Here is a 57,671-nt window from a genome sequence, read left to right on the forward strand (position 1 = left end):
TTTAGGGAATTCTGACGCGAATTTTTTCTCTACTTCCGCATCACGTGGACGATAATAGTTTTCTGCCGCGATGGTCTGGCCTTCCGGTGAATACAGGTATTTCAGGTAAGCATCCGCCACGGTGCGTGTATCACGCTTATCTACCACTTTATCCACCACAGAAACCGTTGGCTCAGCCAGAATTGACTCGCTTGGTGTCACAATTTCAAACTTGTCTTTACCCACTTCTTTGGTGGCCAGCAGGGCTTCGTTTTCCCACGCAATCAGCACATCGCCGATACCACGCTCAACGAAGGTGTTAGTCGCGCCACGCGCACCGGAATCCAGCACTTCGACGTTTTTGTATAACGCTTTCACAAAGTCCTGCGCTTTGGCTTTGTCATTATTGTTGTGATGCAGTGCGTAACCCCAAGCAGCCAGATAGTTCCAGCGCGCGCCGCCTGATGTTTTAGGGTTCGGCGTAATCACGGATACCCCAGGTTTGATCAAATCATTCCAGTCATGAATTTGTTTCGGGTTGCCTTTACGTACCAGGAACACGATGGTCGAGGTGTATGGCGCAGAGTTGTCCGGCAGACGGGTGATCCAGTTTTTATCGATACGGCCACGTTCTGCAATAGCATCTACGTCATAAGCCAGCGCCAGCGTCACCACGTCGGCTTCAATACCATTGATAACAGACGTTGCCTGCTTGCCTGAACCGCCGTGCGACTGACGTACAGTCACAGTATCGCCGGTTTTGCCTTGCCAGTATTTGCTGAAGGCTTTGTTGTATTGTTCATAGAATTCGCGGGTTGGATCGTACGACACGTTCAGAATCTGAATGTCTTTGGCAATCGCCCCTGTTGCTACCAGCAGTAATGCCAGGCCTGCACCCCATTTACGCATCGCACTCTCTCCCGAAGATAGTTTCTATGGATTTCATTTGTTTGATCTGATGAAGAGAGCGTGCCAGAGAAAAAGAAAACGAATAAAGAATAAAAGGTTTTCTACTATTACTTTATGGAATAACCAAAAAAAAGACTAAAAAAAACCTCCGGTTAAGGAGGCTCTTTGACTCGGGCAATTTGCTGTTTTAGAACAGTTTTTTAGCAGTATTGTACCAGTCTTCTTTAAATTTGCTTTTCTTGTTCTCTGGCGCGATACACACGGAGATTAATTCATGCACCATTTTTTCGTTTTCAACACCGACGCAGAAACCGCCCTGAGAATAATCACGACCTTCCTCAAGGAGCAGGTCGACCGCATAAGCACCCATGCGGGAAGCTAAGATACGGTCGTAAGCGACTGGCGCCCCGCCACGCTGGATGTGACCCAATACGGTACCACGGGTTTCACGACAGGTTTCTTTCTCGATGTATTTAGCCAACTCATCAATATCATCTAACTTTTCAGTGATGGCGACGATAGCGTGCTTTTTACCTTTCGCGATACCGGCTTTGATTTCAGCAACCAGATCATCACGTTTAAATTCGACTTCAGGGATAGCGATAAATTCGCAACCACCGGCGATGGCAGCAGCCAGAGTCAGGTCACCGCAATAACGGCCCATGACTTCAACGATAGAGATGCGCTGGTGTGATGAAGAAGTGTCACGCAGACGGTCAATGGCTTCAACCACGGTGCCCAGTGCAGTGAAGAAACCGATGGTGTAGTCGGTACCGGCCACGTCGTTATCAATAGTGCCCGGCAGGCCGATACAGCGAATGCCGCCTTCTTTGGTCAGCAGGTCCGCGCCGGCGTAGGAGCCGTCACCACCAATCACCACCAGACCATCAATGCCGCGATCTTTCATATTCTGCAAAGCAATTTTACGCATGCCCGGATCGCGGAATTCAGGGAAACGTGCTGAACCCAGGAAAGTACCGCCGCGGTTGATCATGTCTGACACGCTGTAGCGGTCCAGTTTTCTCATGCGGTTTTCATACATGCCGAGGTAGCCATCTTCGATACCGTAAACTTCCAAATCTGCTGATAAAGCCGCACGCACAACGCCACGGATCGCAGCATTCATGCCTGGGGCATCGCCACCGCTTGTCAGTACACCAATTTTTTTGATCATGACTACCTCTGAACTTGTAGATGCAATTTCTTAAGAATCTTGAGCCTGCCTGTTGGGCGGAATTACTTGTGCTGCCAAAGGGCTTATTAGCGTTTGAGCCTATAGTATAACAAAACAGCGGAGCTGAATTGATTCAAGTCAGCAAGAACACGCATACAACGCTCTGTACTTCGCAATTTACTGATTCATACGGCTTTTACAAGATATTTCCGGTTAGTTACCGGCAGATTTCTATCTTGTTAATTGCCTGTTTTATGAAAGTTGGCAAATCGAGGGCAAAAAAAACCCCACCTTTCGGCGGGGGAAGACAGGGATGGTGTCTATGGCAAGGAAAAACAGGGATCTTACTCGGTCTTGCTGGTACTACTCGTCTTCTGGGCAGAAGGGGTTTGTAAGCCAGATAACTGCTGTTGCATCTGTTCAATGCGCTGCTCGTGTTTCTGGTTCAGTACGTTCTTTTGCTCAGGCGTCAGCAGATTAAACATCTGGTTGCGGATGCGGGCCATTTCGACCTGGCGATCCACCTGTTCCTGAGCCATTAATTCGGCTTGTGCACGCACAGCTTTCTGGTCAAATTTTTCAGCAGTAACCAGTCGGTGCATCGTTTCTAACTGTTCTACATTTATATCAGGCAAATCTTTTCGCGCCTGATGCATAAGGTCACGCATTTGCTGACGTTGTTGCTCCGTCAGATTTACACCATCAAACATGGTGTTGCGTTCCTGAGGCTTATCCAACATCGTGCTATTATGTTCTGCTGGCATCGCCGACATCGGTTTTGCACCCTCTGCTAAAGCGACACCTGAACTCAGTGTCAGTAGCGTGGCCAAACCTAGTGAAGCTGCCTTAAACATCACACACTCCTAAAAGTCTTTATCGCTCATCGCGAATCATTGAAAAGCAGTCTAAACCTGCTGCTGCAAACAAGCGTCAGTGCTTGTAAAAGTACGTAAAGTCATGGAATAGCGGCAATTGATGACGTATTTTGCGTCTAGAGGTAAATACAATGAATAAAATTTTGTTAGTTGATGATGACCGTGAACTGACTTCACTTTTGAAAGAATTGCTCGAAATGGAAGGCTTTAATGTTGTGGTTGCTTACGACGGTGAGCAGGCATTAGAGAAAGTTGATAACACTATCGATCTGCTGTTGCTTGACGTCATGATGCCGAAGAAAAACGGCATTGAAACCCTTAAAGAATTACGCCAGCGTCATCAGACGCCAGTGATTATGTTAACCGCGCGCGGCAGTGAGCTGGACCGCGTATTGGGGCTGGAACTTGGCGCCGATGATTACCTGCCAAAGCCGTTTAATGACCGTGAACTGGTCGCACGAATTCGTGCAATGCTGCGCCGTTCCAACTGGAGCGAACAACAGCAGACCACTGAAAATAATGGTTCCCCAACGCTGGAAGTCGACGGTTTGCAGCTGAACCCGGGGCGTCAGGAAGCCAGCTTTGACGGTGAAGCGCTGGATTTAACCGGTACTGAGTTTACCCTGTTGTATTTACTGGCAAAACATCTCGGCCAGGTTGTTTCCCGTGAACATCTGAGTCAGGAAGTACTGGGGAAACGTCTGACACCGTTTGACCGCGCCATTGATATGCATATTTCGAATTTACGCCGTAAATTGCCCGATCGTCAGGACGGACATCCGTGGTTTAAAACCCTTCGCGGACGCGGTTATCTGATGGTTTCTGCTTCATGATAAACAGCCTTACGGCACGTATTTTTGCCATTTTCTGGTTCACATTAGCACTGGTGCTAATGTTGGTATTGATGGTGCCGAAACTCGATTCACGCCAGATAACGCCGTTGCTCGATAATGAACAACGGCAAGGCCTGATGATTGAACAACACGTCGAAGCTGAGCTGGTGAACGATCCGGCAAATGATTTGATGTGGTGGCGCAGGCTGTTCCGCGCGATCGACAAATGGGCGCCGCCGGGCCAGCGCTTGCTACTGGTCACCAGCGAAGGCCGGGTGATTGGCGCGCAACGCAATGAAATGCAAATTGTGCGTAACTTTATCGGGCAGTCTGATAATTCAGACCGTCCGAAAAAGAAAAAATATGGCCGCGTTGAAATGGTTGGCCCGTTCTCGGTGCGTGACGGCGAAGATAACTATCAGCTCTATCTGATGCGTCCGGCCAGCAGCTCCCAGTCCGACTTCATTAACCTGATGTTTGACCGACCGTTGTTGCTGCTGATTGTCACGATGCTGATCAGCGCCCCGCTGCTGCTCTGGCTGGCGTGGAGCCTGGCGAAACCGGCGCGTAAGTTAAAAAATGCGGCGGACGACGTGGCCAGGGGAAACCTCAAACAGCATCCGGAGCTTGAAGCCGGACCGCAGGAATTTCTCGCCACAGGTGCCAGCTTCAATCAGATGGTGAGCGCTCTCGAACGCATGGTGACTGCACAGCAAAGGCTGATTTCGGACATCTCGCATGAGCTGCGCACGCCACTGACGCGCCTGCAACTGGCAACTGCGCTGATGCGTCGTCGTCACGGTGAAGGCAAAGAGCTGCAACGTATCGAAAACGAAGCGCAACGTCTTGATAGCATGATCAATGACTTACTGGTGTTATCACGCAGTCAGCATAAGAATGAGTTGTCGCGGGAAACACTGAAGGCCAATGAGTTATGGGCCGGTGTTATTGACGACGCGCAGTTTGAAGCCGAGCAAATGGGCAAAACGCTGGAAGTGACCTCACCTCCGGGTCCGTGGAAACTCATCGGTAATGCCGCCGCGCTCGACAGTGCGCTGGAGAACATCGTGCGTAACGCCCTGCGTTATTCGCATCACCACATTGCACTGAACTTCGCTCACGACAGCGACGGGATCACCATCACCGTGGACGACGACGGTCCTGGCGTCAGTGAAACCGATCGCGAACAGATTTTCCGCCCGTTCTATCGCACCGATGAAGCACGCGATCGTGAATCTGGCGGTACCGGCCTTGGGCTGGCTATCGTCGATACGGCGGTTCAGCAGCATCGCGGTAAGGTCAGAGCCGAAGATAGCCCGCTGGGCGGCCTCAGGCTGATTATCTGGCTGCCACTGCACCAGCGTTAAGTTTCTGCTATTCTGCGTCCCTCTATCAGGGGGACGCATGCTTAACATCGTTTTATTTGAACCAGAAATCCCGCCAAATACCGGCAACATCATCCGCCTGTGTGCCAACACCGGATGTCAGCTTCACCTTATCGAACCTTTAGGTTTCGGCTGGGACGATAAACGCCTGCGCCGCGCCGGGCTGGATTACCACGAATTCGCCAGCATCAAACATCATGCGAATTATGACGCCTTTCTCACCAGCGAAAATCCGCAGCGCCTGTTCGCGCTAACCACCAAAGGTACACCTGCGCACAGCGCGGTGAGCTATCAGGACAATGATTTTCTGGTGTTTGGTCCCGAGACGCGCGGTCTTCCGGCATACATCTTAGATAATCTGCCTGCCAGTCATAAAATCCGTATTCCGATGCTCGCGGAAAGTCGCAGCATGAATCTGTCGAATGCCGTGTCTGTGGTGGTGTATGAAGCGTGGCGCCAGCTGGGATATCCGGGGGCGTTGCTGAAGGAATGAATCTGAAGGGGATAAAATAAAACGATGGCATGCACAGGCATGCCATTTTTGTGTCAGATACCGTCGCCGAATTCAAAACCCTGCACGATACCGTTGAAGTGTTGATCCATATCCATCGAAGGACGCTCGCTCTCCGGTCTGCCGACAATACGCGCGGGCACACCTGCAGCCGTGGTATGGGCGGGCACTGACTGCAAGACCACAGACCCTGCTCCAATCTTAGCCCCCACGCCAACCTCAATATTCCCGAGAATCTTCGCGCCCGCACCAATCATGACACCTTCACGAATTTTCGGATGTCGGTCACCACATGTTTTACCGGTACCACCGAGCGTAACGGATTGCAGAATAGAGACGTCGTTTTCCACTACAGCCGTTTCGCCGATAACAATACCTGTGGCGTGGTCGAGCATAATGCCGCAACCAATACGCGCCGCAGGGTGGATATCCACGCCGAAGGAAACGGAAATCTGATTCTGGAAATAAATCGCCAGCGCTTTGCGGTCCTGCTTCCACAGCCAGTTGCCAATGCGATACGCCTGTAGCGCATGGAATCCTTTCAGATAAAGCAGCGGCGTGGAGTATTTATCGACGGCAGCATCGCGCTGATGCACCGCCAGAATATCGCGCGCGGCGGAGAGGATCATTTGTTCGTCGTTGCGATAGGCTTCTTCGACGACTTCACGGATCGCCATCGCAGGCATGATCGGGTTGCCCAGTTTGTTGGCCAGAATATAGCTCAACGCACTGCCCAGCGTTTCATGCTTAAGCAACGTCGCGTGGAAGAAGCTCGCCAGCATAGGTTCACACTCAGCCAGTGCTCGCGCCTCTGATTTAATGTTATTCCAGACCAGTTCTAATTCTTCTAACGACATCACTGTTCCTTACGACTTTGCAGGTTCGGATAATAAAAAGCCGCCCTGTGGGGATCTCCGACAAGGTGGCTATGCTACTTATCGCCGGTCAGTGGCTGTGTTTTTCGTCCTTGCTCGCACGGGCAAGTAAATTCGTGGCGGCTTCACGGGCATCTTTACCGCAGTATAGGACCTGGTAAATCTGTTCCGTAATAGGCATTTCAACGTTATGACGCTGCGCCAGTACCCGTACTTCTTTGGTGTTGCGATAGCCTTCAACAACCTGACCGATGGTGTTCTGCGCGGTCTGAACATCCATCCCCTGCCCCAGCATAATACCGAAGCGGCGGTTACGTGACTGGTTGTCTGTGCAGGTTAACACCAAATCACCCAGACCTGCCATGCCCATAAAGGTGGCAGGATCGGCACCCAGCGCGGTGCCGAGGCGGCTCATTTCTGCCAGACCACGGGTGATCAATGCCGTTCTGGCATTTGCACCAAAACCAATGCCGTCAGACATACCGGCACCGATGGCAATCACGTTTTTAATCGCACCGCCCAGCTGCACGCCGATGAAATCGGGGTTGCTGTAAACGCGGAAGCTTTTGCCACAGTGCAGCAGTTGCTGTAAATCGTCAGCAAAACTGGCATCCGTGGCCGCCAGAGAAATCGCCGTCGGCATTCCCGCCGCCAGCTCTTTGGCAAACGTCGGGCCAGAAACCACGGCTAACGGGATCGTATCGCCGAGTTCTTCACGCGCGACATCCTGCAACAGACGTCCGGTTTCTGCTTCCAGACCTTTGGTCGCCCATACCACACGCGCATCAGCACGCAGATGGGGTTTCAACTGACGCAACACGTCACCAAACACATGGCTCGGCACGACAACCAGCACATTGCGGCTGGCCGCTAACGCGACGGACAGGTCAGTTTCGAGCAACAGATTGTCGGGGAATGGCACATCAGGAAGGAATTCCTGATTACAACGGGCGCGTTGCAAGGCGTTGATGTGGTCGGGATTGTGTCCCCACAGCACAACGGGATGGCCATTTCTGGCAAGGGTAATTGCTAAAGCGGTGCCGTACGAGCCGGCACCGATTACAGTCATTGACGCATTGACGGTTTTCATCAGGCATCCTGATGTGGTTCAGCACCTTCGGTTTCAGCTTGCTGTTGCAGATAGTTCATGAACAGCGCGTCGAAGTTGACAGGTGCCAGATTCAGTTGCGGGAAGGTACCGCGGGAAACCAGGCTGGTGATGCACTCACGGGCATACGGGAACAGAATGTTCGGGCAGTATGCACCCAGGCAATGCGCCATCTGGTTGCCATCAATACCGGAGATGCTGAAGATACCACCTTGCTGAACTTCGCACAGGAACGCAGTTTCGTCGCCCAGTGAAGACGTTACCGTTACACGCAATACGACTTCGTACACGCCTTCAGCCAGCTGGCTGGATGCGGTATCAAGATCCAGTTTCACTTCTGGCTGCCATTCTTTCTGGAAAACCTGAGGTGCGTTTGGCGCTTCAAAAGAGATGTCTTTGGTGTAAATACGCTGGATCTCGAAAGACATCTCGGTGTTATTTTGTTCTGACATGTGAGTAGTACCCTTGAGTTAAAAGTCCTTTAAACACTTAATGAAAATACGCAGCCGCCCCGATTACCCCAGTAACGGGTCGAGACCACCGCGTGCATCAAGTGCATGTAAATCATCGCAACCGCCAACGTGCTGTCCATCGATAAAAATCTGAGGAACGGTTGAGCGACCGCTACGGGCGATCATCTTTTCACGTTTATCCGCATCGCCATCAATCGCGATTTCATCGAATGTAGCGCCTTTGCTGTTAAGCAGGGCTTTCGCACGATGGCAATAAGGACAGGTTGCCTTGGTGTAGATTTCAATTTTAGCCATGGGTTCCACCTCTAAGTCGTAGATTTTAATGCCGTTGCGATTGGGCTGAGATCTTATTTACCGCGCGCCAATGGCAGATTTTCACTGCTCCAGCCGCTGATGCCTTCTTTCAACGTGAAAACACGTTCAAAACCGGCTGCGATCAGGCCTTCTGCCGCTGTACGGGAAGTCTGGCCTGTTGCACATACCACAATAACCGGCTGCGCTTTATGTTTTGTCAGCTCACCCAGATTATTGCTTTTGATGTCTGTGGTCAGCACATTCAGGGACGTGGCGATGTGGCCTTTGCGGAACTCTTCACGCGTACGCACATCGACAACGACGGCATCTTCTTTGTTGATCAGGCGGGTTGCTTCACCACGGGTGATCTCTTTTACTTTAGAAAAACGTGTTTTAAAGGTGGTCACAATTACTGCAATCAGTAACGCAACCCACGCCAGGCTGAGAACCGGATGCGCACTGATGAATGGCATAATATCTTGCATGGGGTGTAGCAACTCCCGTCAGTTAGGGGAAAATTCAAGGCTTCAGAGTATACCTGCGCGTCGGAGCAAATACAGCCAGTAAGCACGGGCTAATGCCACAATCTGCGGCACATCCCGAAAAATTAACACGCCTTTATGATGAAAGTTAACCCTCACCTCACCCCATCTTTGATCTCTCACGGCTATTCGCCTCGCGCACTGGGGTAAAATCAGCCCGCCTGAATGCACATAGCCGCGCCTGTTTACGCCTGTTCAGCCGGCGAGGCTATTGAGCATTTCATCTTTCAAACTGAGGTCAATTGACATGTCGAGCAACAAAAAACCGATGGTTCTGGTGATTCTTGATGGTTACGGTCATCGTGAAGAACAACAAGACAACGCGATTCTGAATGCCAAAACACCGGTCATGGATAATCTTTGGGCGACCCAACCCCATACGCTGATCGCCGCATCCGGTCTGGACGTCGGCCTGCCTGACGGCCAGATGGGCAACTCCGAAGTCGGCCATGTCAATTTAGGTGCGGGTCGCATTGTGTATCAGGATTTGACCCGCCTCGATAAAGAGATCAAAGAAGGCGATTTCTTTAATAATAGCGTACTGACCGCCGCTGTTGATCGCGCCGTCAGTGCAGGCAAAGCAGTTCACATTATGGGGCTTCTCTCTGCGGGCGGCGTTCATAGCCACGAAGACCACATTATGGCCATGGTAGAACTGGCCCATCGTCGCGGCGCAAAAGCGATTTACCTGCATGCTTTCCTTGATGGCCGCGATACGCCACCGCGCAGCGCAGAATCTGCCTTAAAACGTTTCACTGAGAAATTCGCTGAGATCGGCACAGGCCGGATTGCATCAATCGTTGGCCGTTACTACGCCATGGACCGCGATAATCGTTGGGATCGCGTACAACTTTCCTATGACCTGATGGCTGAGGCAAAAGGCGCGTTCACGGCCGATAACGCACTGGCAGGTCTGCAAGCTGCGTATGCCCGTGATGAAAATGATGAATTTGTGAAACCAACCGTATTGCAGGCTGCCGGGGAAGAAACCGCTGCGATCAACGATGGCGACGCGATGATCTTTATGAACTTCCGCGCCGACCGCGCACGCGAAATCACCCGCGCGTTCATCAGCCCGGACTTCGACGGCTTTACGCGTGAAAAAGTGATTAACTTCGGCGATTTCGTCATGCTGACCGAATATGCTGCCGACATCGACGCAGCCTGCGCGTATCCTCCTGCATCCCTGAAAAATACCTTGGGTGAATGGCTGATGGCACACGACAAAACGCAGTTGCGCATCTCCGAAACTGAAAAATACGCACACGTGACCTTCTTCTTTAACGGCGGTATGGAAGATGCGTTTACCGGTGAAGACCGTATCCTGGTGAAATCGCCGAACGTGGCAACTTATGATCTGCAACCGGAAATGAGCTCCGCAGAGCTCACTGACAAACTGCTGGGCGCCATTGCCAGCGGCAAATACGACGCCATTATTTGTAACTATCCGAATGGCGACATGGTCGGCCACACGGGTGTGTATGAAGCAGCCGTCAATGCGGTGGAAACGCTGGATAACTGTGTTGCACAAGTGGTCGACGCCGTGAAAGCCGTTGGCGGCCAGTTGCTGATCACCGCTGACCACGGTAACGCAGAGCAGATGCGTGATCCGGCCACCGGTCAGGCACACACCGCCCACACCAGCCTGCCAGTCCCGCTGATTTATGTCGGTGGCAACGCCGAGGCCGTGGAAGGCGGTAAACTGTCGGATATCGCACCTACTATGCTCTCGCTGATGGGAATGGAAATTCCGCCAGAAATGAGTGGCAAACCGCTGTTTATCGCACGCTAATTTCCTTAAACCCCCTGAAATACAGGCGTATCTGCTCGGGCAGGTACGCCTTTTTTGTTTGTGCATCAGCCGGTTGATTAGTGTTACGATACGGCCAGGGACAGCCATATTGTCTATCATCCACGGTCGACAAGCGGAAAAAAGTTTGAGCAAATTCATTCATTTCAGCCTGATGAGAAACCGCCTTTCCGCTTCGGACAAGGTCGTATCCGCCTTCCCATCTTCAGCCTTATTGCTTTGCGCCTCTTTACTGACGCTCTCTCTTACTGCCCATGCTGATGACAATAAAGATCAGCTCAAAACCATTCAGCAAAACATCGCAGAAAAAGAGAAAAGCGTTAAACAGCAGAAACAACAACGCGGCACGCTGTTGCAACAATTGCAGGCGCAGGAAAAAACCATTGCTTCGGCCAGTTCCCAGCTTCGCAGCACACAATCGACGCTGAGTACCCTTGGGAAAGATATCTCCGGGCTGACGCTGTCTATCGACAAATTGCAGAAACAGCAAAAAACGCAGGAAACCATTCTCGCCAAACAGCTCGATTCCGCATTCCGCATCGGTCAGCACAAAGGCCTGCAACTCCTTCTCAGTAGTGAAGAGAGCGAGCGCAGCGAGCGGATCCTGGCCTATTTCGGTTATCTGAATGAAGCCCGCCAGAAGACCATCGAAGAACTCAAACAAACGCGCACCACGCTCGGCGAACAGCGGGTTTCGTTAGAGTCCAAACAAACCCAGCAGAAAAGCCTGCTAGGCGAGCAGCAGACTCAGCAGCAAAAGCTTGAGCAAGCTCGCGCAGCGCGCAAACAAACGCTGACAGCGCTCGAGTCTTCTTTGCAAAAAGATGAGCAAAGCCTGACCGAACTGCGTGCCAACGAATCGAGCCTGCAAAACAAAATTGCGGCCGCTGAGCGTGCCGCAAAAGCCCGTGCTGAGAAAGAAGCGCGCGAAGCCGCCGCCGTGCGGGCGAAAGAGCAGCAAGCGAAGAAAAAAGGCTCCACCTACAAACCGACGCAAAGCGAGCAATCGCTGATGGCGCGCACCGGCGGGCTGGGAAGGCCATCCGGACAGAATATGTGGCCGGTTACCGGTTCGTTGATACACCGTTTCGGCGAACAGTTGCAGGGTGAACTACGCTGGAAAGGAATTGTAATTTCGGCACGTGAAGGCAGTGATGTGCGTGCAATTGCAGAAGGCCGCGTCATTCTGGCGGACTGGTTACAAGGCTACGGGCTGGTTGTGGTGATCGACCACGGCAGGGGTGACATGAGCCTTTACGGATATAACCAGGATGCGCTGGTCAGCGTGGGCGATCAGGTGAAAACCGGTCAGGCCATTGCCAAAGTAGGGAACAGCGGCGGACAAGGCCAGCCATCGCTGTATTTTGAAATTCGTCGTCAGGGCCAGGCCGTTAACCCACAGCCGTGGTTGGGAAGATAGCATTGCAATATAAAAAGTCCGTTTTAGCTGCCCTTTGTGGTACTGCGTTATTCGTTTGTCAGGTTCAGGCAGCGAAATTATCCATTCTGATTGATGACTTTGGTTATCGCCAGCATGAGGAAAACCAGGTACTTCAGATGCCAAAAGCGGTATCCGTGGCGATTTTCCCCAATGCACCCGATTCGCAGATGATGATGAACAAGGCCCACCAGCAGGGGCGTGAAATTCTGATCCATCTGCCGATGGCGCCGTTGAGCAAACAACCGCTGGAGAAAAATACGCTGACTCCAGGCATGAGCGCCGGGGAAGTGAAACGGATAGTCGATCAGGCGATCGCCAACATTCCCTACGCGATTGGCATCAACAACCACATGGGCAGCGCCATGACCTCTAGCCTGACCGGTATGGAAAACGTCATGCAGGCCATGAACGCTCACAATCTGTTCTTCCTCGACAGCATGACTATCGGCAATACCAAGTCGGTCCAGGCCGCTGAGGGAACCCGTGTGAAAGTCATTAAGCGCAACGTCTTTTTAGATGATGTACAAAATGAGGCTGAAATTCGTCGTCAGTTTGAGCGCGCCATTCAACTGGCACGCAAAAACGGCTATGCGATCGCCATAGGCCATCCGCATCCCACGACGGTGAAAGTACTGCAACAAATGCTGCCGAATTTGCCTTCCGATATCGTGCTGGTGCGGCCAAGCGATCTGCTCAATGAACCAATACGCAGTTCAGCCTCTGCGGGTAAACCGCCGAAGATCACACCGGCCAAATCAGCTGCTAAAGGCATCAGCGTTTGTCGCGTGAAACATCCTGTTGCTCAGATTTATGCGGATAGCATGTTTAAAGTCATCGGTGAAAGTCTGGCGACGACGCCGGCCGTCCTGTTCATCGAGCGCCAGTATCATGCGTTGACAACGTTCCCACACATGCAGGGAGCCGCGCCGGTTGAACCGGCAACAGAGATAAACCCTGGCCCAAAAAATAAATGAGAATTCAACCTATTGATAAACATGATTTTAGCACCCAAAACCAAATAGGTAGAGCTTAAAGAATTTGCCCCCTATAATGGGCGCTGCATGTTTTTGGATTCAGACTGCGCAGGGGCGCTCACAAATGGGACAAGATCGATCTAAAATTCTGCTGCTCGACAGCGGCAAAGAATGGGGAGGTGGCACTAACAGTATGTTAGAGCTGCTGAAAAGAATCGATCGGGAAAAATTTGAAATTAGCTGCTGCTTTTACAATGATTATTCGCGGGATAACGGGGAAACCATCAGCCAGATATTGAACTCGCTGAACATTCCCGTCTTCTTTATCCCGCAGGTTAAACAACCTGCCTGGGCAAAAATCACTAAAGAAGTGCTGCGTACCCTGTTTTTCTTCAGTAGTCATCTGCGTCAGAAAGCCATTTACTCCGTTGATAAAGTCTGGCGAATCAACCCCAACATTCGCAAGATCCACTCCCTGCTTGAGCTCGGCCAGTTCGACATTCTGTATATGAATAATCAGCCCAGCTCTAACGTTGAAGGGTATTATTCCACCGCAGGTTTACCGACGGCTATTGTGCAGCATTGTCGCATTGAGCCGGTGCTGAACCGCGATGTCGTGCGCATTGTGAATAAGTTCTGCCACAGCATTATTTCTGTTTCTCAGGGCGTGCAGGAACAGTTGCTAAAGCGCGGAGTGCGCAGTGAATTATGTTTTACCGTTTTCAACGGTATTGATATCAATCAACCCTTGCCCGATGGCGCCAATATCCGTAAGGAATTGGGCGCGACCGATGAGACTTTCATCTTTGGCAGCATCGGCTCGCTGATCAACCGTAAAGCACATCATTTCACCTTGCTGGCACTGGATAAATTTAACCGGGCTTTCCCGGAAGCAAAATGGATGATGGTATTTGTCGGCGAAGGGCCAAATTTACGTCGCCTTATCCAGCAGGCTGCAAGCCTTAACATGATGGATAAAGTGGTCTTTACCGGTTTTCAAAGCAACGCGCTGGAGTATCTGTCCGCGTTCGATGCCTTTATTTTAGGGTCGAAAAGCGAAGGACTGCCGCGTGTTGTTTTAGAATCGATGCTGCTGGAAACGCCGGTCATTGGCTCCAACGTAACCGGTACCGCTGAACTGGTAAAGAACGCTGAAACAGGCATGTTATTTGAGTACGGCGACGTTGAAATGCTCTTTAACCATATGAAAACACTGTATCTCAACGAGCATCTTCGTAACGAGATAGCACAGCAGGCGAACGCCAATGTTCGCGATAAATTTGCCATTGAGAAATATGTCTCTGGCGTTGAAACCGTTTTAAGCAGTGTCAAAAAGAAACAAGGCTGAACATGTTCAAATTCCTGAATTCAAAATATCGTCACATTCTTTCGCGCCACAATCTGCCTTATTCGCAGACAGTGACAGCAGGCTTGCCTGAGAACAGCGTGACGTCCGTGGTAATCCCTTCCGCGGGCGCTGACTATATTGAAGAAGCCTGTTTGTGCGCAGAATTTGCTGACAAATTTGCCACCCAGCTGCAGGAAATTGTTATCGTGACCGATCAGGACGCCAGCCAGTTCAGGTCGCTGCCGGAAAAAGTCCGCATTGTGACGCTGAACCCGGAGACAAAGTCTGGCGATTATCGCTATAAGCAAATTTATCTCAGCCGTTTGATCAAACTAATGGCTCCTTTGCAGGCCAGAACCGACGGTATTTTGATGATCGATTCTGATTTGAACTTGCTGAAGATGCCTGAAATTCAGCTGCATGAAAATCACATTTACTCGAGCTTCCGTCAGGGAAAAATGATCGCAAAACTCGACGGATGCGATCCGGCGATCATTCCGGCTTATTACAAAGACAGCGTGCGGCCTTACATCGTTGATCACGTCAACGGCGCATTCTTAGCCGCAACGCGTAAAACCTGGGAACGTTTGTGTCCGCTGTGGATTATGTTCTTCCGCGACACCTGGAATATTCTGCCTGACAATCAGCCGCCAACGGATCAATTACCGCTTGCCGCGATGCTCGATACGCTGGACATTAAAAGCGTCAATTTAGGCGACTGGATGAACTGGCCGGTGTCGAAGAAAATTGGTGGCACGCCGTCAATTATCCCCAAAGAAGTGATTGGCGCACACGGTGGTTTCCCGCTGACTGAATGGCAAAAGTATCTGGCCTCGCCGGATAACGAGTTATTGTTCAAGGGGCAGGATTACACGCGCAAAGTCCGTTATCTGACGGATGCTGAAAAGCAAACGGCGGATCCGGCAGTTTAAATTTTTTGGCAACCATGAACAGAAGGCCCGCTGATTTAGCGGGCCTTTGTCATTTCAGAGAATGTTACCAGTCCAGGATCACTTTTCCGGAATGGCCAGAACGCATGGCGTCGAAGCCTTTCTGGAAGTCATCAATCGGGAAATGATGAGTAATCAGTGGCGTGAGGTCTAATCCCGACTGGATCAGCGCCGCCATTTTGTACCAGGTTTCAAACATTTCACGGCCATAAATCCCTTTGATAAACAGCCCTTTGAAGATCACCTGATTCCAGTCGATCGCCATTTCAGCCGAAGGAATACCCAGCATCGCAATACGGCCACCGTGGTTCATCGCACTGAGCATGCTGCGAAAGGCGGCGGGAGCGCCTGACATTTCCAGGCCGACATCAAACCCTTCGGTCATGCCCAGCTCTTCCATCACCTCAGGCAGGCTCTGCTGGCTCACATTGACCGCCCGCGTAACGCCCATTTTGCGCGCCAGTTCCAGCCGGTATTCGTTCATGTCAGTAATGACCACGTGACGCGCGCCGACGTGTTTGCAAATGGCCGCGGCCATGATGCCGATCGGCCCGGCGCCGCTGATCAACACATCCTCGCCAACCAGATCAAACGACAGCGCGGTGTGCACCGCATTGCCGAGCGGGTCGAAAATCGCGGCCAGATCATCTGAAATGTTGTCAGGTATTTTAAAAGCATTGAACGCCGGCAAAACGAGATATTCCGCAAATGCGCCCGGACGGTTAACGCCCACACCCTGCGCATTACGGCAAAGATGCGTGCGACCCCCGCGACAGTTACGGCAATGCCCGCAGGTGATGTGCCCCTCGCCGGAAACACGGTCACCCAGACTGAAGCCTTTAACTTCCTGCCCGATTCCGACCACTTCGCCGACATACTCATGCCCGACCACCATCGGCACCGGAATAGTTTTTTGTGACCATGCGTCCCAATTATAAATATGCACATCAGTGCCGCAGATCGCCGTTTTGCGGATTTTGATCAGCAAATCGTTGTGCCCTAACTCCGGCACCGGCGCATCGGTCATCCAGATACCTTCTTCACGTTTTAGTTTTGCTAACGCTTTCATGGACACTCCTCAGGCGATCACGCCAAGTTTTTTGCCGATACGGGTGAAGGCGTCAACGGCTTGTTCGATCTGTTCCGTGGTATGCGCCGCGGACATTTGGGTACGAATCCGCGCCTGTCCCTGTGGCACCACCGGATAAAAGAAACCGGTAACGTAAATGCCTTCCTGTTGCAACTGAGCGGCGAAATCCTGCGCCAGACGCGCTTCGCCGAGCATGACCGGGATAATGGCGTGATCGGCACCGGCCAGCGTAAAGCCAGCAGTGGTCATTTTTTCGCGAAACAGTTTGGAATTGGAGAGAAGCTTCTCACGCAATTCGCTGCCTTTTTCGAGCATCGACAAAACTTCAAGAGACGCAGCAACAATCGACGGCGCCAGAGAGTTCGAGAAGAGATAGGGACGCGAGCGCTGACGCAGCCAGTCGATCACTTCCTGACGCGCCGCCGTGTATCCGCCAGATGCGCCACCCAGCGCTTTGCCGAGCGTGCCGGTGATAATGTCCACGCGGCCCATGACGTCACAATATTCGTGTGTTCCCCGACCCTCGGCGCCGACAAAGCCGACGGCATGGGAATCATCGACCATCACCAGCGCATCGAAACGCTCGGCCAGATCGCATACGCCCTTGAGGTTGGCAATTACGCCGTCCATGGAAAAGACACCGTCGGTCGCAACCAGAATGTGCCGCGCACCCTCATCTTTCGCCTGCTGTAAACGCGCTTCCAGCTCCGCCATATTGTTGTTGGCATACCGATAGCGTTTGGCTTTGCACAGACGCACACCGTCAATTATCGACGCATGATTAAGCGCATCGGAGATAATCGCATCTTCTTCACCTAACAGCGTTTCAAATAAACCGCCGTTAGCGTCGAAACAGGAGGAATACAGAATGGCATCGTCCATACCGAGAAAATCCGCCAGACGATGTTCGAGTTGTTTATGCGTATCTTGTGTGCCGCAGATAAAACGCACCGAGGCCATGCCAAAACCGTGGCTGTCGAGCCCGGCTTTCGCAGCCTGGATTAATGCGGGATGGTTCGCAAGCCCGAGATAGTTATTCGCGCAAAAATTAATGACCGGCTTACCACCGGCAACCGAAACCTCTGGCTGCTGCGGCGTGGTGAGAATGCGTTCTTCCTTAAACAATCCATCAACCCGCGCCTGATCGAGCTGGTCTTCCAATTGGCGATAAAACGAAACAGACATACAGTATTCTCCTGAAATGACTCATTCACGGAATACATTACTAATCTGTATATGAAATAACGATGAAAACGCTCACAATATCTTCATTTTGCAGCATAGTTCACGCCTTACGCCCTGAAACATAAGAATGCGTGTTATCGGACACCTTCCCAATGTGAGCTTCATAATGAAGTGTTATGATATTGCCAACTGTATAAATCACGCATGGTGCGTGATTTTAAAATGATTAAAGGTGAGTCCCATGATAATCGTCACTGGCGGCGCTGGTTTTATCGGCAGCAATATTATTAAATCGCTCAATGATATGGGATATCGCGATATTTTAGTGGTCGATAACCTGAAAGACGGCACCAAATTCGTCAATCTGGTCGATCTGGATATTGCGGATTACTGCGATAAAGAAGACTTCATCGCCAGCATCGTTGCCGGCGATGATCTGGGTGATATCGACGCAATCTTCCATGAAGGCGCGTGCTCGTCCACTACGGAGTGGGACGGCAAATACATGATGGATAACAACTATCAGTATTCGAAAGATATCCTGCATTTCTGTCTCGATCGTAGCATTCCTTTCCTGTACGCCTCTTCCGCTGCGACCTACGGCAGCCAGAGCACCAGCTTTGTTGAAGAACGTCAGTACGAGCAACCGCTGAACGTGTACGGTTACTCTAAGTTCCTGTTTGACCAGTATGTTCGTGAAATTTTGCCGCACGCTGAATCTCAGATCTGCGGTTTCCGCTACTTCAACGTTTATGGCCCACGTGAAGGTCATAAAGGCAGCATGGCCAGCGTTGCATTCCATCTGAATAACCAAATCAACGCCGGTGAGAATCCTAAATTGTTCTCTGGCAGCGAAGGGTTTAAACGTGATTTCATCTATGTAGGTGATGTGGCGGCGGTAAACCTGTGGTTCTGGCAGAACGGCGTTTCCGGTATTTTCAACTGCGGCACCGGCCGTTCAGAATCTTTCCAGGCTGTAGCGGATGCCGTCGTGGCCTATCACAAATCGGGCGATATCGAATACATTCCCTTCCCGGAAAAACTGAAAGGTCGTTACCAGTCTTTCACGCAGGCTGATATGACGGCTCTGCGTAAAGCGGGTTATGACAAGCCGTTCAAAACGGTTGCCGAAGGTGTGACGGAATACATGAGCTGGCTCAACCGCACAGTCTAAGAACCGCACATTGAGGAATGGATTAACGGTATGAAAATACTGGTAATTGGGCCGTCATGGGTCGGTGACATGATGATGTCACAAAGTCTTTACCGCACCCTGAAAGTGGCGCACCCGGACGCACAAATTGACGTGATGGCACCCGCATGGTGCCGTCCGCTGCTCGACAGAATGCCTGAAGTGAATCAGGCGCTGGCGATGCCGCTGGGTCATGGCGCACTGGAATTGGGTGAGCGCCGCCGTCTGGGCATTTCTCTGCGCAACGAACGTTATCAGCGCGCCTACGTGTTGCCCAACTCGTTCAAATCCGCGCTGGTGCCCTTCTTTGCGCGCATTCCTGTGCGCACCGGTTGGCGCGGCGAAATGCGCTACGGCCTGCTTAACGATATACGCGTGTTGGATAAGGCCGCTTTCCCCCTGATGGTTCAGCGCTACGCCGCGCTGGGATACGATGCTGCGCAAATCCGCACAGCCGCAGATCTGCCGCAGCCAATTCTGTGGCCGAAATTGCAGGTCTCTGAAGCAGAAGTCATTGCCGTTAAAAGGGCATTTTCTGTCAATAATGACCGGCCTTTAATTGGTTTTTGCCCCGGCGCAGAATTTGGCCCGGCAAAGCGTTGGCCGCATTTTCATTACGCAGCGTTAGCAGAAAAACTGATTGCCGAAGGCCAACAGGTGGTTTTGTTTGGCTCCGCCAAAGACCATGCCGCAGGCGAGCAAATTCGCCTTGCGCTGACTGAAAACGCACAGCCTTTCTGTCTTAATCTGGCCGGAAAAACCTCGCTGGATCAGGCGGTAGTGATGATTGCTGCCTGCAACGCCGTTGTCAGTAATGACTCAGGCCTGATGCACGTCGCAGCTGCGCTGGATAAGCCCCTTGTTGCGCTCTACGGCCCAAGCAGTCCTGATTTCACACCACCGCTCAGCCATCAGGCAAAAGTTATCCGCCTGATCACCGGCTATCATAAAGTCCGCAAAGGTGATGCTGAAGAAGGTTATCATCAAAGCTTGATCGATATTCAGCCAGAGCAGGTGTATCAGGAACTAAACCTGTTACTGAGCACAAGGAAGGAGCAGTAATGCGGGTTCTCATCGTCAAAACATCGTCAATGGGTGACGTATTGCACACGCTTCCTGCACTGACAGATGCGTTACAGGCTATTCCGGGGATCCGCTTTGACTGGGTCGTCGAAGAAGGTTTTACACAGATCCCGGGCTGGCATCCGGCGGTCGATCGCGTGATTCCGGTCGCCATACGACGCTGGCGAAAAAACTGGTTCGGGTCTGAAACCCGTCAGCAACGCTGTGACTTCAAACGTGAAGTTCAGTCTCAGACTTATGATGCCGTCATCGACGCACAGGGTTTGATCAAAAGCGCAGCACTGATCACCCGCGTCGCTAAAGGTGAAAAACACGGGCAGGACTGCAAAAGTGCCCGCGAGCCCTTTGCCAGCTGGTTCTACAATCATCGTCATGAAATTGATAAGAAACAGCATGCGGTTGAGCGCACCAGAGAACTGTTTGCCAAAAGTCTGGGCTATGAGAAACCCTCCGCTCAGGGTGATTACGCTATCGCGGCACGCTTCCTGTCACACCTTCCCGCTGATGCAGGTCATTATCTGGTATTTCTCCACGCGACGACGCGTGCAGATAAACACTGGCCGGAAGCACACTGGCGGGAGTTAATCGGCATGCTCAGTGCGCAACAACTTCGCATTAAACTTCCCTGGGGCGCGGAGCACGAGTATCAGCGAGCGCTGCGTCTGGCGGAAGGCTTTCCGCACGTGGACGTTCTGCCAAAGTTAAGCCTGGAAAAAGTCGCCGAAGTACTGGCTGGCGCGAAAGCTGTCATCTCCGTCGATACCGGCTTAAGCCATCTGACTGCGGCACTGGATCGTCCTAATATCACGCTCTACGGACCCACAGATCCGGGATTAATTGGTGGTTACGGACAAAATCAGTTCATCCTGAAAGCTGAGAAAAACTCGCTGGAAAATCTGCCGGCTGAACGCGTATTTGAGCAGTTGAATACCGTGATGTCCGTCGAAAAGGAAACGAACTGACCATGAGCTACGTGATAATTTTTATCTTGCTGTGGCCGTTCAAAATGCTGATGAAACCTTTTCATCGACGTACCGGGCGCAATCTGGTGATCCAAACCGCTAAGATTGGGGATTTCGTTAATATTACGCCGCTCCTGAAGCATTTAAAGAAATCTGACGTACTGATCAGTAAAACGGTTTTGCCGCTGGCAGAACACGATGCAACGATTGATTCCATTTATCTGATTGAAGATTACAAAAAATCCTTACTCAGTAAGATTCGTCTCGCATTCCATTTACTCAATCGCTACGACAACGTGTATCTGCTTCAACCAAACAGCGTGAATGCTTTCTATGCCGCATTCTGTAATGCGGCGGGAAAAGCTTTTCTGATCGCATATACCCGCAAGTGGTACCACAGCATTTTTTATCAGACCGCAGATATTGTTCGCCTGCACAGAAAAACAGATTTCACTCTGGAAAGTTACCTGAAACTGGCCGACCCCGCGTTTACCGCCGATAGCTACAAAAAGCATGCTACCTGGCCATTGTGGGTTCCGGAACAAACGCTGCCAGCACTGGCAAAGAATCAGCAGATAAAAATCGGCATCAGTATTTCTGCAGGGAACAAAGCAAAAACCATTCCGACTGATGTATGGATAAAAATTCTCAATTGTCTGCACGGTTTACCTTGTCAGTTTTACGTTTTTGGCCCTGAGAATGAACAACCCTATCTCGACCAGCTCCTCGCAAAACTGACTGACAGTGAACACATTATCAGTCTGATTGGTCAGTTAAAATTACATGAAGTGCCTCATGCCATCTCGCAGATGGATGTGTATATCGCTTCTGACTCGGGTAATATTTATATCGCCGATGCCGTAGAAACGCCGGTGGTTTGCCTCGCAGGCCCTTGTGATTTGGCTGAACAACATCCGACGTTTGCGCCGTTAATTTTAACCCCGGAAGATCCAAAGCTCGCGCCGGAATCCTTTATTTTCTCAGCGCCTTATACGTTCAGACACAGCGCGGAAGAACTCTTTTCGCTCAGTGATGTACAGTTGAATCAGATACGTTCTTTTGTCATCAGCAAAACAGGTCAGGAACAGAACCATGCCTAATCAGGAATACCTGAGTTATCTTGAGCACAAAGAAGAGCTCGTTAACAATTTAGGGGTTTCAGAATTGCCGGTTGTCCATATCGCCTTCGGCATCAATAACGCGTATGCGCGCGGTATGGGCATCACTGTGTTTTCGATTCTGGAAAATAATCCTGACTTAGCTTTCCATATTCACGTGTTTGGCAGTCCGTTGGATGAAAAATCAAAATCCCGGCTTCTCGAACTGGCCATAGGTCATTCTTTAGCCATCACCTGTTATGTATTCAAAGAGTCTGCATTTGCTGATTTACCGTTAATAGGCCGCTATCCTCAGGCGATTTATTACCGCCTTTTTACACCTTATATTCTTGCTGATGTCACATCAAAATTCTTTTACCTGGATGCTGACACATTATGTTTGGGCAGTTATAAAGAACTTCACGAAAAGGATATCAGCCGTTACACACTGGCTGCGGTAAATGACACCGAGCGGGCGCGTAACAAACTGTGCCCCCACTTAGGCCTGACCAGCGGCAACTATTTTAACTCTGGTTTTTTGTATATCAATATTCCGGTATGGATTAATAAAAAAACGACAGAGAGAATTATTCAGACGTTGGCGATTCATGGAACAGAACTCAAGTTCCCGGATCAGGATGCGCTTAACATTGCTCTTGAGCATGAAGTTTTATTGCTACCTAAAAAATACAACCTTGTCTGCGACATTATCCTCAATAAAGTGGGGAAGAAAACACCCGTTCCGGAGGATACAATCCTGATTCATTACACAGGTAAATGTAAGCCGTGGCATCGTTGGGGAATGGGTGAATTAGCCAGTCTTTATGATCAGTACTATGAGAAATCACCATGGCGTAACGTTCCTCATGACATGCCGGTTTCTTACAAAGAGATGAAACGTTATGCGCAAGCACTCTGGCACGAACGTCAATATATGAACAGCTTACGCTGGATGGTTAAGTATATGAACAGTAAGGTTTTTAGGAATCACTCTTTATGATCAGGAACTCGCTGTCAGCAATTAATAAGATATCCATGGACGATAAACTGGCTGCAATTTTCTTCCTGTTTATATCGATATCCATTTCATTTTTTATGTACTCAGGTGAGGTTACACGTAACTTTTTCTACATCATCACCTATATCGCCATTATCTATTTCATCTTCATTACCTTAAAAAAAGAAAAGAAAATCCATTTTTACCTTTTCTCATGGATTGTTTTTGCATTGGGCCTCAGTAAATTACTTTGGGTAATGTTAACTACAAATGAACAGTATCCGTTAATTGCTTACCATTATCAGATCAGCGGTAAAAGGCTGATCCTGGCAGCCTTTGTCCTTTATGCGATAGAACATAATTTACACAAATGGAAATTATCCATTCTAACATTGCGTATTGGTGTCACAATCATGACGTTGCTTTTTATCGTTATTTCGGTTTCGCATATTATTTTTTATTTAAAAACCGGCGAAAGAATAAAAATCAACTCTGATGCCCCCACATCTGGGGCGTATACCTTCACTATTTTCTCACTTCTGCTGATGTATAGCCTGAAGTACTATGTGCTGAAACACTACAGACTCGCCTGTCTGATTGTCATGACAATGACTTTTGCTGTACTGGCGGCAACAGAAACCCGCTCAGCCATTATGCTGTTTGTACTATTTAGTGCTGGCAGCGTTATTCTCGATTTTGCCAAAAGCTCTCATACCTCGAAAATAATTTACGGCTTCGCTATTGGTGGTTTAATTCTGGCCGGAGCTATCTCTGGACACCCTTATTACAACAGGGTGTTAGACCGTATTGATAATCTCCAAACCGAAATTACCTCCTATAATCAGGGCGACCGCAATACATCTGTTGGTGCTCGTTTTTCAATGTGGCGTGCCGGAATAGACGTATTTAAACAACATCCGCTGGGTCAGTCAGCGGATAGCCGTAACGCTCTGGCAAGCACCTTCATCAATCAGCATGAAGGCGGTAATCCGGAAGCAATCCGTAACCTGCAATTCCATCTGCACAATGACATTATCGATACGCTCTCCTTGCAGGGGATTTTTGGCGGCATCATTATGCTGTTGTTCTTCGCGGTTTTATTGCTGTATCCCTTCAAACTGGTACCCAAAGGATACGAGTTCTTACTACTCTCGGTGCCGGTAATTTATTTCAGTCAAGGTGATACTCAGTTCTATAATCGTGAATCACCGTATTTTGTTGTGCTGGTGTTTGGTTACTTGCTGATGCTGAGAATGTGTCACCGCATTTCGTCAGAGAAAAAGTGATTTTTACGGGGAGTACGCCAAGCTGACTCCCCGTTTGCTTGTCATCCTTATCAGTGGAAATTGTGGATATGACCCCGACAACGATGCCTGAAGACATCAGGCTTAGCGCGATCATCCCCTTATACAACGCAGGGGAGATGTTCAGAAACTTTATGGATTCGTTGGTCGCGCAGACGCTGAGCAGCCTTGAAATCATCATTGTGAATGATGGTTCAACCGATAATTCCGAGCAGGTTGCACGAGAATATGCCGAAAAACATCAGCATATTACGGTCATCAGTCAGCCTAACGGTGGCGTTTCCCGTGCGCGCAATGCCGGTTTAAATATCGCCAAAGGGCGTTATGTCACCTTCCCCGATGCCGATGACATACTCAATCCGCAGATGTACCAGACGTTAATTGATCTGTGTGAACAGGATGATTTAGATGTCGCACAGTGCAACGGTGAGCGTTACTTCGTCGGATCGGAAAAAGTAAAACCGATTATTCCAGTTGACCGTTTAACATCCACGGCAGTGATGGATGGTCCCATCTGGCTTAAAACGGCTCTGGCAACCAACCGCTATCTGCACGTTGTCTGGCTCGGTGTTTATCGTCTTGCGCTTATTAAGAAGCACCAGCTCTATTTTGAACCCGGTTTACATCATCAGGATATTCCCTGGACGACCGAGGTCATGTTCAACGCTCAGCGCGTAAGATATACCCAAAAAATACTTTATCGTTATTACATCCATGGGCAGTCAATCAGTAACCAGAAACGTACAGGGATGAAAAATGTTGAGTATCAGAGGCACTACCTAAAGATTGCCAAAATGCTCGATGAGCTCAATCAGCGTTACAAAAGCAAAATCAAAATCTATTCTGAGTTTCCAAGACAGGTGACCCGCGAAGCATTGACCGTGTGTCACTCCGTCCGCCGGGAACCCGATCCTGCCGCGCAAAAGGCCATGATTGACGATATCTACTCCAGCGGCACACGCCAGATAATGATGCGTAATGCGCGTGGCCCTAAGCAGTGGTGGCAATTGTTGCTGTGGCTAAAACGCCTTCACACGCTGCGCAACAAACTCGCTTAAGATGTTTCAGAAAGAGATGATTCTTTTACGTCTGTAACTGCGTTATAACTCATTCACAAACGAAGTTATTTATCTTTCTATATCAGCCAGATAAATAACTTCACAGCATTCGATTCTTCACCTAGAATCAACTCACTATCTTCTAAATCAGATAATAGAATGCCTAACTCCGAAGCCAAATATGCAGCGTTCACCCCCAGAAGAATTCTGCTGGTCAAACTCCGTCATCACGGAGATATGGTGCTGACGACGCCGGTGATAAACAGGCTCCACCAACATTATCCTGATGCTGAAATTGACGTGCTTTTATATAAAGAAACACGACCAATTCTGAGCGAACATCCTGCCCTCTCCGTTATTCATGTCATTGACAGGACATGGAAAAAACAAGGCATTCGCTATCAGCTGAAGCAGGAGTTGCTGTTACTTAAAGCCGTGCGTGCGCGGCATTATGACCTGGTCATCAACCTCGCCGATCAGTGGCGCAGTTCCCTGCTTTCGATGCTCACGGGCGCGAAGGTACGGCTGGGCTTTGACTACAAAAAACGCCGATCTTTGCTCTGGCGCGCGGGTCATACTCATCTGGTGACCACTGAAAACCACAGCAAATTGCATACTGTTGAGCAGAACATGTCGATTCTGTCCGCGCTCGGTCTTTCTGTCGAAGATGCCCAAACGTCTATGCATTATTCAGAAAGCGATAAGGCATTCTGCCAGCAGTTGCTGAAGAAGAATAAGGTCGACGGCGGATATATTGTCATTCAGCCTACCTCACGCTGGATTTTTAAATGCTGGGACGACGAAAAATTTGCCAGTGTCATCGACGGTTTAGGCGATACAGGAATGACTGTCGTCATGACGCCGGCCCCGATAAAAAAGAGCTGGAGATGGTGCGTAAGATTCAGGATCTCACACATAATCCTCAGGTAATTTCTGTCGCTGGTCAGTTATCACTGACGCAACTGGCTGCCATGATTGACGGCGCAAAACTGTTTATTGGGGTAGATTCTGCGCCAATGCACATGGCTGCGGCGTTGAATACGCCTTGCGTCGCGTTATTCGGACCAACGAAAATGCAGCACTGGCGTCCGTGGGGCAACAATAACACCACAATTTGGGCCGGTGATTACGCGCCGCTGCCAACGCCCGATTCCATCGATACGAAAACAAAGCAACGTTATCTGCACGCCATTCCGGTCAGCGATGTGCTGGATGCTGCCAGGAGTTATTTGCATGGCTGATGCTATGAAGACTATCAGGCTGGCGATCGTCAGGCAGAAATACCGCCCGGATGGCGGAGCCGAGCGCTTCATCTCCCGCGCGCTTGAGGCTCTGGACGATCAGAATATCGAGCTCAATATCATTACCCGTCAATGGGAAGGCAAACCCAATCCAAAGTGGAAAATTCACCTGTGTAATCCTGCAAAACAGGGTCGGGTCTCACGGGAGAAAGGCTTCGCGGTAGCAGCGCAGAAATGCTGGCAAGCCGCACAGTTCGATATCGTCCAAAGCCATGAACGTATACCGGGCTGTGATATTTTCCGCGCCGGCGATGGCGCACACCGCGTCTGGCTGGAACAGCGCGCACGGGTTATCTCCCCGGCTCAGCGCTTTCTTACGCGTCTCAGCCCGTATCATCGCTACGTGTTACGTGCCGAAGAAGAGATGTTTCACTCTGCGCAATTGAAAAAAATCATCTGTAACTCGGAGATGGTAAAGCGCGACATCATGCGGTGCTATGGTGTAGATGCTTCCCGCTTCGAGGTTATCTATAACGCCATCGATGCTGAGAAATTTACGCCTGCAACGCAAGAGCAACGCCGCACAGCGCGGGCAGAAATGTCTATCCCGGAACAGGCTGTCACACTGATTTATGTGGGATCAGGTTTTGAGCGTAAAGGGCTAAAACCTGCGATTCAGGCCATAGCGTCCAGTGACCGCTATCTCATCGTCGTCGGCCAGGATAAATCGCAGAAGAAATATGAAACTCTGGCACGCCAGCTTGGGTGTTTTGATCGCATCCGCTTTATGGGCGTGCAAAATAACGTGCTGCCTTATTATCACGCCGCTGACGGCATGATCCTGCCGACGCTGTATGACCCGTTCCCCAATGTGATCCTCGAAGCGATGGCCTGTGGTTTGCCGGTCATCACCAGCCAGACCTGTGGTGGTGCAGAGTTCATCACTGAAGGGCATGAGGGCTATGTTTGCGATGCCCTGGACGTAGCCAGACTCAATGAATATGTGAAGAAAATCCCTTCCCTTGTGGAAAATGCCGCAATGGGCCGCGCCGCCAGAGAACGCATATTGCCTTATTCACCTAAAAACCTTTCACAACAGCTGGTGGCGCTGTATCACTCGCTGCTTATCTGATGACGTTTACGCAGGCATGATGAGTCGATAGCACTTATCTGATACCATGTGCCTATCTAACCGCCGGGATTATTTTCACTCTATGAAATTGACTTTCCCTAACGCAATGCCTCATAAAAAATGAATATTTTTTACAATATAATCATATATTTAATTCAGCCATTAATTTGGATCCGTTTACTTTTACGCAGCCGTAAATCACCGGCCTACCGTAAACGTTGGGCTGAACGTTATGGCTTTTGCAAAGGTAAAGTCGTGCCTGGCGGCATCATGCTGCATTCTGTCTCCGTTGGCGAAACACTGGCGGCAATCCCTTTGGTGCGTGCATTGCGCCATCGCTATCCGTCGTTACCCATTACTGTCACAACGATGACACCGACAGGCTCCGAACGCGTTCAGTCTGCATTTGGCAAAGGCGTACATCACGTTTATCTACCCTATGATCTGGCAGGTTCGGTCAATCGCTTCCTTGATGAAGTGAACCCCAAGCTGGTTATCATCATGGAAACCGAGCTGTGGCCAAACCTCATCAGCGCCCTGCATCGCCGTAAAATCCCTCTGGTCATTGCCAATGCACGTCTTTCCGCCCGCTCCGCCAGGGGTTACCAAAAACTCGGCAAATTCATTCGTACTATTTTGCAACGCATCACTCTTATTGCCGCGCAAAATCAGGAAGATGGCGAGCGTTTCCTGTCTTTAGGCCTGAAGCGCAATCAGCTCGCCGTTACCGGCAGCCTGAAATTTGATATTTCCGTCACCCCGGAGCTGGCGGCTAAAGCCATCGCACTGCGCAGCCAGTGGGCATCGCGCCGTCAGGTGTGGATTGCGACCAGTACGCACGAGGGTGAAGAAACCCTGCTGCTGGAAGCGCATAAAGAGTTACTGAAAAACCATCCCACGTTGCTGCTTATTCTGGTGCCGAGACATCCGGAGCGTTTCCCGGTGGCTTGTGAACTCACCCGTAAAGCCGGTCTGACGTTCACACAGCGCAGCACCGGTGAAGTTCCCTCCTCAGGGACACAGGTCGTTATCGGCGACACCATGGGTGAATTAATGTTGCTGTACGGAATCGCTGATTTGGCCTTCGTCGGCGGCAGTCTGGTAGAACGCGGTGGACATAACCCGCTGGAAGCTGCGGCGCATGCTATCCCGGTGCTGATGGGGCCGCACACCATCAACTTCAAAGATATTTGTGCCAAACTGGCTCAGGACGATGGTCTGATCACCGTCACTGATACCGCATCACTGGTGAAAGAGATTTCCACGCTGCTGACAGACGAAGACTATCGTCTGTACTACGGGCGTCACGCCGTTGAAGTGCTGCACCAGAACCAGGGTGCACTGCAACGACTATTGCATTTACTGGAGCCTTACCTGCCTGTCCGGGGTCATTGATGGCTGACAAAAAACGCTTATCGGTCGTACTGATTGCACGCAACGAAGCCGGTTTATTAGCCGAATGTCTGGAATCAGTCTCCTGGGCGGACGAAATCATCCTGCTGGATTCCGGCAGTGAAGACGGGACGCTGGACGTTGCGCGCGGGTTTGGCGCAAAAGTCTTTGCGAATACGGACTGGCCAGGCTTTGGCAAACAGCGCCAGCTGGCGCAAAGCCATGCTACTGGCGACTACATTTTGATGATCGATGCTGATGAACGGGTATCACCTGAACTTCGCCAGTCGGTTGAAAACGTCCTTCATAATCCGCCGGAAAATACCGTGTATAGCCTTGGCCGCAGTAACTTGTTTCTCGGAAAGTTTATGCGTCACAGCGGCTGGTATCCGGATCGCGTGAACCGCCTTTATCCTGCCAATTTTCGTTATAACGATGATCTCGTTCATGAATCCCTTATGACGAAAGACGCGAATGTCGTTCCATTGCAGGGTGATTTGCTGCACCTGACCTGCCGTGATTTCTTCGCTTTTCAGCGCAAACAGCTTAGCTATGCCGAAGCCTGGGCCATACAACGTCATCAACAGGGGCGTCGTTGCAGTTTCTTCTCGGTGATTTCTCATACGCTGGGCGCGTTTGTGAAAACCTGGATCCTGCGCGCCGGTTTTCTGGACGGCAAACAGGGGCTGATTCTGGCGGGCGTCAATGCACAGTATACTTTCAATAAATATGCTGCCCTGTGGGCACTCAGCCACCAACTGCAAAAGTGAGCCAGTATGAGCACTAAAGCGATTTATCCCGGCACTTTTGATCCGATGACTAACGGGCATCTCGATATCGTCAGCCGTGCGGCATTGATGTTCGATCACGTTATTCTGGCGATTGCCGCCAGCCCGAGCAAAAAACCGATGTTTACGCTGGAAGAACGCGTTGCGCTGGCGACACAGGTCACTTCACATCTGAAGAACGTTGAAGTCATTGGTTTCAGCGACTTAATGGCGAACTTCGCCAAAGCACAAGGGGCGAATGTGCTGGTGCGGGGCTTACGTGCAGTGTCTGATTTTGAATATGAGATGCAGCTGGCGAACATGAACCGGCACTTGCTACCTACGCTGGAAAGCGTGTTTATGATGCCGTCAAAGGAATGGTCATTTATATCTTCTTCGCTGGTGAAAGAGGTCGCCCGTCACGGCGGTGACATCACCCCGTTCCTGCCCCAGGTAGTCACGCAGGCACTGATGGAAAAAATCAGCGCCTGAGTTCATGCCTAACGCTGGCAGCGAGGGCAGAAAAAGGTGGTGCGCTGGGCATGTTTTTTGCTCTCGATCAGCGTGCCACAGACCCGGCAGGGTTCTCCTGCGCGGCCATACACCTGCAATTCCTGTGCAAAATATCCCGGTTTTCCATCCGACTGTAAAAAGTCTTTCAGCGTGGTTCCACCCTGCTCAATCGAGCGTAACAACACAGCTTTGATGGTGCTGACCAGCAACGCGGTTTCATCACGTTTTAGTGAATGCGCGGGCCTGTCAGGGGAAATTCCGGCGACAAACAGGGATTCGCTGGCGTAGATATTCCCGACGCCGACCACCAGTTTGTTATCCATCAGCCATGGCTTAATCGGTGATTTTCTGGTGCGTGATTTTTCAAACAGATAATCCGCCGTGAAATCCTCACTTAACGGCTCAGGGCCAAGGTGGGACAGAACGTTGCTGCCTGCCAGATCGGTAGACCAAAGCCATGCGCCGAAACGACGCGGGTCGGTATAGCGCAGCACATGGCCGGTGTCCATCACCAAATCGACGTGATCGTGTTTGCCCGGCTCGGTCTCTTCCGGCAATACTCGCAGACTGCCCGACATTCCCAGATGAATGATGATCCAGCCCGTGTTGAGCTCTACCAGCAGGTATTTTGCACGGCGCTGAACGCTGAGAACGGGCTGATCGCTTAACGCCAAAATTTCCGCAGAGACCGGCCAGCGCAAACGCGAATTACGCACGACGGCGTGCATAATCGTGTGGCCTTTAAGATAGGGCTCAATCCCTCTGCGGCTGGTTTCAACTTCAGGTAATTCAGGCATATCCTCTCCCGTAACAGAATCGTAATCAGAGTGTGTCGCAGACGTCGGTATCAGGCAAACAAAAGTCATTCCGGGCCGGTATCCCGGATTTCAGGCAATAAAAAACCCGGCCGGAGCCGGGTTTTATTAATCCGCTAAAATTACTTAATTTTAGCTTCTTTGTAGATCACGTGTTGACGGACAACTGGATCGAATTTCTTCAGTTCCAATTTTTCCGGCTTCGTACGCTTGTTCTTCGTAGTGGTATAGAAGTGACCAGTACCAGCAGAAGAAACCAGCTTGATCTTCTCGCGAACACCTTTAGCCATGATTCAGTTCCTTAATACTTCTCACCGCGGGTACGCAGATCGGCCAAGACCGTCTCAATACCCTTCTTATCAATAACACGCATACCTTTAGCAGATACGCGCAGAGTTACAAAGCGCTTCTCAGCCTCAACCCAAAAACGGTGTGAGTGCAGGTTTGGCAGAAAACGGCGTTTGGTCGCGTTCATTGCGTGGGAACGGTTGTTACCGCTCACCGGGCGCTTGCCAGTAACTTGGCAGACTCGGGACATGTCTATATCTCCAAAAATCAAATCAGCTCGAGCTTCGTATAGGGTATGGCCGCCTCGTCAGGCTTTTAGAGCCCATCTCAGCAAACTCCACTGAGAACCGACTCACTGTCGTCGGGTAAAAACCATTTCATCAGGTATGAAACCTGCTGAGATAGGCTCTTAACGCCAAACCCAAGATTCTCAAAGGTGGCGTAGTATACGCTCTGTAGCGTAAGTGCTCAAGTCCCGAACAGCTAAAGATCCCAAAGGATCTTCAAAAAACGACGCTAAATCCAACCGCGTTCGGCAAAAGACACCGTTTCTCCGTGACCTACAACCAAATGGTCGAGAACACGAATTTCCAGCAGTTGGCACGCACGAATAATTTGTTCAGTCACTTTTCTGTCCATCAGGCTGGGTTCAGCCCGACCGGACGGATGATTATGCGCCAGAATTAACGCTGCCGCATTAACCTTCATCGCTCCACGAACAATTTCGCGGGGATACACTTCTACGTGCCCAATAGTACCAGCAAACATCTCCTCATGGCGAATAACCCGATGCTGGTTGTCGAGAAAAAGTACCAGAAAAACCTCCCTTTCACGAAAAACCAGCAAATTCTGCAGATATTCCCTGATAACCTCCGGGCTGAGCATGGCATTTTCAGCGCTAAGGTGTCGCAGATAGGCACGACGGGATAACTCAGAGACCGCAACAAGTTGGGCAAATTTCGCTACCCCCATGCCTTTAATACGCGACATGGCGTCAAAATCGGCCATAAGCAATTTATGTAGCGAACCGAACTCGTCGAGCAGATTCTTTGCCAGCTCCATCACATGCTGTCCTCGCGAACCAATGCGTAAATAAATCGCCAGCAGTTCCTGATCGGTCAATCCCTTCGCCCCCTGCTCTAATAATTTTTCGCGGGGTTTCAACGAATCTTGCCAGCCGCTTTGTGATTTCGTCATCTTGACTCCTTTTCGCGGCGATTGTGCCACAGCGCCAGACCTCCTGCTTTTTGGCACCATCAGCCTGCGAGACATCACGCAGAAATTTTATTCCTCCTGTTCCGCCGCATCGCCAATAGCTGTCATCATTGCGCGTTATGCTAAAATGTCGCTTCTTCAGGCTTTCAATTAATCGGACAATGATGATGACGGGACTTTCCGGCAAACATATTGTGCTCGGTATCAGCGGTGGTATCGCTGCCTATAAAGCACCAGAACTGGTACGTCGCTTACGTGAGCGGGGCGCAGAAGTGCGCGTGGTCATGACGGATGCGGCGAAATCTTTTGTGACGCCGCTGAGCCTGCAGGCCGTTTCCGGCTATCCGGTGTCTGATGACCTGCTTGATCCCGCGGCTGAAGCGGCGATGGGGCATATTGAGTTAGGCAAATGGGCGGACTTAGTGCTGATCGCTCCCGCCACGGCGGATTTACTCGCCCGCATGGCTGCCGGCATGGCCAATGACCTGCTGACCACGGTGTGTCTGGCCACCGCAGCGCCTATTGCGGTGCTACCGGCAATGAACCAGCAAATGTATCGCGCGGCCGTCACACAGGAAAATCTGCAAAGACTTGCCGCCAGAGGCACCTTATTATGGGGCCCGGACAGTGGCAGTCAGGCCTGCGGGGATATCGGCCCGGGACGAATGCTTGATCCACTGGTGATTGTTGATATGGCGAACAGCCATTTCTCCTCGCGTAAAGATTTAGCGCATCTGAACATCATGGTGACCGCCGGTCCGACGCGCGAAGCGCTGGATCCGGTACGCTTCATCAGTAATCACAGTTCAGGCAAGATGGGTTTTGCCATTGCCAAAGCCGCTGCCGACCGCGGTGCGCATGTCACGCTTATCGCCGGGCCAGTAACGCAACTTACGCCTGCCAATGTTCGCCGTATTGATGTGGAAAGCGCGCTGGAAATGCAAAAGGCCGTCCATGATTCTGTGGGCTCGCAGCATATTTTCATCTCCTGCGCCGCGGTTGCGGACTACCGTGCAGAGCTCATTGCCGATGAGAAGATCAAAAAGCAAGGTGATGAAATCACTGTGAAAATGATCAAGAACCCGGACATTGTAGCTGGCGTTGCCGCACTGAAAGAGCAGCGCCCCTACGTCGTTGGGTTTGCCGCCGAAACCCAGAATGTGGAAGAATACGCGCGGCAAAAAAGGATCCGCAAGAATCTGGATCTGATCTGCGCCAACGACGTTTCACTTGCCGGGCAAGGTTTCAATACCGATACCAATGCTCTGCATCTTTTTTGGCAGGACGGGGATAAAATCTTACCGCTCAGCGATAAGTCCCTGCTTGGTCAACGTTTATTAGAAGAGATTGTCAGCCGTTATGATGAAAAAAATCGACATTAAAATTCTCGACCCGCGCATCGGTTCGACTTTCCCTTTACCTGCCTACGCCACGCCAGGGTCCGCAGGTCTGGATTTACGCGCCTGTCTGGATGCTTCTGTTGAACTCAAACCCGGCGAAACCACACTTTTGCCAACCGGTCTGGCTATCCACATTGGTGATGCGAATCTGGCGGCGGTGATCCTGCCACGTTCCGGTCTGGGTCATAAACACGGCGTAGTTCTTGGCAATCTGGTGGGGCTTATCGACTCCGATTATCAGGGTCAGCTGATGGTTTCCGTTTGGAACCGCGGGCAGACAACGTTTGTAATCGAGCCAGGCGAGCGTATTGCTCAAATGGTCTTTGTGCCTGTCGTTCAGGCTGAATTCAATCTGGTGGAAGATTTTGACGCCAGTGAACGCGGTGAAGGTGGTTTTGGCCACTCAGGCCGTCAATAAGAACCTGTTCAGCACCGCAGATTTTGATGCGATATTAAACAGATCCTTATCACTATCAGACCGTAACAACCCAAGGGAACGAAATAAGCCGCAGGATCACAGCGATTCATGCGGCAGTTGTGCGGTTTCTCCATGATTTTAGCCGTTTTTTAGCAAGGGTCTATTCAGACATGGCAGAGAAAGAAACGACAAAAAGGAACCGGCGCGAAGAGATTTTGCAGGCGTTAGCGCAAATGCTTCAGTCCAGCGATGGCAGCCAGCGGATCACTACCGCGAAACTTGCCGCCAGCGTGGGTGTTTCGGAAGCAGCTCTTTATCGTCATTTTCCCAGTAAAACGCGGATGTTCGACAGCTTAATCGAGTTTATCGAAGACAGTCTGATCAGCCGTATCAATCTCATCCTGCAAGATGAAAAGGATACGTTAAACCGGATCCGTCTGATTTTGCTGTTGGTATTGGGGTTTGCAGAACGCAATCCTGGCCTGACACGCATTATGACCGGTCACGCATTGATGTTCGAACAAGACCGCCTGCAGGGTCGTATTAATCAGCTTTTCGAGCGGATTGAAGCGCAACTGCGTCAGGTTTTACGGGAGAAGAAAATGCGCGAAGGCAGCGGATTTACGTACGATGAAACTCTTCTTGCCAGCCAGTTACTGGCTTACTGCGAAGGTATGTTGTCACGGTTTGTGCGTTCAGAGTTCAAGTATCGTCCCACGCAGGACTTTGATACCCGCTGGCCGCTTATCTCAGCGCAGCTGCAATAGCGTTAAGCATCAGATGTTAAAAAAGGGCCTGAAGGCCCTTTTTCATTTCTGCAAAATCTTATATGCCATAGGTTTGCTGATACGCCCGCACAGCGGCCAGATGATCAGCCATTTCCGTTTTCTCTTCCAGATAGTCGATCAGATCTGCCAGCGTGATAATTGAAATCACTTTGCAGTGATAATCACGTTCTACTTCCTGAATAGCAGAGATATCCGCACGTCCGCGCTCCTGGCGATCGAGAGAAATCAATACGCCCGCCAGCGTGGCTTTATTCGCATTGATGATTTCCATAGACTCGCGGATGGCCGTCCCGGCGGTGATGACATCGTCGACCAGCATGACACGCCCCTGTAACGGACTGCCGACCAGCAAGCCACCTTCGCCGTGATCCTTGGCTTCTTTACGGTTAAAGCAATACGGCACATCGCGTTCGTGATGCTCAGCGAGCGCAACCACCGTGGTCGTCGCGATCGGGATACCTTTGTAGGCCGGGCCAAACACTAAATCGAAATCTATTTTTGAATCCATCAATGCTTCAGCATAAAAACGGCCCAGTAACGCCAGATCGCGGCCGGTATTAAACAGACCGGCATTGAAGAAGTAAGGACTGATGCGCCCGGACTTCAGGGTGAACTCGCCGAATTTCAAAACCTGCTTGTTCAGTGCGAACTCAATAAATTGGCGCTGATAGGCTTTCATTGATGGTCTCCTTGATAAGATCGTGTTTCTGACATTGTCAGCCCGCAGGCCATAAAAAAGGCGACTTCTCAGTCGCCTTAAAAAATTATACCGCCAGCGCCGCTTTCTGCGCCTGGAAGATAGTGTCGATTCCCTCTCGCGCGAGGGCCAGTAAATTGAGTAACTCTTCATGACTGAACGGTTCGCCTTCGGCGGTGCCCTGCACTTCAATCATGCGGCCGTCTTCCATCATCACCACGTTCATGTCGGTTTCAGCGGCGGAGTCTTCGACATACTCAAGATCGCACAGCGCTTCACCTTTTACGATGCCCACAGATACCGCAGCCACCATCCCTTTCATCGGATTGGCTTTCAGTTTACCCGCAGCAACCAGTGCATTCAGCGCATCCGCCAGCGCGACACAAGCGCCGGAGATGGACGCGGTGCGCGTGCCGCCGTCGGCCTGCAACACATCGCAGTCGAGAGTGATGGTGAATTCACCCAGTTTTTTCAGATCTACCGCTGCACGAAGCGAACGGGCAATCAGACGCTGAATTTCCAGAGTACGTCCGCCCTGCTTACCTTTGGCGGCTTCACGCGGATTACGGGTGTGGGTAGAACGCGGCAACATGCCGTATTCTGCGGTGATCCAGCCCTGACCCTGGCCTTTTAGAAAACGCGGAACACCTTCTTCCACCGTCGCGGTACACAGCACTTTGGTCTCACCAAACTCCACCAGCACGGAACCTTCAGCGTGTTTAGTGTAATGGCGGGTCAGTGTTACGGGGCGCACTTGTTGTGCAGTTCGGCCTGCTGGACGCATGGATAATACTCCGGGTCGCGAAATCATGTTTGGCTGCGCATTATACCCAAAATCATTCGAGTTGCATCAAGGCGGCTAACGCAGAGGCAGCTTTCAGGATGACGGGGATATGCGGACTTCATGAGGTAATGCCTATCATGACCCGCCCACCGAAGCTATAATCGCTCAATCTTTACATCAACAGGTACGCATACATGATTCGTAGTATGACCGCTTATGCCCGACGCGAAATTAAGGGTGACTGGGGCAGCGCAGCGTGGGAACTCCGCTCTGTAAACCAACGTTATCTTGAAACTTATATCCGTCTTCCGGAGCAATTCCGCAGCCTGGAGCCGGTCGTGCGCGAGCGCATTCGTGCCCGTCTGACCCGTGGTAAAGTCGAATGTAACCTGCGCTTTGATCTCGACCCTGGCGCGCAAAGCTCATTGCAGCTCAATGAAAAACTGGCTAAGCAACTGGTTGAAGCGGCGCAGTGGGTGAAAATGCAGAGCGACGAAGGCGAAATCAATCCGCTGGAAGTTCTGCGCTGGCCGGGTGTGATGCTGGCAGAAGAACAGGATCTGGACGCCATCAGCACCGAGCTGCTGCTGGCACTGGAAACCGCACTGGATGATTTTATCAGCGCCCGCGAAAGCGAGGGTGCCGCACTGAAAGTGATGATCGAGCAACGTCTCGACGGCGTCAGTGCCGAAGTGCTGAAAGTTCGCGCCCATATGCCGAACATTCTGCAATGGCAGCGTGAGCGTCTGGTCAGCAAACTGGAAGACGCACAGGTTCAGCTGGAAAACACCCGTCTGGAACAAGAATTAGTGCTGATGGCACAACGCGTTGATGTCGCCGAAGAGCTGGACCGGCTGGAAGCACACGTCAAAGAAACGCATAAAATCATGAAGAAAGAGGAAGCTGTTGGCCGACGTCTTGATTTCATGATGCAGGAATTCAACCGCGAGTCGAACACGCTGGCATCTAAATCAATCAATGCCGATGTCACTACATCAGCAATCGAGCTGAAAGTGCTGATCGAACAAATGCGCGAGCAGATTCAGAATATCGAGTAAATCCTCAGCGCCTCCATAATAAAAAACGCCTCTGGTCATCACAACCCGAGGCGTTTTTTTTATACTTTAACGGAGAGAAAAATTAATTTTCCCAGCGCTTGAGCAATACACAGGCATTCACGCCGCCGAAACCGAAACCGTTCGACAAAGCATAGGTAATACCGTGCTTTTGGGCAGTATTACCGATGATGTTCAGGCCGGCAGCGGCTTCATCTTTGTTTTCCAGATTCAGCGTGGGTGGAACAATTTGATCACGGATGGCCAGAATGGTGAAGATGGTTTCCAGACCACCAGCCGCACCCAGCAGATGGCCGGTCGCGGATTTGGTAGAGGTCACTGCCAGTTTGCCATCGGTACCGAACAGGGTTTTGATCGCATTGATTTCGCCGAGATCGCCTACCGGGGTAGAGGTCGCGTGTGCATTCAAATGCTGTACGTCTGAAGGCTGAATACCGGCCTGCCGCAATGCGATTTTCATCGCACGACCTGCGCCATTACCGTCTTCCGCACCAGATGTCATGTGATAAGCATCGCCGCTTGTCCCGTAACCCACGATCTCAGCAAGAATGGTGGCACCACGCGCTTTCGCATGTTCCAGCTCTTCGATGACCAGCATACCGGCGCCTTCGCCCATGATGAAACCATCACGGCCGCTGTCGAATGGACGGGATGCTTTCTCCGGATGATCGGTGTGACCTGCGGACATTGCTTTAGCTGCCGCGAAACCACCAAGGCTGACAGTATCGATCGCCGCTTCGGCGCCGCCACACAGAGCAACGTCGGCCTCATCGTTACGAATCAAACGCACGGCATCGCCGATAGCCTGAACACCTGCCGCACAAGCGGTAACCGGTGCGCCAATTGGACCTTTGAACTGATGCTTAATAGAGACCTGACCGGCAGCCAGATTCACCAGGAATGAAGGAATGGTGAAAGGCGATAAGCGTTTGGCACCACGGCTGTCATTCGTACGCACCGCATGTGCAATGGCTGGGAAACCACCGATACCGGAACCGATTACGGTCGCCGTACGTTCCTGCTGCTCAGCAGTTTCCGCTTTCCAGCCCGCATTGGTAATGGCCATCTCTGCTGCTGCCATCGCGAACAGAATGAAACGGTCCATTTTTTTCTGGTCTTTCAGCACCACGAACTGATCTGGATCGAAACCAGACTCGGGATCTTGTTCTTTGGTTTGCACCTGACCACCAATTTTGACGCTCAGCGATTCTACAATCTCTTTCGGCAAAACACGGATACCAGACTGACCGGCCAGCAGGCGCTTCCAGATAGTTTCGATATCACAGCCCAGAGGACTCACAGCCCCCATGCCGGTAATAACCACTCGACGATGAGACATAAAATGTTCCTCTCTGTCCGTTAATGCATACGTTTTTGCTGGGACTTTAAGAAGTCCGGCAGAAACAGGTTTCTGTAAAGGCTGACAGTATGTGACGAATTACGATTTTGTAAACCCGTAACCCGACAATTTTGTTGCCATTATTTCGCCAGGCTTCGTAGAACCAGACTGGTGATTGCGGTTACACGCTCTTCAAGTTGCTCAGGCGTTTTTTGCTCCAGCAACAGCGGATGTGAGAATGGCGTCGTCACGGTAGTGATCGCCATACACACCTCGTCAAGCGGGGTTTTACGCTCAAACTCACCAGATTCACGGCCGTCAGTGACGACTTTCTCGATAATGCTGTAAATCATAGCCCGATGATTTAGCGTCGATTTCCACTGCTGAGCCGAGGCTGTCGCCGCGAGGTCGTGCAGCTTTCTGTCCTGAAAGAAGAGATCAAGACTACGCGTAAGCAGCGTTTTAAAAATGGATCGCAGGCGCAGAGTGGCACTTTGATCACTTTCTGCGATCAGCAACAAGGCCTGATCTATTTGTCCGACGCGCTGAGAACAAATCGCTTCGCCAATCGACTGTTTTGATTCAAAAAACTTATAAATATAAGCACTCGAGACACCGATGGACTTTGCCAGATCGGCCACGGAGGTTTTGGCATACCCATAAAGTCGGAAATGTTCGAATGCTGCATTAATGATTTGCTCACGCCGTTCATGTTCGGGAGGTCCACGCTGAGTTAACGCAACCGGAATAACGGGTTTCATAAACTCCTCCGGATAGGTAAATCAATTAATCGGTGTGCGAGTTAGTAACGATTATACATAATCGTAACCAATAAGCAGTAGATTTTGACCGGGGCCGGGGATCGGACATTTCCTTTGAACACCGATCAAGGACAGTAAACAGCCAAGTATTTACGATTTTTCTAATCTAAAATACGTCATTACTATCTCAATTCCTTTTGCAATGCATGATTGAGCGTCATTTCACATTAGTTTTATTAATTTTAAATCCGATGCAAAAGAAAAAATCAGTCGAGTGGAATTGAAAACCTCATTACTCTACGCGGCTACTGTTTTCTCATTTTTCCTGACACGTCCGGCGCACACACATGTTACTCACTGTTCTTTATATTATTGGGATCACCGCAGAAGCCATGACCGGTGCTCTGGCTGCCGGACGGCGCAAGATGGACTCCTTTGGCGTCATCATTATCGCCTCGGCCACGGCGATTGGCGGGGGTTCTGTGCGGGATATGTTGCTGGGTCACTACCCGCTCGGATGGGTCAAACACCCGGAATACATTGTCATTGTTGCCGTTGCTGCGATTATGACCACATGGCTTGCCCCGCTGATGCAACATCTGCGCAGGCTCTTTTTGGTGCTTGATGCACTGGGTCTGGTCGTGTTCTCAATTATCGGGACACAGGTCGCGCTCGATATGGGCCACGGCGCCATTATCGCTTCCGTCAGTGCCGTGATCACCGGCGTATTCGGTGGCGTACTGCGGGATATGATGTGCAATCAGATCCCGCTGGTATTCCAGAAGGAAATCTACGCAGGCATTTCCTTCGCCTCGGCCTGGGTATACATCGGCCTGCAATATTTCTCCCTGCCACATAATCTGGTGATCATTATTACCCTGCTGGTTGGCTTTATTGCCCGCCTGATCGCCCTGCGGTTCCGCCTTGGGTTACCGGTCTTTAATTACCCGCATTCAGATCACTAAATATTTATCCGTTTACCCGTCACTGAAAGGCGGGTAATTGCGCCTGTTTTAACGCATCGATCATAGCGGCAACCTCTTGATGATGGATAAAATCCAATACCTGAGAGGTGCGTTTTTTACCCATACCTGCCGTCATCTCCCAGTCTTGCGGTGTCAGCTGTTGGATCTGACGCCACGTTTGCTGTTGCTGCGCAAATGTCAGGGCAAACGACGGGAAACCTAATGCAGACAACCAGCGTCGAAAGCTTTTCTGCCGAGCCAACTGAATTTGCGCCATTAGTTTCTGCGCTTGTTTAATACCTATCCCCGGAACTGCCGACATTTCTTTTTCATCCAACGTGAGCCAGTCCGTTAAAGAGTTGAGCGGAATGCCATCCACCAGCTTTTGCCATGTCGCTCCACCAAAGCCCGCCATATCAAGTCCTTCAGCGCCGCTCAGCCAGATTAACCGTGAGAGAAACTGCGCTCTGCAGCCTGTTTCCGGGGTAAAACAAGAAAGTGGACCGTATGACTGAGGGTCTGGTAATTCCATTTGTGGCCGCTCGCTTACCCGCCATACCACTTCATCCAGCCTGGGGATCCCCTGACCGGCCAGCGTAATGGCCACCTGATCTCCAACAAGCACATCCCATTGTTTAAAACGGGAAACGGAACCGACATTCACTTTGCTCACCCATTTATCATCAAGCTTTAGCGCTTTCAGATTAAGAATGACCGTTACCTTGCCGCTGCGCCCCGTCGTCGTGGAAATTCCTGAAACTTCCGTGAGTTGCCGCACGGGTGGATATTTCCATGCCACAGCCCAGGTAGCAGGTTTGTTCTGCCAGTATTTCCCTGCGGGCTCTTCCTCCTGACGGATAACCACCCCGTCAGTTGCAAAAGGCATTGGCCGTACAAACCAGGCATCACGCCATTTCGCGACGTCATCCACCGTGCTCACCGGAAGAGTAAATTCTGAAACAACAGGGAACCCGAGCTGACTCAGTCGCTGAAGATGATCGGACATCACGACGGGGCCGTCTGGCCATGACCAGATGAACACGCCCATTTGATTCAGCAGTTCAGTGGCGGAAGTACGCATCATTGCGCCAGCCACTTTGGATCTCGCATTGACGCCACCCTCAGCACTTTGCTGATGACCGGTCATCTTCAGATACAACTCACCTTGTAATACCAGTTCGGGGCCGATGTCTGCGATCTTAAGAGGTATTGAAGGTATAAAAGCCGCTTTGGTCGTCCAGTTTTGGCCTTTCTGACCATCACCACGGCTGAGTAACGCGGCAAGTTTTCCATGCCGATATACCAGTGAGACGGCAACGCCGTCGATTTTAGGTTGGACCCAAAGATTTTTGCGCCCGCGCATCCAGTTCGCAACGTCTTGTTTGTCACGCAACTTACTCAGTCCGGTATGGGCAACAGGATGAGCATAAACCGCATCATCACCGCCCGGCACAGCTATGACCGGGACGGGTTGACCGGCACACTGCAGCCACAATTGTTGTTTCTGGCGCAAATTATCGTAAACCGCATCCTCAATCGGGCTGCTGCCGGACTGATGATAATCCTTATCCCACTGCGCCAACTGTGTTGTGAGCTGGCGGGTTTCCTGAGTCAGGCGCGCTGATGACCATACGGGACATGTCTCTGGCGAGACGTCACTGGCGACAGAATAAAATGATAGAAACATCAGACTGATAATCAAATGGCGCATAGGCACCTCCTTGTGGATGCAAGTAGACGTCGGTGACATCTTTCCTGCCAGTACCACTTTTCATGATTGCGCGATGCCTTCCCGGTTATTTCATTTGTTGCAGCAACGGCAAGAAATTTTGGAATACGGCGCGGAAATCTTTAAAGAAGGGCTATTTTCTGTCGCGAAGTTGCGATGAAATACGACTGGACGCTGCACCGGATGCGGCGAGCGTGTATACTGTGCGAGAGATCACTCTTCGCATACTTCCTATCAACCCATTCAGTTGAAACGTCATCATCATGGTTCAAGGCACGCTGTATATCATCTCCGCTCCCAGTGGAGCAGGTAAATCAAGTCTGATTCAGGCTTTACTTAAAACGCAACCGCTCTACGACACGCAGGTTTCTATTTCACACACGACCCGTTCAGAACGTCCGGGCGAGAAACATGGCGAGCACTATTTCTTTGTCTCAAAAGATGAATTTATTGAGATGATCGAAAAAGATGATTTCTTAGAGCATGCCGAAGTGTTCGGTAATTACTACGGAACTTCACGTGTCACCATTGAGCAGGTTTTAGCATCTGGCGTGGATGTTTTTCTGGATATTGACTGGCAGGGTGCGCAGCAAATCCGCACAAAAATGCCGCAGGCGCGCAGTATTTTCGTGCTGCCGCCATCGAAAGATGAACTGGATCGTCGCCTGCGTGGCCGTGGTCAGGACAGCGAAGAAGTGATCGCAAAACGTATGGCACAAGCTGTGGCAGAAATGACGCACTATGCCGAATACGATTATTTAATCGTGAATGACGATTTTGATCTGGCTCTGTCGGATTTAAAAACCATTATTCGCGCCGAACGTCTTCGTCTGAGCCGTCAAAAACTCCGTCATGACGGATTAATCACCAAACTATTGGCAGACTGAAGTCACTTTCAGTATTATGCCCAGTCTTTCGTCACCCTGTGGAGTAGCACATATATGGCACGCGTAACTGTTCAAGACGCTGTAGAAAAAATTGGTAACCGTTTTGACCTGGTGTTGGTGGCTGCTCGTCGCGCACGCCAGCTGCAATCTGGTGGTAAAGATCCACTGGTCGCTGAAGAAAACGACAAGGTCACCGTTATCGCTCTGCGCGAAATCGAAGAAGGCCTGATCACGAACAAAATCCTTGATGTTCGCGATCGTCAGGAACAGCAAGAGCAGGAAGCCGCAGAGATTCAGGCAGTTACTGCCATCGCTGAAGGTCGTCGTTAATTAACGAAACGGATCTCACTTGTATATCTTTGAAAGCCTGAATCAACTGATTCAAAAATACCTGCCGGAGGAGCAAATTAAGCGCCTCGTGCAGGCTTACCTTGTTGCGCGGGACGCGCATGAGGGGCAGACACGTTCCAGCGGTGAGCCTTATATTACTCACCCGGTCGCCGTGGCATGTATTTTGGCTGAAATGAGGCTCGATCATGAGACTCTGATGGCGGCGTTATTACACGACGTTATCGAAGACACGCCTGCAACCTACCAGGATATGGAACAACTGTTTGGCAAAAGCGTTGCTGAACTGGTTGAAGGCGTTTCAAAGTTAGACAAGCTGAAATTCCGCGATAAGAAAGAAGCACAGGCGGAAAACTTTCGCAAAATGGTCATGGCGATGGTGCAAGACATCCGCGTCATTTTGATCAAACTCGCTGACCGTACCCACAATATGCGCACACTGGGCTCTTTACGCCCGGATAAACGTCGCCGCATTGCCCGCGAAACGCTGGAAATTTACAGCCCGCTGGCTCACCGTTTGGGTATTCATCATCTGAAAACCGAGCTCGAAGAGCTTGGCTTCGAAGCCCTTTATCCGAACCGTTATCGCGTCATTAAAGAAGTGGTGAAAGCCGCGCGTGGTAACCGTAAAGAGATGATTCAGAAGATCCTCTCCGAGATAGAAGGCCGTTTAACAGAAGCTGGTATTCAGTGCCGCGTCAGCGGTCGCGAAAAGCACCTGTACTCTATCTATTGCAAAATGCACCTGAAAGAACAGCGTTTCCATTCGATTATGGATATCTACGCGTTCCGGGTGATCGTAAAAGAACTCGATACCTGTTATCGCGTATTAGGACAGGCGCACAGCCTGTACAAACCGCGTCCAGGTCGGGTAAAAGATTACATCGCGATCCCCAAGGCCAACGGCTATCAATCTCTCCACACTTCTCTGATCGGGCCTCACGGCATACCGGTTGAAGTGCAGATCCGTACTGAAGATATGGATCAGATGGCAGAGATGGGGGTTGCCGCTCACTGGGCTTATAAAGAGAACAGTGAAACCAGCACGACGGCGCAGATTCGCGCCCAGCGTTGGTTACAGAGTTTGCTCGAACTGCAACAAAGTGCGGGTAACTCATTTGAATTTATCGAGAGCGTGAAATCAGATCTGTTCCCGGATGAGATCTACGTCTTTACGCCGGAAGGCCGAATCGTCGAACTGCCTGCCGGTGCGACGCCGGTCGACTTCGCTTACGCTGTGCATACCGATATTGGTCATGCCTGCGTAGGTGCGCGCGTTGACCGCCAGCCGTATCCGCTTTCGCAGCCGCTGACCAGCGGCCAGACTATCGAAATCATTACCGCTCCAGGTGCACGCCCGAATGCCGCATGGCTGAACTTTGTGGTGAGTTCGCGCGCACGCGCCAAAATTCGCCAGATGCTCAAGAACCTCAAGCGTGATGACTCGGTTTCTCTGGGCCGTCGCCTGCTCAATCATGCGCTGGGAGCCGGTAAGAAACTGTCAGACATTCCACCAGAGAACATCAAAAATGAGCTGGACCGTATGAAGCTCACGGCGATGGATGATTTACTGGCTGAAATTGGCCTCGGTAACGCGATGAGCGTTGTTGTGGCTAAAAATCTGATGGGCGACCAGTCTTCCATGGCGACCTCTGGCACACGCAATCTGCCGATTAAAGGCGCGGATGGCGTACTGATTACCTTCGCCAAATGCTGTCGTCCAATTCCAGGTGACCCGATCATTGCCCACATCAGTCCAGGCAAAGGTCTGGTGATCCACCATGAATCCTGCCGTAATATCCGCGGCTATCAGAAAGAACCTGAGAAATTCATGGCCGTTGACTGGGATGACCATCAGGAAACCGATCAGGAATTTATCGCTGAAATTAAAGTCGATATGTTCAATCATCAGGGTGCTCTGGCCAACCTGACAGCAGCAATCAATGCCGCGCAGTCGAATATCCAGAGCCTGAGCACGGAAGAAAAAGACGGCCGCGTCTACAGCGCCTTTATCCGCCTGACGACCCGCGATCGTGTTCATCTGGCAAATATTATGCGTAAAATTCGTATCATGCCGGACGTTATCAAAGTAACCCGCAACCGAAACTGATTGTTATGACCCCAGAACGTTATGCACGTATTCGTGAAATGCTGACGGCCCGCCAGCCAGACCTCACAGTCTGTATGGAACAGGTGCATAAACCGCATAACGTTTCTGCTGTCATTCGCACCGCCGATGCAGTGGGTGTGCATGAAATACATGCGGTCTGGCCGACGACAAGAATGAAAACGCTGGTCTCTTCTGCCGCAGGCAGCAACAGTTGGGTTCAGGTCAAAACACACAAAACCATTCAAGATGCCGTCGCCAAAATGAAGGCGCAGGGTATGCAAATCTTAGCCACAAACCTCTCTGAAAAAGCCGTCGACTTTCGCGCAATTGATTACACCCGTCCGACCTGTATTTTACTGGGTCAGGAAAAAACCGGCATTACGCCTGAAGCACTCGCACTGGCAGACAGCGACATCATCATTCCAATGATTGGCATGGTGCAGTCGTTAAATGTTTCCGTGGCCTCCGCGCTGATTCTTTATGAAGCCCAGCGCCAGCGCGAAAATGCCGGGATGTATCGTCGCGAAAGCACCGTGTTGAGCGAGAAAGAACAACAGCGTTTACTGTTTGAAGGCGGCTATCCGGTTCTGTCTAACGTGGCTAAAAGAAAGAAGTTACCGCGCCCGTTCATCGATGAAACAGGTCAGATTATTGCTGATGACGAATGGTGGACAGCGATGCAAATGACGGTCAAAAAAAGATGAAAGGCCGCCTGCTCGACGCCATCCCACTCACGTCACTTTCTGGCGTCGGAGCCAGTCAGGCAGACAAACTCGCTAAGCTCGGCCTTGAAACTATTCAGGATTTACTGCTTCACCTGCCCCTGCGCTATGAAGACCGCACCCGTCTGTACGCCATAAACGATTTACAACCCGGACTGTTTGCCACCATTGAAGGCGAAGTACTGCGCAGTGATATCAGCTTTGGTCGTCGCAGAATGCTGACCTGTCAGATCAGTGACGGCACCGGGCTGGTCACACTGCGCTTCTTCAACTTCAACGCCGCGATGAAAAACAGTCTGGCCGCAGGCCGACGTGTGACCGCATATGGCGAAATCAAACGCGGCACGATTGGCGCGGAAATAATTCATCCCGAATACCGCATTCAGGGCGAAAACAGCGAAGTCGTTTTGCAGGAGTCGCTGACGCCTGTTTATCCAACCACCGAAGGCATTCGTCAGGCGACGCTGCGCAAACTGACCGATCAGGCGCTTGAACTCCTTGATACTGTTCCTATCGTCGAGCTATTGCCGGAAGAGCTAAGCCGCTCGTTGATTTCATTGCCTGAGGCACTGCATCTTCTGCATCGCCCACCTCCGGACATTCAGCTTGCCGACCTCGAGAAAGGTCATCATCCGGCACAGCGCCGTCTGATAATGGAAGAGTTACTGGCGCACAATCTCAGCATGCTGGCCGTGCGCGCCGGTACGCAAAGTTATAAAGCGTTGCCGTTACATCACGACGATCGTCTGAAAAAACAGTTCCTCGCTTCTCTCCCGTTCAGCCCTACCGGTGCACAAGATCGCGTTGTTGCCGAAATTGAGCAGGATCTGGCAAAAAGTTATCCGATGATGCGTCTGGTGCAGGGCGATGTCGGCTCAGGTAAAACGCTGGTCGCTGCTCTCGCCGCACTTTGCGCCATCGCGCAGGGGCAGCAGGTCGGCCTGATGGCACCGACGGAATTACTCGCCGAACAGCACGCCAATAACTTCCGCCAGTGGTTCGAACCGCTGGGAATTCAGGTTGGCTGGCTGGCGGGTAAGCAAAAAGGTAAAGCCCGGCAGGCGCAGCAGGAAGCGATTGCCAGCGGCCAGGTATCTATGGTGGTCGGCACTCATGCCATCTTCCAGGAACAGGTACTTTTCTCCTCGTTATCTCTGGTGATCATTGATGAACAACACCGTTTTGGTGTTCATCAGCGCCTGGCACTGTGGGAGAAAGGGTTGCAGCAAGGCTTTCACCCGCATCAGTTAATTATGACCGCCACTCCCATTCCACGAACGCTGGCGATGACCGCTTACGCCGATCTGGATACCTCGGTGATTGATGAGTTACCGCCGGGACGCACGCCGGTGACCACCGTTGCCATCCCGGATACGCGCCGCAGCGACATAATCAGCCGCGTAAAAAGTGCCTGTGAGCTGGAAAATCGTCAGGCCTATTGGGTCTGTACGCTGATCGAAGAATCTGAAATGCTTGAAGCACAGGCGGCAGAAGCCACATGGGAAGGCCTGAAAGAAGCGCTACCTGCGCTGAATATCGGGTTGGTTCATGGCCGTATGAAGGCGCAGGAAAAACAGGCCGTCATGCAGGCGTTCAAAAAAGGCGAAGTGCAGCTGCTGGTGGCAACGACCGTGATTGAAGTGGGAGTCGACGTGCCGAATGCCAGCCTGATGATCATCGAAAACCCCGAGCGGCTGGGTTTAGCGCAGTTGCATCAGTTACGCGGCCGCGTTGGCCGTGGTGCGGTGGCTTCTCACTGTGTACTGTTATACAAAACGCCGCTCAGCAAGACCGCACAGAAACGTTTGCAGGTTTTGCGCGACAGTAACGATGGCTTTGTCATTGCTCAGCAGGATTTAGAAATTCGTGGTCCGGGTGAATTGCTGGGTACGCGTCAGACCGGCAGCGCCGAGTTCAAAGTGGCCGATCTGCTTCGCGATCAGGCGATGATCCCGGATGTGCAGCGCATCGCCCGCTATCTTCAGCAACAATTCCCCGAACATGCCAAAGCGTTGATAGAACGCTGGCTGCCGGAAAGAGTACGTTACACCAACGCCTGATCCCTCCTTTTTTTGGCCAAAACATCATTAAAAATGATGTTTCCTTAATAACTATTCCTCAGACTTTTGTTCAAAAATCGTCCTCAACCTCTTTCTTCCCTGGTTATTTGATGACCTTCACAGACTGGCACAAAGTCTGTAACCGGTTTCACACTCCGCATCTACACTGATGATAATTAAGGCAACCCTGCGTGATTTCTTCACCATAAGGCCAATATCATTATGAGCATCAGCCAGTCTCTGTTTCAGTTTATCGAACAAAAAATTAGTCCGTTCGCAGCCCGCTTGTCCTCTCAACGTCATGTTATGGCGGTGCGCGACGGCTTTATTTCAGCAATGCCGTTTATGATTGTCGGCTCGTTTCTGCTGGTTTTCGTACATCCGCCTTTTTCGCCGGAATCCTCCTGGGAGTTTGCCCGCAGCTGGTTGGCGTTATCGGCGAAATATGAGCTCCAGATACTGACGCCGTTCAATATGACGATGGGCATCATGTCGATCTACATCGCGGCTTCCATTGCCTACAACCTGGCGAGAAGCTACAAACTTGACCCATTTATGACGGCTATGCTGTCGCTGATGTCTTTCCTGTTAGTCGCTGCGCCGCAGGTTGATAAAAAGATGTCGACGGAGGCGCTGGGCGGTGTGGGTATTTTCACCGCGATATTGGTCGCGATTTATGTCACCGAACTGACGCGGCTGCTGAAGAAATACAATATCGGCATTCGCCTTCCCGAGCAGGTACCTTCAAACATCAAACATTCGTTTGATCTGCTGATCCCGATTATTGCCGTGGTGATTACACTGTTCCCGATCAGTTTGCTGGTGCAGTCAGGCTTTGACATGCTGCTACCACAGGCCATTATGGCACTGTTTGAACCGCTGATTTCCGCCGCAGACTCGCTTCCGGCTATTCTGGTGGCGGTACTGATTTGTCATCTGCTCTGGTTTGCCGGGATCCACGGTTCGGCGATTGTCTCGGGGATGTTGCAGGCGTTCTGGCTGACCAATCTCGGGCTGAATCAGACCGCGCTGGCCGCCGGATTGCCGATGACGCACATCATGACTGAGGCGTTCTGGAATTTCCTGATCGTCATTGGCGGTTCTGGCGCCACAATCGGGCTGGTGCTGCTGTTCTGCCGCAGTAAGTCGGCACATCTGCGTACCATGGGGAAACTCAGTCTGGTGCCAAGCTGTTTTAACATCAACGAGCCGGTCATCTTTGGTACCCCAATCGTAATGAATCCGGTATTTTTCATCCCCTTCCTGCTGGCTCCGATGGTCAATGCCGTGATCGCTTATCTGGCCGTTTCCACCGATCTTCTCCCGCACATGATCTCACTGGTTCCGTGGACGTCCCCGGCGCCGATTGGCGCAGCCTGGGCGATGGGCTGGGATTTCAAAGTGTCGATTTTGGTCATCATGCTGATGGCCCTGTCTATGATGATTTACTACCCGTTCTTCAAAGTCTACGAGAAGCAGTTACTGACTCAGGAGAAAGCAGCGGAAGCCGATGAAGTGTTTACTGAGCAAGCTGACGCAGCGAATTAAGCAAATTTGAAGTGATGAATCGGGCACAAAATATTGGTTTTTGTGCCCTTTTTTTTGGTAAGGCCGTCAAGCAATCGCCGGGAAGACCGGCAGCATCAGGAACAATTTAATGACGATGGCATTGGCGATATCAAGGAAGAACGCGCCGACCATAGGAACAACTAAAAATGCCAGATGCGAAGGGCCAAACTGGTTAGTGATCGCCTGCATATTAGCAATCGCCGTTGGCGTTGCGCCCAGACCAAAACCGCAGTGGCCTGCCGCCAGCACCGCTGCATCGTAATTTTTTCCCATCACGCGATAGGTAACGAAAATCGCATACAGTGCCATCGCGATAGTCTGCACGAGCAGGATGGCCATCATCGGCAACGCGAGCGACGCCATTTCCCAGAGTTTGAGGCTCATGAGCGCCATCGCCAGAAACAGCGACAGGCTGACGTTACCGAGCACCGAGACCGCACGGTCAAATACGCGGTAGAAACCCAGCCATGCCAGAAGATTACTCAGGATCACGCCAACAAACAGAACACAGACAAAGGTCGGAATTTCGAAAGCGGAGCCATGCAGTAATTCGGAAATACGGGTGCCTGCACTCAGACAAATGGCGATCAGCGCAATCGTCTCCACCAGCACCAGCGGGGTTATCATGCGGCCAATCGCAGGTTTTTCGAATGCGCTTGGATCGGCTGAATCATCAAGCGAGCCGCCAGGCATTGAAGAGTGGCTCACCAGATAACGCGCCACCGGCCCGCCAATAATACCGCCGAGCACCAGCCCGAATGTCGCACAAGCCATCGCCACTTCAGTGGCATTCTCAAAGCCATAGCGTTCGACGAACACCTTGCTCCACGCCGCGCCAGTGCCGTGACCGCCGGACAGCGTAACGGAACCGGCCAGCAACCCCATCAGCGGATCCATCCCCAGCATTTTAGCCATGCCTATGCCGATAACGTTTTGCAGCAACAACAATCCGACGACGACAAACACCAGCAGCATCAGGCTTTTGCCACCGGAGCGCAGGCTGGCAAGATTCGCGTTAAGACCGATGGTGGCGAAGAATGCCAGCATCAGAGGTTCTTTTAACGAGACATCAAACCCAATTTCCCAGCCAAATATCCGGTTGGCGATCAACAGCATAACGGCAACCAGCAAACCACCCGCGACAGGTTCAGGAATAGTGTATTTTTTAAGGAAGTTGATCGACTGAACGCATTTGCGTCCTAAAAGGAGAACCAGCGTGGCGGCCACCAACGTGCCGTAGGTATCGAGCTGAATCATTCACGAACTCCATTTTGTAATAAATCCAATAAAATTATTGAGTTATAGCTTTATCAATTGCCTATTTTTTCCCAGAGGATGAATTAGAAGTCAATAGTGCTGAATTACGCAAGAAAAACGGATCTTAACAAACCCATTAACTCAAATTAATGGCGACAAATCCGTGTAAGCAAACGATTGCTTTTATTGTCGATTTCAATAAAAATGCCCGCTTTGCCGCTTATTGGAATGCCACAACATGAGTACGCAAACCGCAGAACAAGAAACACAGCAACCCGACCTTTCCCGCCAGACTAAAAGTGAACTGATTTACAGGCTCGAAGATCGTCCTCCCATTCCTCAGACGTTATTTGCCGCCTGCCAGCATTTGCTGGCGATGTTTGTTGCCGTGATCACCCCGGCATTACTGATTTGTCAGGCATTGGGGCTCCCCGCGCAGGACACCCAGCACATCATCAGCATGTCGCTGTTTGCCTCTGGTCTGGCTTCCATTTTACAAATTAAAACCTGGGGTCCGGTGGGCTCAGGACTGCTTTCCATTCAGGGCACCAGCTTTAACTTTGTGTCTCCGTTGATAATGGGCGGGCTGGCGCTGAAAAATGGTGGTGCCGATGTCCCGACGATGATGGCCGCGCTATTCGGTACACTGATGCTGGCCTCCTGTACTGAAATCATTCTTTCCCGCTTCCTGCATCTTGCCCGCCGCGTGATCACTCCGTTGGTGTCCGGGATTGTCGTGATGATTATCGGCCTGTCGCTGATTCAGGTCGGTCTGACATCCATCGGTGGCGGATATGCCGCGATGAGCGATCACACCTTTGGCGCCCCGAAAAACCTGATGCTGGCCGCTGTGGTTCTGGTGGTGATTATTTTGCTCAACCGTCAGCGTAACCCGTACCTGCGTGTGGCTTCCCTGGTTATTGCGATGGCGGTGGGCTATCTGGCCGCATGGATGATGGGGATGTTGCCGACCGTAACGGCCCCGACCCAAACCAGCTGGATCACCTTCCCGACGCCGCTTTACTATGGTCTGGGAATTGACTGGAATCTTCTGGTTCCGCTGATGCTTATCTTTATGGTTACCTCGCTGGAAACCATCGGTGATATCACCGCGACCTCCGACGTTTCCGAACAACCGGTCAGCGGCCCGCTGTACATGAAGCGCATCAAGGGCGGCGTACTGGCCAACGGCCTGAACTCCATGCTCTCTGCAGTATTCAATACCTTCCCGAATTCCTGCTTCGGCCAAAATAACGGCGTGATCCAACTGACCGGCGTCGCCAGCCGTTATGTAGGGTTTGTCGTGGCACTGATGCTGATCGTCCTGGGGCTTTTCCCTGCGGTTGCCGGATTCGTTCAGCACATCCCTGAACCGGTTCTTGGCGGCGCGACCATCGTGATGTTCGGTACCATCGCGGCTTCCGGTGTACGTATTGTTTCCCGTGAACGTCTGAACCGCCGCGCGATTATGATCATGGCGCTGTCTCTGGCAGTCGGCATGGGGGTGTCCCAGCAACCATTGATCCTGCAATTCGCGCCAGATTGGATTAAAACCCTGCTCTCCTCCGGCATTGCAGCAGGCGGGATTACAGCGATTGTTCTGAATCTGGTTTTTCCTCACGAAAAGTCATAACCGACTGTAATACGCATGCAACAGCGGCAGGTGGTCTGGAACCCCTGCCGCTTTTTATTGTCTCCAGTCTGCTAAGCTGTTGAGAAAATTCGCTGTTTGCGGCATAAACAGAGAACCTTTATCCCTAATTCACGCTACAGGCCCCAGACGATGAGATTTATCGGTAAAATTTTGCTGACGTTCGTCCTGCTTCTGGTACTGGCGATTGTGCTGGTGTACGTCCTATTACAGACCCGCTGGGCGGCGGGCAAACTCAGTACCTGGGTCACGGATAACAGTGATTACCGGCTCGCCGTCGAAAAAGTGGACCATGACTGGTCAACGCCTGGGCGGGTGACGCTCACCAATGTCATCTTCGGGCAGAAAAATCAGCCAGAAACTCTCAGCGCCAGTGAAGTCGATCTCGATTTAAGCTGGCGTCAGATTACTGAACCCCGCTTTTTCGACCGCGTCGTGCTGGTCAACGGGCGACTGAACGTCAGCCCTTCCGCCATGAACCTGCCTTTGCAGGCCAATACGCTGCAACTGAGCAAAATGGCGCTGACCGGCAATGCGGCAGGAATGGAGATCCAAGGTCAGCAGATCAATGCCGGGATTTCGCCATGGCAACCCAAACCCCACCAACTGCTGGGCGATAAAGCAGATTTTCAGTTGAGCGCGGCGAATCTGACCGTCAACGGACTTCCCACTGAAAACGTCCTGATTCAGGGTAACCTGAATAATAAAATTCTCACTCTGGGCAATTTTGGCGGCGATCTGGCGCGCGGTCAGCTCACCGGCAAAGCCACTCAGGCAGCGGACGGCAGCTGGAACATTGAAAATCTGCGTCTGAGCAATGTACGCCTGCAAACGTCCAAATCGCTTTCTGAGTTTTTCGATGATTTCCAGACGTTGCCAAAAGTTACCCTCAAACGGCTTGATCTGATCGATGCCCGTTTGCAGGGAACCGACTGGGCATTCAGCGATGTTGATCTTTCCGTACAGGATGTGACGCTGGAAAAAGGCGACTGGCAAAGCGATGACGGCGAAATCTCGCTAAACGCGACTGATATGATTAACGGCAATTTGCATATTCAGGATCCGATCATCAATCTCGACCTGACTGCGCAAGGCATTTCAATCAAGCAGGCTACGGCACGCTGGGAGCGCAGTTTGTTGCGTACCACCGGCAACTGGCTCCGCGCTAATAAACGCCTGCAACTTGATGAGCTTTCTGTCGCCGGGCTGGAATACACGCTGCCGCAAAACTGGAGACAGCTCTGGTTACAGCCACTGCCGGATTCACTGGCTGAAATCTCGATTGGCCGGTTGATTGCCAATAGAAACCTGATTATTGACATCGATCCACAGTTCCCCTTCCAGCTGACAGCGCTGGACGGGCTGGGTAATAATCTGCTGCTGGCGCGTAACCATCAGTGGGGGATCTGGAATGGTAAGCTGAATCTGAACGCCAGCGAAGCGACATTCAACCGCAACGACGTGCGTCGCCCTTCCATTACTCTGGAGGCCAGTGACCGCCAGGTGAATATTTCAGAGCTGAGTGCGTTCACGAAAGAGGGATTGCTGGAAGCCACCGGGATGGTGGATCAGCAACCACAGCGCCAGTTTTCGGTGAAAATGACCGGGCGCGCCGTGCCCGCTAATCAGCTGGAAAACTGGGGATGGCCGCATCTGCAACTTGACGGTAACGCCAATATGCAGCTCAATCTGCAAGGGCAGATGCCGGCTAACGTGGATTACAAGCCAACGCTGAATGGCACACTTCAGGTGAACGGCGCCAACGGTCAGATTATCAACCAGAGAATGCTGAACGGACTGGTTTCCGGCGCGGCAGCGCCATAACTGCCAGCGCTGTATTCTCAAACGAAAAAGCACCGCCATCGCGGTGCTTTTTTATGAGCTTATAGTGGGCTGAAAATTAGTTAATTGCAGGTTCCAGCGGCGCACCGGGTGCAGCAGGCAGAACAAGATACGTGCCTTCAAACACTGCGCCTTCGGCCTCATCGCCGTACAAATTCACTTCAAGCTGCACGCGAGCTTTACGCCCGCGCGCCAGACGGTCCAGATCGCCACTGATTGAACCGAGATCGGCCACCGCACGCGGCCTGCCGGTCACCGGCGAACTGTACCGAATATGCGCATCGGCCAGAACAATAGTCCCGCCAAGGTGACGCTCACGTAGCAGTAACCAAATCAGCCCCCAGCCGGTCAGCGTCGCGAGTGAAAATAAGCTGCCCGCAAACAGCGTGTGGTGAGGATTCTGATTGCCGTTCTCCGGCATCGTGGTAACAAACCGCTGGCCGGTATACTGGCTGATCCGCACGCCCATTTTTTCGCTGAGAGGAATATGATCGTACCAGGCCTGTTGCAGCTGACCGCACCAGTCGGGGCGATGGAGTATGTCATCCAGCGTTTCAACCGGTTTAATCATCAGGAAGTGGCGCACCGGCGTGGTTTGCGGCGTGGTAATTTCCCCCTGGTTGATGAAACCCAGTTTGGCAAAAAACTCTACAGCGTCTTCACGGGCACTACACACCACGCGCTTAACGCCTTCCTGACGCGCCACAGACTCCAGGGTCATCGCCACCAGAGTTCCCAGCCCTTTATCCTGCACATCGGGGTCAACCGCCAGGAAGCGGATAGAGGCCTCATTGTCGGCATTAATATATAAACGGCCTACAGCGACCGGACAGCCCTGCTCATCCACCACCATCTGATGATGCGCAATGGAATCGTAAGCATCACGCTCTGAACCTTCGGGCTGACGCAACGGCTTGCGCAACATTTCCCAGCGAAATCGGTAATAGTCGGCCAGTTCTTTTTCGGTCGTCGGTACTCTCAGGTGATACATAATTGTGTTCTCTCCGGCGTTTATGCCTCTTCGATCAGACTTGTAGCCAGAAGGTCACCGGCCCGTCGTTCACCAGCGCCACTTTCATATCCGCAGCAAAGCGGCCGGTTTCGGTAGCGATACCTTTTTCACGGCACTGCCCGCAGAAATACTGATACAAACGGTCGGCTTCCTGCGGCTCTGCGCCGCGTGAAAAACCGGGGCGCATGCCTTTTTGCGTGTCCGCCGCCAGCGTAAACTGCGATACGACCAGCAGGCTTCCTCCCGCCTGCTGGACGTTTAGATTCATTTTGTCGTTTTCGTCACCGAATATCCGGTACCCGATGACCCGTTCAGACAGGCGTTTGGCTTTTTGCTCATCATCCCCCTGCTCGACACCCAGTAACACCAGCAATCCCGGCCCGATCTCACCGCAGATTTCGCCATCAATGGTGACGCTGGCATTTAACACCCGCTGAATTAACGCAATCATAAAAACCCTTCTGACTGATTATTCTGCTGCCACATCTTGAGCAGACTGCAATTTTCTCAGAGACCGAAACTCGCCGAGCGTCACGGTGATTTCTGCCCCCAAAAGCACGATACACCAGCTGACATAGACCCAAAGAAATAAAATGGGGATCACCGCCAGAACGCCATAAATCAGCTGATATGACGGGAAAAGCTGGATATATAAAGCAAAGATTTTCTTACTTAATTCAAATAATGCACCAGAGAAGAGCGCACCAATCAGCGCATCTTTCGCCGGTACTCTGACCGTCGGTACGACCTGATACAACAGCCAGAAAGATATCCATGAAATCAGCAATGGCAGAATGCGCAGAGCATGGTCGATCAGCGAATGTACGCCGCTGATATTCAGCCAGTTCAGCGATAGCAAATAGGAGCTGATGGCCACGCTGGCGACCAGCAGGATTGGCCCGAGAGTCAGCACCATCCAGTACACGGCGAAGGAGAATACGATCGGGCGTTTCGTTTTGCTGTCCCAGATTTTGTTCAGCACGCTGTCTACCGAGGCTATCAAAAGCAGCGCGGTGACGATTAAGCCGCAGGTGCCCACGGCGGTCATTTTGCTGGAGTTCGCCACAAATTGTTCGAGATAACGCTGAATGGTATTGCCGGTCGCAGGCATGAAGTTAGAGAAAATAAAGGTTTTGAGCTGCGCGCTGATATCCGAAAAAACCGGAAATAAGGCGAACAACGAAAAGACCACTGCGATAAGCGGCACGAGAGAAAGCAAGGAGACATAGGCTAAATGGCCCGCCAGAAGCGTCAGGCCATCCTTATCTGAACGCCGCAGAAGCAGGCGCGTAAATTTCCAGCATGATTTCGGGTAGTGGCTCAGTGCCCGTTTCTGCATCACAACATCCTTCAGGAAAAGTACTTCGGTACTGTCTGATTATCTTCCACCCACACAGATTCAATCCCCACGGCACGCGCCGCTTCGATATTCTCGGTCACATCA

At 51.3% G+C, this 57,671-nt stretch carries 56 protein-coding genes and 1 pseudogene (1 of these 57 running past the window's edge); 33 read left to right on the forward strand and 24 right to left on the reverse strand.

Going from position 1 to position 57,671, the window contains the following annotated elements:
• The 3 genes from TU92_RS05560 to cpxP form a co-directional block, all read right to left on the reverse strand.
• The coding region (locus tag TU92_RS05560) for a sulfate ABC transporter substrate-binding protein (RefSeq protein ID WP_112165110.1) at window positions 1-888 on the reverse strand (888 nt) is incomplete at its 3' end.
• Window positions 889-1,075: 187 nt separating this feature from the next.
• Window positions 1,076-2,062, reverse strand: a complete 987-nt coding sequence (pfkA, locus tag TU92_RS05565) for a 6-phosphofructokinase (protein ID WP_112165112.1) — start codon at window positions 2,060-2,062, stop codon at window positions 1,076-1,078.
• Between the two features lie 344 nt (window positions 2,063-2,406).
• Window positions 2,407-2,916, reverse strand: a complete 510-nt coding sequence (gene cpxP / locus TU92_RS05570; protein ID WP_112165114.1) for a cell-envelope stress modulator CpxP — start codon at window positions 2,914-2,916, stop codon at window positions 2,407-2,409.
• 152 nt (window positions 2,917-3,068) lie between these two features.
• Between cpxP and cpxR the strand changes: the two genes are divergently transcribed.
• From cpxR to trmL, 3 genes are read left to right on the forward strand one after another with little or no spacing between them, the layout of a single operon-like run.
• Complete coding sequence (cpxR, locus tag TU92_RS05575) at window positions 3,069-3,770, forward strand: envelope stress response regulator transcription factor CpxR (protein WP_112165116.1); 702 nt, start codon at window positions 3,069-3,071, stop codon at window positions 3,768-3,770.
• Window positions 3,767-5,137 (forward strand): envelope stress sensor histidine kinase CpxA, encoded by a 1,371-nt coding sequence (cpxA, locus tag TU92_RS05580; protein ID WP_056774544.1) that lies wholly within the window; start codon window positions 3,767-3,769, stop codon window positions 5,135-5,137. Before cpxR ends, cpxA begins: the two co-directional genes overlap by 4 nt.
• A 37-nt stretch (window positions 5,138-5,174) precedes the next feature.
• Window positions 5,175-5,648, forward strand: coding sequence for a tRNA (uridine(34)/cytosine(34)/5-carboxymethylaminomethyluridine(34)-2'-O)-methyltransferase TrmL (gene trmL, locus TU92_RS05585; RefSeq protein WP_112165118.1), 474 nt, complete (start codon window positions 5,175-5,177; stop codon window positions 5,646-5,648).
• Between the two features lie 53 nt (window positions 5,649-5,701).
• Here trmL and cysE read toward each other — a convergent pair whose 3' ends face one another.
• The 5 genes from cysE to TU92_RS05610 all read right to left on the reverse strand — a co-directional run bounded on the left by cysE (window position 5,702) and on the right by TU92_RS05610 (window position 8,901).
• Window positions 5,702-6,523: a serine O-acetyltransferase gene (gene cysE / locus TU92_RS05590; RefSeq protein ID WP_112165120.1), complete on the reverse strand. Its 822-nt coding sequence runs from the start codon at window positions 6,521-6,523 to the stop codon at window positions 5,702-5,704.
• Window positions 6,524-6,611: 88 nt separating this feature from the next.
• Window positions 6,612-7,631, reverse strand: a complete 1,020-nt coding sequence (gpsA, locus tag TU92_RS05595; protein WP_112165123.1) for an NAD(P)H-dependent glycerol-3-phosphate dehydrogenase — start codon at window positions 7,629-7,631, stop codon at window positions 6,612-6,614.
• The gene (gene secB / locus TU92_RS05600) at window positions 7,631-8,101 is read right to left on the reverse strand and encodes a protein-export chaperone SecB (RefSeq protein ID WP_112165125.1); all 471 of its coding nucleotides are present in this window, start codon (window positions 8,099-8,101) and stop codon (window positions 7,631-7,633) included. The genes gpsA and secB overlap by 1 nt, the downstream gene beginning before the upstream one ends.
• Before the next feature lie 63 nt (window positions 8,102-8,164).
• Window positions 8,165-8,416: a glutaredoxin 3 gene (gene grxC, locus TU92_RS05605; protein ID WP_112165127.1), complete on the reverse strand. Its 252-nt coding sequence runs from the start codon at window positions 8,414-8,416 to the stop codon at window positions 8,165-8,167.
• 53 nt (window positions 8,417-8,469) lie between these two features.
• On the reverse strand, window positions 8,470-8,901 hold the full coding sequence (locus TU92_RS05610; RefSeq protein WP_112165129.1) for a rhodanese-like domain-containing protein: 432 nt from the start codon (window positions 8,899-8,901) through the stop codon (window positions 8,470-8,472).
• 304 nt (window positions 8,902-9,205) lie between these two features.
• On the opposite strand from TU92_RS05610, the gene gpmM reads away from it, so the two are divergent.
• The 5 genes from gpmM to TU92_RS05635 all read left to right on the forward strand — a co-directional run bounded on the left by gpmM (window position 9,206) and on the right by TU92_RS05635 (window position 15,463).
• Window positions 9,206-10,750: a 2,3-bisphosphoglycerate-independent phosphoglycerate mutase gene (gpmM, locus tag TU92_RS05615; protein WP_112165131.1), complete on the forward strand. Its 1,545-nt coding sequence runs from the start codon at window positions 9,206-9,208 to the stop codon at window positions 10,748-10,750.
• 172 nt (window positions 10,751-10,922) lie between these two features.
• Window positions 10,923-12,188 carry a murein hydrolase activator EnvC gene (envC, locus tag TU92_RS05620; protein WP_244207827.1) on the forward strand — a complete coding sequence of 422 codons (1,266 nt, stop codon included), beginning with the start codon at window positions 10,923-10,925 and terminating at the stop codon, window positions 12,186-12,188.
• 2 nt (window positions 12,189-12,190) lie between these two features.
• On the forward strand, window positions 12,191-13,183 hold the full coding sequence (locus TU92_RS05625; RefSeq protein WP_112165133.1) for a divergent polysaccharide deacetylase family protein: 993 nt from the start codon (window positions 12,191-12,193) through the stop codon (window positions 13,181-13,183).
• 124 nt (window positions 13,184-13,307) lie between these two features.
• Window positions 13,308-14,531, forward strand: a complete 1,224-nt coding sequence (locus TU92_RS05630; RefSeq protein WP_112165135.1) for a glycosyltransferase — start codon at window positions 13,308-13,310, stop codon at window positions 14,529-14,531.
• A 2-nt stretch (window positions 14,532-14,533) separates the two neighbouring features.
• A complete protein-coding gene (locus TU92_RS05635) occupies window positions 14,534-15,463 on the forward strand; it encodes a hypothetical protein (protein WP_112165137.1) in 930 nt (309 codons plus the stop codon).
• A 64-nt stretch (window positions 15,464-15,527) separates the two neighbouring features.
• On the opposite strand, the gene tdh is transcribed toward TU92_RS05635, so the two are convergent.
• Both tdh and TU92_RS05645 read right to left on the reverse strand, forming a co-directional pair.
• Entirely contained in the window at window positions 15,528-16,550 is a 1,023-nt protein-coding gene (tdh, locus tag TU92_RS05640; RefSeq protein WP_112165139.1) for an L-threonine 3-dehydrogenase, read from the reverse strand.
• 9 nt (window positions 16,551-16,559) lie between these two features.
• A complete protein-coding gene (locus tag TU92_RS05645) occupies window positions 16,560-17,756 on the reverse strand; it encodes a glycine C-acetyltransferase (RefSeq protein WP_112165141.1) in 1,197 nt (398 codons plus the stop codon).
• A 241-nt stretch (window positions 17,757-17,997) separates the two neighbouring features.
• On the opposite strand from TU92_RS05645, the gene rfaD reads away from it, so the two are divergent.
• The 12 genes and pseudogenes from rfaD to coaD all read left to right on the forward strand — a co-directional run bounded on the left by rfaD (window position 17,998) and on the right by coaD (window position 30,473).
• Complete coding sequence (gene rfaD, locus TU92_RS05650; protein WP_112165143.1) at window positions 17,998-18,930, forward strand: ADP-glyceromanno-heptose 6-epimerase; 933 nt, start codon at window positions 17,998-18,000, stop codon at window positions 18,928-18,930.
• A gap of 30 nt (window positions 18,931-18,960) precedes the next feature.
• Window positions 18,961-20,010: an ADP-heptose--LPS heptosyltransferase RfaF gene (gene rfaF, locus TU92_RS05655; protein ID WP_112165145.1), complete on the forward strand. Its 1,050-nt coding sequence runs from the start codon at window positions 18,961-18,963 to the stop codon at window positions 20,008-20,010.
• The gene (gene rfaC, locus TU92_RS05660; RefSeq protein ID WP_112165146.1) at window positions 20,010-20,993 is read left to right on the forward strand and encodes a lipopolysaccharide heptosyltransferase RfaC; all 984 of its coding nucleotides are present in this window, start codon (window positions 20,010-20,012) and stop codon (window positions 20,991-20,993) included. Before rfaF ends, rfaC begins: the two co-directional genes overlap by 1 nt.
• A 2-nt stretch (window positions 20,994-20,995) precedes the next feature.
• A complete protein-coding gene (locus TU92_RS05665) occupies window positions 20,996-22,093 on the forward strand; it encodes a glycosyltransferase family 9 protein (protein ID WP_112165148.1) in 1,098 nt (365 codons plus the stop codon).
• Window positions 22,086-23,090: a glycosyltransferase family 8 protein gene (locus TU92_RS05670; protein WP_112165151.1), complete on the forward strand. Its 1,005-nt coding sequence runs from the start codon at window positions 22,086-22,088 to the stop codon at window positions 23,088-23,090. The genes TU92_RS05665 and TU92_RS05670 overlap by 8 nt, the downstream gene beginning before the upstream one ends.
• A 35-nt stretch (window positions 23,091-23,125) precedes the next feature.
• Window positions 23,126-24,373: an O-antigen ligase family protein gene (locus TU92_RS05675; protein WP_244207826.1), complete on the forward strand. Its 1,248-nt coding sequence runs from the start codon at window positions 23,126-23,128 to the stop codon at window positions 24,371-24,373.
• 68 nt (window positions 24,374-24,441) lie between these two features.
• Window positions 24,442-25,449 (forward strand): glycosyltransferase, encoded by a 1,008-nt coding sequence (locus TU92_RS05680; RefSeq protein ID WP_112165155.1) that lies wholly within the window; start codon window positions 24,442-24,444, stop codon window positions 25,447-25,449.
• A gap of 159 nt (window positions 25,450-25,608) precedes the next feature.
• Window positions 25,609-26,690, forward strand: a pseudogene (gene rfaQ / locus TU92_RS05685) (putative lipopolysaccharide heptosyltransferase III).
• 4 nt (window positions 26,691-26,694) lie between these two features.
• Window positions 26,695-27,822, forward strand: a complete 1,128-nt coding sequence (locus TU92_RS05690) for a glycosyltransferase family 4 protein (RefSeq protein WP_112165236.1) — start codon at window positions 26,695-26,697, stop codon at window positions 27,820-27,822.
• 120 nt (window positions 27,823-27,942) lie between these two features.
• Window positions 27,943-29,217 (forward strand): lipid IV(A) 3-deoxy-D-manno-octulosonic acid transferase, encoded by a 1,275-nt coding sequence (gene waaA / locus TU92_RS05695; protein ID WP_112165157.1) that lies wholly within the window; start codon window positions 27,943-27,945, stop codon window positions 29,215-29,217.
• Window positions 29,217-29,984 (forward strand): glycosyltransferase family 2 protein, encoded by a 768-nt coding sequence (locus tag TU92_RS05700; protein WP_112165159.1) that lies wholly within the window; start codon window positions 29,217-29,219, stop codon window positions 29,982-29,984. Before waaA ends, TU92_RS05700 begins: the two co-directional genes overlap by 1 nt.
• Window positions 29,985-29,990: 6 nt before the next feature.
• The gene (gene coaD, locus TU92_RS05705) at window positions 29,991-30,473 is read left to right on the forward strand and encodes a pantetheine-phosphate adenylyltransferase (protein ID WP_112165161.1); all 483 of its coding nucleotides are present in this window, start codon (window positions 29,991-29,993) and stop codon (window positions 30,471-30,473) included.
• A gap of 8 nt (window positions 30,474-30,481) precedes the next feature.
• Here the strand turns inward: coaD and mutM are convergent, their stop codons facing one another.
• The 4 genes from mutM to radC form a co-directional block, all read right to left on the reverse strand.
• A complete protein-coding gene (mutM, locus tag TU92_RS05710) occupies window positions 30,482-31,291 on the reverse strand; it encodes a bifunctional DNA-formamidopyrimidine glycosylase/DNA-(apurinic or apyrimidinic site) lyase (RefSeq protein ID WP_112165163.1) in 810 nt (269 codons plus the stop codon).
• 140 nt (window positions 31,292-31,431) lie between these two features.
• Window positions 31,432-31,599, reverse strand: a complete 168-nt coding sequence (gene rpmG / locus TU92_RS05715; RefSeq protein WP_004392084.1) for a 50S ribosomal protein L33 — start codon at window positions 31,597-31,599, stop codon at window positions 31,432-31,434.
• 11 nt (window positions 31,600-31,610) lie between these two features.
• Window positions 31,611-31,847, reverse strand: coding sequence for a 50S ribosomal protein L28 (gene rpmB, locus TU92_RS05720; RefSeq protein WP_004953342.1), 237 nt, complete (start codon window positions 31,845-31,847; stop codon window positions 31,611-31,613).
• A 266-nt stretch (window positions 31,848-32,113) separates the two neighbouring features.
• Window positions 32,114-32,794 (reverse strand): RadC family protein, encoded by a 681-nt coding sequence (gene radC / locus TU92_RS05725; RefSeq protein ID WP_112165165.1) that lies wholly within the window; start codon window positions 32,792-32,794, stop codon window positions 32,114-32,116.
• Window positions 32,795-32,976: 182 nt separating this feature from the next.
• Between radC and coaBC the strand changes: the two genes are divergently transcribed.
• The 3 genes from coaBC to slmA all read left to right on the forward strand — a co-directional run bounded on the left by coaBC (window position 32,977) and on the right by slmA (window position 35,397).
• Complete coding sequence (coaBC, locus tag TU92_RS05730; RefSeq protein ID WP_112165238.1) at window positions 32,977-34,194, forward strand: bifunctional phosphopantothenoylcysteine decarboxylase/phosphopantothenate--cysteine ligase CoaBC; 1,218 nt, start codon at window positions 32,977-32,979, stop codon at window positions 34,192-34,194.
• Window positions 34,172-34,630 (forward strand): dUTP diphosphatase, encoded by a 459-nt coding sequence (dut, locus tag TU92_RS05735; protein ID WP_013577627.1) that lies wholly within the window; start codon window positions 34,172-34,174, stop codon window positions 34,628-34,630. The genes coaBC and dut overlap by 23 nt, the downstream gene beginning before the upstream one ends.
• Window positions 34,631-34,800: 170 nt before the next feature.
• Window positions 34,801-35,397 (forward strand): nucleoid occlusion factor SlmA, encoded by a 597-nt coding sequence (gene slmA / locus TU92_RS05740; RefSeq protein ID WP_056774442.1) that lies wholly within the window; start codon window positions 34,801-34,803, stop codon window positions 35,395-35,397.
• A 58-nt stretch (window positions 35,398-35,455) separates the two neighbouring features.
• Here slmA and pyrE read toward each other — a convergent pair whose 3' ends face one another.
• Complete coding sequence (gene pyrE, locus TU92_RS05745) at window positions 35,456-36,097, reverse strand: orotate phosphoribosyltransferase (protein ID WP_112165167.1); 642 nt, start codon at window positions 36,095-36,097, stop codon at window positions 35,456-35,458.
• 85 nt (window positions 36,098-36,182) lie between these two features.
• On the reverse strand, window positions 36,183-36,899 hold the full coding sequence (gene rph / locus TU92_RS05750; protein WP_112165169.1) for a ribonuclease PH: 717 nt from the start codon (window positions 36,897-36,899) through the stop codon (window positions 36,183-36,185).
• Between the two features lie 194 nt (window positions 36,900-37,093).
• Between rph and TU92_RS05755 the strand changes: the two genes are divergently transcribed.
• Entirely contained in the window at window positions 37,094-37,957 is an 864-nt protein-coding gene (locus tag TU92_RS05755; RefSeq protein ID WP_112165171.1) for a YicC/YloC family endoribonuclease, read from the forward strand.
• Between the two features lie 82 nt (window positions 37,958-38,039).
• Here TU92_RS05755 and fabF read toward each other — a convergent pair whose 3' ends face one another.
• Together fabF and TU92_RS05765 are read right to left on the reverse strand one after the other, a co-directional pair.
• Window positions 38,040-39,314 (reverse strand): beta-ketoacyl-ACP synthase II, encoded by a 1,275-nt coding sequence (fabF, locus tag TU92_RS05760; protein ID WP_112165174.1) that lies wholly within the window; start codon window positions 39,312-39,314, stop codon window positions 38,040-38,042.
• Window positions 39,315-39,454: 140 nt separating this feature from the next.
• Window positions 39,455-40,075, reverse strand: a complete 621-nt coding sequence (locus TU92_RS05765; protein ID WP_112165176.1) for a TetR/AcrR family transcriptional regulator — start codon at window positions 40,073-40,075, stop codon at window positions 39,455-39,457.
• 347 nt (window positions 40,076-40,422) lie between these two features.
• On the opposite strand from TU92_RS05765, the gene TU92_RS05770 reads away from it, so the two are divergent.
• Entirely contained in the window at window positions 40,423-41,040 is a 618-nt protein-coding gene (locus TU92_RS05770) for a trimeric intracellular cation channel family protein (protein WP_112165178.1), read from the forward strand.
• Between the two features lie 19 nt (window positions 41,041-41,059).
• Here TU92_RS05770 and ligB read toward each other — a convergent pair whose 3' ends face one another.
• On the reverse strand, window positions 41,060-42,727 hold the full coding sequence (gene ligB, locus TU92_RS05775; protein ID WP_425272548.1) for an NAD-dependent DNA ligase LigB: 1,668 nt from the start codon (window positions 42,725-42,727) through the stop codon (window positions 41,060-41,062).
• A gap of 305 nt (window positions 42,728-43,032) precedes the next feature.
• Here ligB and gmk point away from each other — a divergent pair, with 305 nt between their 5' ends.
• The 6 genes from gmk to TU92_RS05805 all read left to right on the forward strand — a co-directional run bounded on the left by gmk (window position 43,033) and on the right by TU92_RS05805 (window position 50,444).
• Complete coding sequence (gene gmk / locus TU92_RS05780; RefSeq protein ID WP_112165182.1) at window positions 43,033-43,656, forward strand: guanylate kinase; 624 nt, start codon at window positions 43,033-43,035, stop codon at window positions 43,654-43,656.
• A 54-nt stretch (window positions 43,657-43,710) separates the two neighbouring features.
• Window positions 43,711-43,986 carry a DNA-directed RNA polymerase subunit omega gene (gene rpoZ, locus TU92_RS05785; protein ID WP_056777549.1) on the forward strand — a complete coding sequence of 92 codons (276 nt, stop codon included), beginning with the start codon at window positions 43,711-43,713 and terminating at the stop codon, window positions 43,984-43,986.
• Window positions 43,987-44,005: 19 nt separating this feature from the next.
• Window positions 44,006-46,114, forward strand: a complete 2,109-nt coding sequence (gene spoT / locus TU92_RS05790; RefSeq protein WP_112165184.1) for a bifunctional GTP diphosphokinase/guanosine-3',5'-bis pyrophosphate 3'-pyrophosphohydrolase — start codon at window positions 44,006-44,008, stop codon at window positions 46,112-46,114.
• Window positions 46,115-46,119: 5 nt separating this feature from the next.
• The gene (gene trmH / locus TU92_RS05795) at window positions 46,120-46,818 is read left to right on the forward strand and encodes a tRNA (guanosine(18)-2'-O)-methyltransferase TrmH (RefSeq protein WP_112165186.1); all 699 of its coding nucleotides are present in this window, start codon (window positions 46,120-46,122) and stop codon (window positions 46,816-46,818) included.
• Window positions 46,815-48,896, forward strand: coding sequence for an ATP-dependent DNA helicase RecG (gene recG / locus TU92_RS05800; RefSeq protein ID WP_112165188.1), 2,082 nt, complete (start codon window positions 46,815-46,817; stop codon window positions 48,894-48,896). Before trmH ends, recG begins: the two co-directional genes overlap by 4 nt.
• Window positions 48,897-49,118: 222 nt before the next feature.
• Complete coding sequence (locus tag TU92_RS05805) at window positions 49,119-50,444, forward strand: PTS sugar transporter subunit IIC (RefSeq protein ID WP_112165190.1); 1,326 nt, start codon at window positions 49,119-49,121, stop codon at window positions 50,442-50,444.
• A gap of 66 nt (window positions 50,445-50,510) precedes the next feature.
• Here TU92_RS05805 and gltS read toward each other — a convergent pair whose 3' ends face one another.
• Window positions 50,511-51,722, reverse strand: coding sequence for a sodium/glutamate symporter (gene gltS / locus TU92_RS05810; RefSeq protein WP_112165192.1), 1,212 nt, complete (start codon window positions 51,720-51,722; stop codon window positions 50,511-50,513).
• Between the two features lie 238 nt (window positions 51,723-51,960).
• Here gltS and TU92_RS05815 point away from each other — a divergent pair, with 238 nt between their 5' ends.
• Together TU92_RS05815 and TU92_RS05820 are read left to right on the forward strand one after the other, a co-directional pair.
• A complete protein-coding gene (locus TU92_RS05815) occupies window positions 51,961-53,355 on the forward strand; it encodes a nucleobase:cation symporter-2 family protein (RefSeq protein ID WP_112165194.1) in 1,395 nt (464 codons plus the stop codon).
• 150 nt (window positions 53,356-53,505) lie between these two features.
• Complete coding sequence (locus TU92_RS05820; protein WP_112165196.1) at window positions 53,506-55,197, forward strand: AsmA family protein; 1,692 nt, start codon at window positions 53,506-53,508, stop codon at window positions 55,195-55,197.
• Between the two features lie 76 nt (window positions 55,198-55,273).
• Here TU92_RS05820 and fabY read toward each other — a convergent pair whose 3' ends face one another.
• The 4 genes in view from fabY to yihX are tightly spaced (at most 34 nt apart) and all read right to left on the reverse strand, a layout consistent with a single transcriptional unit that may run on beyond the window.
• Window positions 55,274-56,206: a fatty acid biosynthesis protein FabY gene (gene fabY / locus TU92_RS05825; protein WP_112165198.1), complete on the reverse strand. Its 933-nt coding sequence runs from the start codon at window positions 56,204-56,206 to the stop codon at window positions 55,274-55,276.
• Between the two features lie 34 nt (window positions 56,207-56,240).
• Window positions 56,241-56,678 carry a D-aminoacyl-tRNA deacylase gene (gene dtd, locus TU92_RS05830; RefSeq protein ID WP_112165200.1) on the reverse strand — a complete coding sequence of 146 codons (438 nt, stop codon included), beginning with the start codon at window positions 56,676-56,678 and terminating at the stop codon, window positions 56,241-56,243.
• 18 nt (window positions 56,679-56,696) lie between these two features.
• Window positions 56,697-57,566, reverse strand: coding sequence for a virulence factor BrkB family protein (locus tag TU92_RS05835; RefSeq protein ID WP_112165203.1), 870 nt, complete (start codon window positions 57,564-57,566; stop codon window positions 56,697-56,699).
• Between the two features lie 11 nt (window positions 57,567-57,577).
• Window positions 57,578-57,671: the 3' portion of a glucose-1-phosphatase gene (gene yihX, locus TU92_RS05840; RefSeq protein ID WP_112165205.1), read on the reverse strand. Its footprint extends 494 nt past the window's final position; only the last 94 of its 588 coding nucleotides appear in the window; its start codon lies beyond the right edge, outside the window; the stop codon is at window positions 57,578-57,580.

Source organism: Rahnella inusitata, assembly GCF_003263515.1.
Lineage (GTDB): Bacteria > Pseudomonadota > Gammaproteobacteria > Enterobacterales > Enterobacteriaceae > Rahnella > Rahnella inusitata.

Bases quoted from the DNA above. Each gene is read 5' to 3' on its own strand.
- pfkA (WP_112165112.1), bottom strand. From the start codon at position 2,062: ATGATCAAAAAAATTGGTGTACTGACAAGCGGTGGCGATGCCCCAGGC.
- cpxP (WP_112165114.1), bottom strand. From the start codon at position 2,916: ATGTTTAAGGCAGCTTCACTAGGTTTGGCCACGCTACTGACACTGAGT.
- cpxR (WP_112165116.1), top strand. From the start codon at position 3,069: ATGAATAAAATTTTGTTAGTTGATGATGACCGTGAACTGACTTCACTT.
- cpxA (WP_056774544.1), top strand. From the start codon at position 3,767: ATGATAAACAGCCTTACGGCACGTATTTTTGCCATTTTCTGGTTCACA.
- trmL (WP_112165118.1), top strand. From the start codon at position 5,175: ATGCTTAACATCGTTTTATTTGAACCAGAAATCCCGCCAAATACCGGC.
- cysE (WP_112165120.1), bottom strand. From the start codon at position 6,523: ATGTCGTTAGAAGAATTAGAACTGGTCTGGAATAACATTAAATCAGAG.
- gpsA (WP_112165123.1), bottom strand. From the start codon at position 7,631: ATGAAAACCGTCAATGCGTCAATGACTGTAATCGGTGCCGGCTCGTAC.
- secB (WP_112165125.1), bottom strand. From the start codon at position 8,101: ATGTCAGAACAAAATAACACCGAGATGTCTTTCGAGATCCAGCGTATT.
- grxC (WP_112165127.1), bottom strand. From the start codon at position 8,416: ATGGCTAAAATTGAAATCTACACCAAGGCAACCTGTCCTTATTGCCAT.
- TU92_RS05610 (WP_112165129.1), bottom strand. From the start codon at position 8,901: ATGCAAGATATTATGCCATTCATCAGTGCGCATCCGGTTCTCAGCCTG.
- gpmM (WP_112165131.1), top strand. From the start codon at position 9,206: ATGTCGAGCAACAAAAAACCGATGGTTCTGGTGATTCTTGATGGTTAC.
- envC (WP_244207827.1), top strand. From the start codon at position 10,923: ATGAGAAACCGCCTTTCCGCTTCGGACAAGGTCGTATCCGCCTTCCCA.
- TU92_RS05630 (WP_112165135.1), top strand. From the start codon at position 13,308: ATGGGACAAGATCGATCTAAAATTCTGCTGCTCGACAGCGGCAAAGAA.
- TU92_RS05635 (WP_112165137.1), top strand. From the start codon at position 14,534: ATGTTCAAATTCCTGAATTCAAAATATCGTCACATTCTTTCGCGCCAC.
- tdh (WP_112165139.1), bottom strand. From the start codon at position 16,550: ATGAAAGCGTTAGCAAAACTAAAACGTGAAGAAGGTATCTGGATGACC.
- TU92_RS05645 (WP_112165141.1), bottom strand. From the start codon at position 17,756: ATGTCTGTTTCGTTTTATCGCCAATTGGAAGACCAGCTCGATCAGGCG.
- rfaD (WP_112165143.1), top strand. From the start codon at position 17,998: ATGATAATCGTCACTGGCGGCGCTGGTTTTATCGGCAGCAATATTATT.
- rfaF (WP_112165145.1), top strand. From the start codon at position 18,961: ATGAAAATACTGGTAATTGGGCCGTCATGGGTCGGTGACATGATGATG.
- rfaC (WP_112165146.1), top strand. From the start codon at position 20,010: ATGCGGGTTCTCATCGTCAAAACATCGTCAATGGGTGACGTATTGCAC.
- TU92_RS05665 (WP_112165148.1), top strand. From the start codon at position 20,996: ATGAGCTACGTGATAATTTTTATCTTGCTGTGGCCGTTCAAAATGCTG.
- TU92_RS05670 (WP_112165151.1), top strand. From the start codon at position 22,086: ATGCCTAATCAGGAATACCTGAGTTATCTTGAGCACAAAGAAGAGCTC.
- TU92_RS05675 (WP_244207826.1), top strand. From the start codon at position 23,126: ATGGACGATAAACTGGCTGCAATTTTCTTCCTGTTTATATCGATATCC.
- TU92_RS05680 (WP_112165155.1), top strand. From the start codon at position 24,442: ATGACCCCGACAACGATGCCTGAAGACATCAGGCTTAGCGCGATCATC.
- TU92_RS05690 (WP_112165236.1), top strand. From the start codon at position 26,695: ATGAAGACTATCAGGCTGGCGATCGTCAGGCAGAAATACCGCCCGGAT.
- waaA (WP_112165157.1), top strand. From the start codon at position 27,943: ATGAATATTTTTTACAATATAATCATATATTTAATTCAGCCATTAATT.
- TU92_RS05700 (WP_112165159.1), top strand. From the start codon at position 29,217: ATGGCTGACAAAAAACGCTTATCGGTCGTACTGATTGCACGCAACGAA.
- coaD (WP_112165161.1), top strand. From the start codon at position 29,991: ATGAGCACTAAAGCGATTTATCCCGGCACTTTTGATCCGATGACTAAC.
- mutM (WP_112165163.1), bottom strand. From the start codon at position 31,291: ATGCCTGAATTACCTGAAGTTGAAACCAGCCGCAGAGGGATTGAGCCC.
- rpmG (WP_004392084.1), bottom strand. From the start codon at position 31,599: ATGGCTAAAGGTGTTCGCGAGAAGATCAAGCTGGTTTCTTCTGCTGGT.
- rpmB (WP_004953342.1), bottom strand. From the start codon at position 31,847: ATGTCCCGAGTCTGCCAAGTTACTGGCAAGCGCCCGGTGAGCGGTAAC.
- radC (WP_112165165.1), bottom strand. From the start codon at position 32,794: ATGACGAAATCACAAAGCGGCTGGCAAGATTCGTTGAAACCCCGCGAA.
- coaBC (WP_112165238.1), top strand. From the start codon at position 32,977: ATGATGACGGGACTTTCCGGCAAACATATTGTGCTCGGTATCAGCGGT.
- dut (WP_013577627.1), top strand. From the start codon at position 34,172: ATGATGAAAAAAATCGACATTAAAATTCTCGACCCGCGCATCGGTTCG.
- slmA (WP_056774442.1), top strand. From the start codon at position 34,801: ATGGCAGAGAAAGAAACGACAAAAAGGAACCGGCGCGAAGAGATTTTG.
- pyrE (WP_112165167.1), bottom strand. From the start codon at position 36,097: ATGAAAGCCTATCAGCGCCAATTTATTGAGTTCGCACTGAACAAGCAG.
- rph (WP_112165169.1), bottom strand. From the start codon at position 36,899: ATGCGTCCAGCAGGCCGAACTGCACAACAAGTGCGCCCCGTAACACTG.
- TU92_RS05755 (WP_112165171.1), top strand. From the start codon at position 37,094: ATGATTCGTAGTATGACCGCTTATGCCCGACGCGAAATTAAGGGTGAC.
- fabF (WP_112165174.1), bottom strand. From the start codon at position 39,314: ATGTCTCATCGTCGAGTGGTTATTACCGGCATGGGGGCTGTGAGTCCT.
- TU92_RS05765 (WP_112165176.1), bottom strand. From the start codon at position 40,075: ATGAAACCCGTTATTCCGGTTGCGTTAACTCAGCGTGGACCTCCCGAA.
- TU92_RS05770 (WP_112165178.1), top strand. From the start codon at position 40,423: ATGTTACTCACTGTTCTTTATATTATTGGGATCACCGCAGAAGCCATG.
- ligB (WP_425272548.1), bottom strand. From the start codon at position 42,727: ATGTTTCTATCATTTTATTCTGTCGCCAGTGACGTCTCGCCAGAGACA.
- gmk (WP_112165182.1), top strand. From the start codon at position 43,033: ATGGTTCAAGGCACGCTGTATATCATCTCCGCTCCCAGTGGAGCAGGT.
- rpoZ (WP_056777549.1), top strand. From the start codon at position 43,711: ATGGCACGCGTAACTGTTCAAGACGCTGTAGAAAAAATTGGTAACCGT.
- trmH (WP_112165186.1), top strand. From the start codon at position 46,120: ATGACCCCAGAACGTTATGCACGTATTCGTGAAATGCTGACGGCCCGC.
- recG (WP_112165188.1), top strand. From the start codon at position 46,815: ATGAAAGGCCGCCTGCTCGACGCCATCCCACTCACGTCACTTTCTGGC.
- TU92_RS05805 (WP_112165190.1), top strand. From the start codon at position 49,119: ATGAGCATCAGCCAGTCTCTGTTTCAGTTTATCGAACAAAAAATTAGT.
- gltS (WP_112165192.1), bottom strand. From the start codon at position 51,722: ATGATTCAGCTCGATACCTACGGCACGTTGGTGGCCGCCACGCTGGTT.
- TU92_RS05815 (WP_112165194.1), top strand. From the start codon at position 51,961: ATGAGTACGCAAACCGCAGAACAAGAAACACAGCAACCCGACCTTTCC.
- TU92_RS05820 (WP_112165196.1), top strand. From the start codon at position 53,506: ATGAGATTTATCGGTAAAATTTTGCTGACGTTCGTCCTGCTTCTGGTA.
- fabY (WP_112165198.1), bottom strand. From the start codon at position 56,206: ATGTATCACCTGAGAGTACCGACGACCGAAAAAGAACTGGCCGACTAT.
- dtd (WP_112165200.1), bottom strand. From the start codon at position 56,678: ATGATTGCGTTAATTCAGCGGGTGTTAAATGCCAGCGTCACCATTGAT.
- TU92_RS05835 (WP_112165203.1), bottom strand. From the start codon at position 57,566: ATGCAGAAACGGGCACTGAGCCACTACCCGAAATCATGCTGGAAATTT.